The organism is Paenibacillus sp. J22R160, assembly GCF_059692135.1.
The window spans coordinates 57672-115342 of record NZ_JCAUAU010000015.1; the positions used below are offsets into that span (position 1 = coordinate 57672).

The 57671-nt window shown below is 48.0% G+C and carries 44 protein-coding genes and 1 riboswitch (2 of these 45 cut by a window edge); of the genes, 14 read left to right on the forward strand and 30 right to left on the reverse strand.

All coding sequences use genetic code 11. The features are described from left to right. Positions 1 to 888, reverse strand: partial view of a GyrI-like domain-containing protein gene (locus AC58UW_RS24035; RefSeq protein WP_497423183.1) — the 5' portion only. 24 nt of this gene lie to the left of the window's left edge; 888 of the gene's 912 nt are visible here — the first part of the coding sequence; the start codon lies at positions 886 to 888; its stop codon lies off the left edge, out of view. Positions 889 to 974: 86 nt separating this feature from the next. Then, positions 975 to 1685, reverse strand: a complete 711-nt coding sequence (locus AC58UW_RS24040; protein WP_497423120.1) for a metallophosphoesterase family protein — start codon at positions 1683 to 1685, stop codon at positions 975 to 977. Between the two features lie 193 nt (positions 1686 to 1878). Between AC58UW_RS24040 and AC58UW_RS24045 the strand changes: the two genes are divergently transcribed. Next, positions 1879 to 2073 (forward strand): hypothetical protein, encoded by a 195-nt coding sequence (locus AC58UW_RS24045; protein WP_497423121.1) that lies wholly within the window; start codon positions 1879 to 1881, stop codon positions 2071 to 2073. A 26-nt stretch (positions 2074 to 2099) separates the two neighbouring features. On the opposite strand, the gene AC58UW_RS24050 is transcribed toward AC58UW_RS24045, so the two are convergent. The 7 genes from AC58UW_RS24050 to AC58UW_RS24080 all read right to left on the reverse strand — a co-directional run bounded on the left by AC58UW_RS24050 (position 2100) and on the right by AC58UW_RS24080 (position 15094). Beyond that, positions 2100 to 7244, reverse strand: coding sequence for a right-handed parallel beta-helix repeat-containing protein (locus AC58UW_RS24050; RefSeq protein ID WP_497423122.1), 5145 nt, complete (start codon positions 7242 to 7244; stop codon positions 2100 to 2102). 111 nt (positions 7245 to 7355) lie between these two features. Further along, complete coding sequence (locus tag AC58UW_RS24055) at positions 7356 to 8459, reverse strand: glycoside hydrolase family 88/105 protein (protein ID WP_497423123.1); 1104 nt, start codon at positions 8457 to 8459, stop codon at positions 7356 to 7358. Between the two features lie 62 nt (positions 8460 to 8521). Continuing rightward, positions 8522 to 9397 (reverse strand): carbohydrate ABC transporter permease, encoded by an 876-nt coding sequence (locus tag AC58UW_RS24060; RefSeq protein WP_497423124.1) that lies wholly within the window; start codon positions 9395 to 9397, stop codon positions 8522 to 8524. A gap of 31 nt (positions 9398 to 9428) precedes the next feature. Next, the gene (locus AC58UW_RS24065; protein WP_497423125.1) at positions 9429 to 10379 is read right to left on the reverse strand and encodes an ABC transporter permease; all 951 of its coding nucleotides are present in this window, start codon (positions 10377 to 10379) and stop codon (positions 9429 to 9431) included. A 108-nt stretch (positions 10380 to 10487) separates the two neighbouring features. Continuing rightward, on the reverse strand, positions 10488 to 12023 hold the full coding sequence (locus AC58UW_RS24070; protein WP_497423126.1) for an extracellular solute-binding protein: 1536 nt from the start codon (positions 12021 to 12023) through the stop codon (positions 10488 to 10490). 1343 nt (positions 12024 to 13366) lie between these two features. Further along, a complete protein-coding gene (locus AC58UW_RS24075) occupies positions 13367 to 13564 on the reverse strand; it encodes a hypothetical protein (protein WP_497423127.1) in 198 nt (65 codons plus the stop codon). Positions 13565 to 13576: 12 nt separating this feature from the next. After that, positions 13577 to 15094 (reverse strand): extracellular solute-binding protein, encoded by a 1518-nt coding sequence (locus AC58UW_RS24080; protein ID WP_497423128.1) that lies wholly within the window; start codon positions 15092 to 15094, stop codon positions 13577 to 13579. A 149-nt stretch (positions 15095 to 15243) separates the two neighbouring features. Between AC58UW_RS24080 and AC58UW_RS24085 the strand changes: the two genes are divergently transcribed. Further along, a complete protein-coding gene (locus tag AC58UW_RS24085; RefSeq protein WP_497423129.1) occupies positions 15244 to 17559 on the forward strand; it encodes a helix-turn-helix domain-containing protein in 2316 nt (771 codons plus the stop codon). A 119-nt stretch (positions 17560 to 17678) separates the two neighbouring features. On the opposite strand, the gene AC58UW_RS24090 is transcribed toward AC58UW_RS24085, so the two are convergent. The 3 genes from AC58UW_RS24090 to AC58UW_RS24100 form a co-directional block, all read right to left on the reverse strand. After that, a complete protein-coding gene (locus AC58UW_RS24090; RefSeq protein ID WP_497423130.1) occupies positions 17679 to 17963 on the reverse strand; it encodes a hypothetical protein in 285 nt (94 codons plus the stop codon). A 613-nt stretch (positions 17964 to 18576) separates the two neighbouring features. Beyond that, on the reverse strand, positions 18577 to 19413 hold the full coding sequence (locus AC58UW_RS24095) for a sugar phosphate isomerase/epimerase family protein (protein WP_497423131.1): 837 nt from the start codon (positions 19411 to 19413) through the stop codon (positions 18577 to 18579). A gap of 17 nt (positions 19414 to 19430) precedes the next feature. Then, complete coding sequence (locus AC58UW_RS24100) at positions 19431 to 20504, reverse strand: Gfo/Idh/MocA family protein (protein WP_497423132.1); 1074 nt, start codon at positions 20502 to 20504, stop codon at positions 19431 to 19433. 121 nt (positions 20505 to 20625) lie between these two features. Between AC58UW_RS24100 and AC58UW_RS24105 the strand changes: the two genes are divergently transcribed. The 5 genes from AC58UW_RS24105 to AC58UW_RS24125 all read left to right on the forward strand — a co-directional run bounded on the left by AC58UW_RS24105 (position 20626) and on the right by AC58UW_RS24125 (position 26571). Next, positions 20626 to 21513, forward strand: a complete 888-nt coding sequence (locus AC58UW_RS24105) for a helix-turn-helix domain-containing protein (protein ID WP_497423133.1) — start codon at positions 20626 to 20628, stop codon at positions 21511 to 21513. Positions 21514 to 21610: 97 nt separating this feature from the next. After that, positions 21611 to 22414, forward strand: coding sequence for a DUF2935 domain-containing protein (locus AC58UW_RS24110; protein ID WP_497423134.1), 804 nt, complete (start codon positions 21611 to 21613; stop codon positions 22412 to 22414). 815 nt (positions 22415 to 23229) lie between these two features. Beyond that, positions 23230 to 23736, forward strand: coding sequence for an SRPBCC domain-containing protein (locus AC58UW_RS24115; RefSeq protein ID WP_497423135.1), 507 nt, complete (start codon positions 23230 to 23232; stop codon positions 23734 to 23736). 131 nt (positions 23737 to 23867) lie between these two features. Further along, positions 23868 to 25322, forward strand: a complete 1455-nt coding sequence (locus AC58UW_RS24120; protein ID WP_497423136.1) for a stalk domain-containing protein — start codon at positions 23868 to 23870, stop codon at positions 25320 to 25322. Positions 25323 to 25431: 109 nt separating this feature from the next. Next, positions 25432 to 26571, forward strand: coding sequence for a GerAB/ArcD/ProY family transporter (locus AC58UW_RS24125; RefSeq protein ID WP_497423137.1), 1140 nt, complete (start codon positions 25432 to 25434; stop codon positions 26569 to 26571). A gap of 21 nt (positions 26572 to 26592) precedes the next feature. Here AC58UW_RS24125 and AC58UW_RS24130 read toward each other — a convergent pair whose 3' ends face one another. Genes AC58UW_RS24130 through AC58UW_RS24140 form a run of 3 tightly spaced genes read right to left on the reverse strand, consistent with a single transcriptional unit; the run spans position 26593 to position 29594 of the window. Continuing rightward, the gene (locus AC58UW_RS24130) at positions 26593 to 26826 is read right to left on the reverse strand and encodes a hypothetical protein (protein ID WP_497423138.1); all 234 of its coding nucleotides are present in this window, start codon (positions 26824 to 26826) and stop codon (positions 26593 to 26595) included. Between the two features lie 7 nt (positions 26827 to 26833). Next, entirely contained in the window at positions 26834 to 28042 is a 1209-nt protein-coding gene (locus tag AC58UW_RS24135; protein ID WP_497423139.1) for a Ger(x)C family spore germination protein, read from the reverse strand. Between the two features lie 31 nt (positions 28043 to 28073). Continuing rightward, a complete protein-coding gene (locus AC58UW_RS24140) occupies positions 28074 to 29594 on the reverse strand; it encodes a spore germination protein (protein WP_497423140.1) in 1521 nt (506 codons plus the stop codon). A 162-nt stretch (positions 29595 to 29756) separates the two neighbouring features. Between AC58UW_RS24140 and AC58UW_RS24145 the strand changes: the two genes are divergently transcribed. Next, positions 29757 to 31313 (forward strand): ABC-F family ATP-binding cassette domain-containing protein, encoded by a 1557-nt coding sequence (locus tag AC58UW_RS24145; RefSeq protein WP_497423141.1) that lies wholly within the window; start codon positions 29757 to 29759, stop codon positions 31311 to 31313. 39 nt (positions 31314 to 31352) lie between these two features. Here the strand turns inward: AC58UW_RS24145 and AC58UW_RS24150 are convergent, their stop codons facing one another. After that, a complete protein-coding gene (locus tag AC58UW_RS24150) occupies positions 31353 to 31559 on the reverse strand; it encodes a hypothetical protein (RefSeq protein ID WP_497423142.1) in 207 nt (68 codons plus the stop codon). 230 nt (positions 31560 to 31789) lie between these two features. Here AC58UW_RS24150 and AC58UW_RS24155 point away from each other — a divergent pair, with 230 nt between their 5' ends. Further along, positions 31790 to 32122, forward strand: a complete 333-nt coding sequence (locus AC58UW_RS24155) for a DUF5658 family protein (RefSeq protein WP_497423143.1) — start codon at positions 31790 to 31792, stop codon at positions 32120 to 32122. Positions 32123 to 32178: 56 nt separating this feature from the next. Here AC58UW_RS24155 and AC58UW_RS24160 read toward each other — a convergent pair whose 3' ends face one another. Then, positions 32179 to 35406: a response regulator gene (locus AC58UW_RS24160; RefSeq protein WP_497423144.1), complete on the reverse strand. Its 3228-nt coding sequence runs from the start codon at positions 35404 to 35406 to the stop codon at positions 32179 to 32181. Positions 35407 to 35428: 22 nt separating this feature from the next. Next, a complete protein-coding gene (locus AC58UW_RS24165) occupies positions 35429 to 36727 on the reverse strand; it encodes an EAL domain-containing protein (RefSeq protein ID WP_497423145.1) in 1299 nt (432 codons plus the stop codon). 286 nt (positions 36728 to 37013) lie between these two features. On the opposite strand from AC58UW_RS24165, the gene AC58UW_RS24170 reads away from it, so the two are divergent. The 3 genes from AC58UW_RS24170 to AC58UW_RS24180 all read left to right on the forward strand — a co-directional run bounded on the left by AC58UW_RS24170 (position 37014) and on the right by AC58UW_RS24180 (position 39986). Further along, a complete protein-coding gene (locus AC58UW_RS24170) occupies positions 37014 to 37703 on the forward strand; it encodes a response regulator transcription factor (RefSeq protein WP_497423184.1) in 690 nt (229 codons plus the stop codon). Positions 37704 to 38005: 302 nt separating this feature from the next. Continuing rightward, positions 38006 to 38836, forward strand: a complete 831-nt coding sequence (locus AC58UW_RS24175) for a Ppx/GppA phosphatase family protein (RefSeq protein ID WP_497423146.1) — start codon at positions 38006 to 38008, stop codon at positions 38834 to 38836. Positions 38837 to 38993: 157 nt separating this feature from the next. Beyond that, positions 38994 to 39986, forward strand: a complete 993-nt coding sequence (locus AC58UW_RS24180; RefSeq protein ID WP_497423147.1) for a zinc-binding dehydrogenase — start codon at positions 38994 to 38996, stop codon at positions 39984 to 39986. Between the two features lie 374 nt (positions 39987 to 40360). Here the strand turns inward: AC58UW_RS24180 and AC58UW_RS24185 are convergent, their stop codons facing one another. From AC58UW_RS24185 to AC58UW_RS24230, 10 genes are all read right to left on the reverse strand, one after another. Beyond that, a complete protein-coding gene (locus AC58UW_RS24185; RefSeq protein ID WP_497423148.1) occupies positions 40361 to 42034 on the reverse strand; it encodes a ribonuclease J in 1674 nt (557 codons plus the stop codon). A gap of 72 nt (positions 42035 to 42106) precedes the next feature. Beyond that, the gene (locus tag AC58UW_RS24190; RefSeq protein WP_161408177.1) at positions 42107 to 42802 is read right to left on the reverse strand and encodes a response regulator; all 696 of its coding nucleotides are present in this window, start codon (positions 42800 to 42802) and stop codon (positions 42107 to 42109) included. Continuing rightward, positions 42768 to 44327 carry an ATP-binding protein gene (locus AC58UW_RS24195; protein WP_497423149.1) on the reverse strand — a complete coding sequence of 520 codons (1560 nt, stop codon included), beginning with the start codon at positions 44325 to 44327 and terminating at the stop codon, positions 42768 to 42770. Before AC58UW_RS24195 ends, AC58UW_RS24190 begins: the two co-directional genes overlap by 35 nt. Before the next feature lie 7 nt (positions 44328 to 44334). Further along, a complete protein-coding gene (locus AC58UW_RS24200; RefSeq protein ID WP_497423150.1) occupies positions 44335 to 46635 on the reverse strand; it encodes a histidine kinase in 2301 nt (766 codons plus the stop codon). Positions 46636 to 46708: 73 nt separating this feature from the next. After that, the gene (gene kdpC / locus AC58UW_RS24205; RefSeq protein WP_497423151.1) at positions 46709 to 47272 is read right to left on the reverse strand and encodes a potassium-transporting ATPase subunit KdpC; all 564 of its coding nucleotides are present in this window, start codon (positions 47270 to 47272) and stop codon (positions 46709 to 46711) included. A 28-nt stretch (positions 47273 to 47300) separates the two neighbouring features. Continuing rightward, positions 47301 to 49343 carry a potassium-transporting ATPase subunit KdpB gene (gene kdpB, locus AC58UW_RS24210; protein ID WP_497423152.1) on the reverse strand — a complete coding sequence of 681 codons (2043 nt, stop codon included), beginning with the start codon at positions 49341 to 49343 and terminating at the stop codon, positions 47301 to 47303. 30 nt (positions 49344 to 49373) lie between these two features. After that, complete coding sequence (gene kdpA / locus AC58UW_RS24215) at positions 49374 to 51044, reverse strand: potassium-transporting ATPase subunit KdpA (protein ID WP_497423185.1); 1671 nt, start codon at positions 51042 to 51044, stop codon at positions 49374 to 49376. A gap of 47 nt (positions 51045 to 51091) precedes the next feature. Beyond that, complete coding sequence (locus AC58UW_RS24220; RefSeq protein WP_497423186.1) at positions 51092 to 51169, reverse strand: potassium-transporting ATPase subunit F; 78 nt, start codon at positions 51167 to 51169, stop codon at positions 51092 to 51094. A 145-nt stretch (positions 51170 to 51314) separates the two neighbouring features. Beyond that, a complete protein-coding gene (locus AC58UW_RS24225; RefSeq protein WP_497423153.1) occupies positions 51315 to 51773 on the reverse strand; it encodes a hypothetical protein in 459 nt (152 codons plus the stop codon). Between the two features lie 75 nt (positions 51774 to 51848). Then, positions 51849 to 52265, reverse strand: a complete 417-nt coding sequence (locus AC58UW_RS24230; protein ID WP_497423154.1) for a hypothetical protein — start codon at positions 52263 to 52265, stop codon at positions 51849 to 51851. Between the two features lie 119 nt (positions 52266 to 52384). Next, positions 52385 to 52555, reverse strand: a riboswitch (cyclic di-AMP (ydaO/yuaA leader). 284 nt (positions 52556 to 52839) lie between these two features. Between AC58UW_RS24230 and AC58UW_RS24235 the strand changes: the two genes are divergently transcribed. Continuing rightward, positions 52840 to 53361, forward strand: coding sequence for a hypothetical protein (locus tag AC58UW_RS24235; RefSeq protein WP_497423155.1), 522 nt, complete (start codon positions 52840 to 52842; stop codon positions 53359 to 53361). A 77-nt stretch (positions 53362 to 53438) separates the two neighbouring features. On the opposite strand, the gene AC58UW_RS24240 is transcribed toward AC58UW_RS24235, so the two are convergent. Further along, positions 53439 to 55265, reverse strand: coding sequence for an APC family permease (locus tag AC58UW_RS24240; RefSeq protein ID WP_497423187.1), 1827 nt, complete (start codon positions 55263 to 55265; stop codon positions 53439 to 53441). Positions 55266 to 55428: 163 nt separating this feature from the next. Between AC58UW_RS24240 and AC58UW_RS24245 the strand changes: the two genes are divergently transcribed. Next, positions 55429 to 56319, forward strand: coding sequence for a helix-turn-helix transcriptional regulator (locus tag AC58UW_RS24245; RefSeq protein WP_497423156.1), 891 nt, complete (start codon positions 55429 to 55431; stop codon positions 56317 to 56319). Here the strand turns inward: AC58UW_RS24245 and AC58UW_RS24250 are convergent, their stop codons facing one another. Beyond that, positions 56320 to 57671, reverse strand: the 3' portion of a protein-coding gene (locus AC58UW_RS24250; RefSeq protein WP_497423157.1) for a response regulator transcription factor. Its footprint extends 151 nt past the window's final position; only the last 1352 of its 1503 coding nucleotides appear in the window; its start codon lies off the right edge, out of view; it ends in the stop codon at positions 56320 to 56322.

A 57671-nucleotide genomic window follows, 5' to 3' on the forward strand; every position in this document is an offset into this window, starting at 1 on the left:
GATGTCAATCTGAATCTGATCATGCTTGTCGGAATGGCAGCGCTCATCATACCACTCAAACTCCACGCCACCTGCATGCTCCAAGCCCGAATGAGGGAACCATTCCTCAAAAATAGACTTCCACGTGCTCTGAATTGATGCCACGAATTGATCTGGTGTGACTTTTGGCGTCGTAAATACCGCATATCTGGCCTCAGGGAATTCGCGGCACACCAAGTCAGCAGGTACACCCTCGAAGCTTGCAGCCTCCATCCCGATCAGATACGTTAATTCCCCAGTCTCCATATTAAAATCCGTACAAAGGCCAAGCTCAACCGGCGAATCCATGTGAACGCGATTGCCTATGCGGCTTCCCTTATTCTCTTGCAAGTATGTGTTCCAAAAAACAGGAATGTCTCGGTGATTTTGCCCATCCTTGCAGGTCGTCTTCAGTTCGTACCCAATTAGCTTAAAAGCCGCTTTCGTTCTCAATTGATATTCCATGCGTATGCCTCCTAAATAGGGATTGGGATTGAATTTCCTTTGCAGCACATTCGCTTTGGCATATAACGGTGTCACAATACCTTGTTTGCGATAGGCGAGAGGTGTTCGCTCAAACACCTTTTTAAATGCTCGAGTGAAATTCTCATGGGACTTAAACCCATGGTCGAGGGCAACATCGATCAGCCTTTGATCCGTATGCGCGATTCGGTAGGCGGCTCTCGCCAATCTTCTTTTCCGAACATACTCCATCACCGCTTCTCCCACCATACTCTGAAAAACCCTATGAAAATGGAATTCAGAGAAACAGGCTACACGAGCAAGCCCCTCCACGGACAAAGGCTCCGCAAGGTGGTCTTCAATATAATCCAATGTCGCCTGAATTTGCGCATCGTAATCGGTGCCCATCGTTTCTTGCCCCCTCCAGCTGCTATCCACAGTGTACGTGAATGAACGACTCGCTTCTTGATCTTTCTTGCTAAAAAGGGCTCCGTCTATTTCCAGCTGCCTCTTGAGGCGACGGAATAGGTCGTGTACTGGTTTTTCCCCTTGATTTCCAAACAATTGATTTGAAAGCCGTACGGGCAGCCGCCATCAATCCCGATTTTGTCGCGGTCAAACCATACATCCGCTTTGCCATGAATATCTTTGGCTGGCGTGTGGCCAAAAACGACTGTTTTTTTCACAACCGTTGGTTGCTGAACAAAGGGAGCGCGAATCCACAAAAAGTCGCGTTCCGGCTGCGTTTTCCAGTCAGGATATGTGGGATTCAGCCCGGCATGAACATAAATATGCCCCTCATCCTCGTAGTAGAGCGGAAGGTTGTTTAGAAAGGTTATGTGATCAAAGCATTTGCCCAAAATCCGCTCTTTGGATTGCTTGATATCCAGATTGTCCTGACCGCAGAAGCTTTGGAAGGTTTGGATCCCGCCATGTTCGAAAAACTTCATCTCCGTCAAGGGATCTACTACGCCCAACACCTCTACGAACCGCTGATCATGATTGCCTTTGAGCGCAATGGCTCCCGCTTCACGCACTAACTGCATGACGTACTCTACCGTCCCCCGGCTGTCTGGACCGCGGTCCACATAGTCTCCCAGCAGGACAAGTTGGTCTTCCACAGCATTGAAATTGACCTTACCTAGTAATTGCTTGAATTCCTCCAAACAACCATGTATATCGCTTACGACTAACGTTCTTTTCATCTACTGTACCCCCTGATGTCTTGCTTGATTCCCCTATGAGTCTTTCTATTATTCTATTTTATCATAGTGATTACCTGTCTGAGACGGTGAAGATGCAAAAAGTGCTTGTCAATTGATCATCTTCGTAGCCGCCCAGCCGAGCTGTACGTTTCATTGGATGAATTCCAATGTAACTACTCTTGGGAGGCGTATTTTGCGCGCTTTGTTGGATGAAATCCAACAGCATCCAGTCAAATCGGATGATTTGACGCCGAATTCACCCATCCCATTGGATTTCGTCCAATGGAATGGACAATTTCGCCATCCAAATAGCCTTTCTATTGGATTTCATCCAATGAAAGAGACACTTGCCATGCTGCCAGTAAGTAATGCATGCCCTGATCTATAAAAAAAGACGCCCTCACGGGCGCCTTTTCAATTCATAAATTGCAGCTTCTGCAGCAATCTTTTCAGCATAACAGCTGCTTCCCCTCGGGTCGCAGATGCATCAGGCACAAACGTCGTATCCGTTACGCCGTTCACTATGCCTGCGCTAACCGCGCCAGCGACAGCTTCTTTAGCCCATCCATGGATGGCAGGGCTGTCGCTAAACCTAGCTAGCCCAGCTAGCTCCGTAGCCGCAGGCTGGCCGGCAAACTTCATGGCGCGTGTGATCATGACGGCCATCTGCTCCCTCGTGATTCGCTCACCGGGTCTGAATGAGCCGTCCTCAAAGCCTTCAATCAAGCCGGCCTTCGCCGCACCGCCGACCGCCCCTGCGAACCAGCTGTTCGCAGCCGGTATATCCGAGAAAGTGCTGGCGCCCGCTTCATTCAATCCGAGTGCGCGAACGAGCAGCGCTGCAAATTCGGCGCGTGTAATTGATGCATTCGGCGCAAAGGTATGAGCAGATACGCCTTTTACCACGAGCTTAGAAGCCAACAACTCCACATCGGCTTTGGCCCAATGACCAGTCAAATCCTCAAAGATTTGATCTGAGGAGGAGGAGACGACCGCGTACAAACTATTCCCGGTACGTTTCATCACAACTTCGGTTTGACCGTTAACGACGTTAAAGATCGCCGGAACAAAGGTGAATTCCCCAGTCACCGGATTCAACCATACGGCTGACACTTGATTTGCGTCAACAGCTGACGTTAAGGTCAGCACTCGGGTGACATAAGTACTCCCGAAATCAGAGACAGCCATCTTCTTACCATCGCCCTCAGCAACAATGATGAACTCTACAGTTGCGGCTAGCGGCGTGACGCCTGCTTCCTTCATTTTTGCTGTTATCAGATCAGCAGCGGCGCCAGTTACCTGCTCAATGGAAATGTTGATTTTTACATTGGCAGCATCTGTTCCTAAGTTCGCAGCTAAACCTGCTGCATCCAGCGCTTTGAGCGGTAAATTGTAGATGACTCCACTCGCTTTAACCGATAAAACAGCATTCGGTGAAGCTGCCGCTCCTGCGCTTATCGCGTTTGCCGGCAATTCCACAGCAGCCACATGCTCCGCGCCTTTTACTTCAACAATGATCGTATTCTCATTTGATTTGTTAAGAAGGTCGATCGCCTTATTTAATTGATCAGCTTCAATTGAAATTGTCGTCACTTTTTTCCCATTAACCGTAGCTTCCGTAGACGCGCCTACTATTTCGACACCGCCCGTAACCTCTCTCACCATGACACTAGGAACATAACCGCCCCAAGACCCTGTTTGGCTTTCCACACGGACCCTCTTAAGGAAGTTACCCCAGAGGATATTGCCTTCGGCGTCCCTTTCATACGGAAGTACAGGAACCAGACTCGCAAAGCTCGCATCAGTCAGCTGTGTACCGGATTTGTTCATACTTTTGGAACCATCAAATAGATAGTTGGTGTCAGAGTTCAAGGCTGCCGGATAATTATCTTTGGCCGCGTAAGCCTTTTGATAGGATATAAAGCCATCGATATGAAAATCAGTCTGAATGCCCGTATACGTCGTAAAGTTCAGATTTCCCTTGGCATTGTTATAACCAATATTCGTGCTCTCCGCGATAACGCCGGGATTACTGTTGCTTGCAAAACCGTATGCGCCATTGCCAAAAGCCATGCTGTTTCGGATGACATGCGGCACATGGATGCCTTCCCCGCCGAGTTTAAAGCCGTTTTTATCTCCCGCGCCTATCGTGCCATTCGTTAACGTGCCATTGTTGTAAGCAATGCTATTCTCGATCACTACGGCACCAATAGCCCCTGTCCCTGACTTCGTGTACAAATCCCATCCATCATCAATGTTGTTATGGGAAATATCGCCTCGGAAGACGTTGCCCGCACCCGCCGTCAATTTCGCGGCAAAACCATCGGCATTGTTATTCGAAGGGTCTACATTATCATAGGATTCACAATTCAGTATGAGATTGTAGGAGGGCCAAAGCGTTTTATCCGCATCAGACTCATCCGTACGGCTAATTTGCAAACCAGTATCGCCATTCTCATAAAATCGGCTTAACTCCACAATATTATGGTTTCCGCCTACTGTAAAACCCTTCGTGTTGCCCGCAGACCTTGTGAAATCAATACCTTTCACGTGCCAGTAATTGGCGCTAAGCACGACACCCTCTGTCTTTTTGTCAAAATCGATCATCGGCTTCGCCCCCGGCGCCGCAACTAGATACTTCCTAGCATTGGCCATGCCGTCATTGCCTTTTTTGATCTCCAGCTTGGCACTGCGAACATATCTGCCGCCTTGCATGATGATTTTCTGGCCTGCTTTCACGTAATCAACGGCCGTATCGAGATCTAGCGGGTTGTTAATTGTGCCGTCACCGCCCGCAGTCCCTGTCGGTGATACATATATGTCGCTGTTATCCGCATAGGTTTTCATATCGACAGTGAGATTTTCAACGATTTTGCCATAGCTCGTCAAATACTGTGTATCGTCGGGCACGAACGCCGCGCTGAAGTTGGTATACGTGTTAGCCGTAACCGTTGTCTTAAGCACAAGTGGCTGTCCCGCTTGGACTTGAGCATTTTGCACAAGGAAGCTTTCTCCTTGCTTGATTGTCACCACACCGCTGACGTTGGATTTCAACCCAAACGAATACGCGGTCGTTGAAGTTCTCTTCAGCCCCGTCAAGTTCATATCCGGCTCGACGGCTATTGGGGCAGGCTCCTGCTTAGGCGCATCCGTTTGCGCAGCCGTCACCTTCAGGTCTATGCCGCTCACTTCGATCGTTGCAAGACGGGCTGCGTAGAAGCCAACATACATTTTGTCGCCATCCTGCACCGTCATGATATCCGGGGCGAAAATCTCCTCAGCTTTATCGGTATTTAATCGACCCGTGAATCCGCTATTCGTTTTCGTTAGCGTTAACTTATAATTGACCGCTGGATATGTACTCGCGAGCGTGGGTTTAATCGCACTTAGCATCTTGTTCTGGATGCCATGGCTGCCTGTGCCATTCGGTGCCGTAACACCGGTTCTGACGAACAACTGCGTTCCGTTCTGTTTCGTTGTGCCGCCGCTATAACCTCCTATGGCAGCTATGTTGGAAGCAAATACGGCGGAGTCCCCAGCCGTTCCGATCGCATCTCGGGCCATGATACCGAACGATTCTTGACCGTCATGCGGATCTTTGGCATATGCAATAACTTGGATATCTGCGGATAATTCAAAGTTGTCTTTGACCGCATCCAGCTCCGTATAGTAAAAGCTACTCCCATCGTGGTCGCCTGTCACTTTACCGCCGCCTTCTAAAGCGACAAGCGTTGCGGCTTTCCCGGGCTCAACGACTGTAACTGTATTGTTCGTGTTTGAGGTGGATTGGCCGAAGCGGATTGTTTTCCACTCGTGCTCTCTAGGTTCAACCACGGAAACTTGCAGGATCGTTGGCGGGATTGCTGCATTTTTAGGCGTAATCGTAATAGGATAGAGGCCCGCTTGGGTGTTGTTAAAAGCCGAGGTATCCAGCGTATAATCGCCGGCATTCAGCGGTTCCTTGTCTCCGCTGTCATAAACCGCCTTCACCTGCATGCCTGCTGACTCAAAAGACTCGCCAATTGCATAAGTCGTCTTCGGATAGTCGGTGACTTGGCTTCCTGTAATCGTTTTCTGCTTTATTAGGATAGGGAACTTCACTGTCTTATCGGGGTCAGGCACATTTTTATAAGTAACCGTAATCTCTTTCGTCCCTGCCGTTGTCATATCTGGAGCAGAAAGTATGTAGTCGCTTTTCAAAAGTCTAACTGATGAACTATCGCTATATCTCGCCTCTACAACCAAACCGGCGGGATCGAAATTTTTGCCAACATAAAACTCTGTCTTCTGAGGCAGCTGCTTGATAACTAAATCCATCAATTGAGCGTTAATCACCTGAACATCGAACGTTGTATAGGTATTTGATGTCACTGTGGACCTAACCGTAACGGTATGAGTTCCAGGTGTTTGGAATGTATAGGTTGCATTCGATACGGTTGCTGCCACTGGCGGAAGGGAGAACGTATATTGCGAATTAGCCATTTCGGACCAAACGTCGCCTCCGTTGAATTGCCCCAGCACTGTCAGGCCTTGCGGGTCGAAGAATTCTTCAGGGTAATAAACGGTTTTGGCAGGCGTGTAACGGACGTCCATTGCGGTAACGACTAAATCCTTCATAGTTAAGGGAATAGTCGCGGTCTGTCCGTTAAAATGGATTGTAATGGGGTTCGATCCTACCACACTGTTATCAAACCCTGTTACCAGATAATCACCTGATGAAAGATCCTCTTCATGGTTATCAGGGTAAACAGCTGTGACTTTTAGACCTGAGAGATCGAGGTTGTCTTTGATAAAATAGTCCTTTTTCATAGAAGTCGTATTCAGTTTCAATTGACTTGGCACTCGCTCATCCACTTTAACGTCAAAATCGCTGAAGTTAATTTCTGCATCCCTTGCTACATATAGTCCAGCGTAGATCTGATCATTGCCAGCAAAAAGGTTATTTAACGTCAGTATTTGCGTTACGCCATTAACGGTTAACTCGAAAGCGTCGCCTGACTTTTTGATTTTAAAATGATACACCTCTCTAGCTGCAGGAACCCTAACACCGTTAAACAGTGATTTCTTGTTCGTATTACCAGCATCAAACGTAGTCCCTATAACCCCTTGTTTGTAAATCGCTTGAACAACATTGGGCGTATTGTCTTTATCACCCATACCTCCAACTGCTACATAGTTCGAAGATTGTTTGGTCGTACCTTGTGCAAAGCTGCCGCGAAGCATCAGTCCGAACGACTTCTGATTCGGCGTGGATGGCGGATTTTTACTATTAAAATTCACCACTGTAGCTGTTGCGCTGATCTCGAGATTGGCATCTTTCCCTAATTTTTTAAAATAAAAAGACATCCCTTCTTCTGAGCTAGCTATTTTGCCGTCTTTCGCAAACATAGTAACCGAACCGTCTGTATTCATGGTTGGTGTTGGTGTATTTGTACTGCTGGTACCTCCCCCGAAGGCAACAAATTCCCATGGCACAGGGACCGCCGCAAGCGCAGCCGGAAACATCGAAAACATCAAAACCACAGACATCAAAACCGAAATTAAACGCTGTTTGTTCAAGTCGCATTTCCCCTTTTCTCTAATATCCATAATGTATGCGCTTGCATCATGCAGAGAAAAAAACAGACGAAAACAGGTGCTCTGTTCTTACGTCTGTTTCGCTTAGATGCCTTATACGGTCTGCTTAACGAGAGATTCTACTTCAACACAAGCCATTATAAAAGCCCCTACGCCATGCAGATCGTTCTCACTAGTTGGACGTGTTACGTAGTTTTCGTAATCGCCGGCTGACGTTCCGATGCAGATCAAAGGCAGGATTACCCGCTCCTGCTCATCGAATTTCAGCGTACGGATCAAGCCTTCATACCCCTTCACTGCTGCTGCCGCACACTCCCCGCCGACAACACCGTGCTTAACCGCCTTGGCAATCGTGTAGACGAACAGACTTGTGCAGGAGGATTCCAACCAATTATCCGGCTGATCGCCTTTGTCAACAACTTGATACCAGAGTCCGCTCTCCGCATCCTGGTAACGAATCAAGGCATGAACGAACTCACGCAGGGAGTCGACCAAATCTTCACGCCTCGGCTCATCCGCAGGAAGCTCATCCAGAAACTGCGCAACAGCCAGTCCGTACCAGCCAAGCGAACGCCCCCAGAACTCCGGCGAGCAGCCGGTTTCGATGTTTGCCCAAGGCATTTTGCGGCTCTCGTCCCAAGCATGGTAGAGCAATCCTGTTGCGTCGTCCTTCATGTATTTGCGCATGAGTCCTTCTTGATGCAGCACGGTATTGCGCAGCGCGAGATCACCGTAAGCATTCGCATATTTCAGCGAGAAGACACCCGCCATGTACAAACCGTCGAGCCACATGTTGTAGGCGTATTTGTCTTTATGCCAGTACCCGCCTTCTGATGTCAGGTTGATCGTGCGCAGCAGATTTCTCAGCTTATCGGCAGCGATCCGGTATTTCGTGCGTCCCGTCTTCTCCTCCAAACGGAACAACAAAAGTCCAGCCTGCACCGCATCCAGCTCATCGCGAGCAAAGTACAGATTGCCGTTATCGTCAATCAGGCCGTCCACATAAGCCTGAATGTAGGCATCGTAGCGATCGTCCTTTTCGGCTTCCCACAGCATTTCCATCCCGCATAAAAACACGCCTTGGTGATAATGCCAACGCCCGGCAGGCGGCAGTTCCATCGGTGTATACTGACTCATAATGGAATCACAGGCAGCCCGTGCCCATTCCATCGGTGATTTTGCATAACGATCAGTCATTGTAAGTTTCCCTCTCTATTCTTATATAGATTTATGGATTGGCAGCCAGCTGATCCTTTCTTTCACCCTTTAATGGAACCGATCATTGCGCCTTTAGCAAAGTGCTTCTGCAAGAACGGATAAACAACCAGGATTGGTAATGTCGCTACGACGATAACCGCCATCTTGATCGACTGAGCCGGAGGCGGCGTCACGCTGTCGAGATCCACACTGTGATCCATTCCGCTTGCGAGAACGACAATTTGTCTCAGTAGTACTTGAATCGGCCACATCGCGCTCTCGTTCAAATAGAGGATCGCGCTCAGGTAGGTGTTCCAGTACGTCACGGCATAGAAGAGGGAAATCGTTGCAATCGCCGGCATCGACAAAGGCAATACAATGCGGAACAAAATGCCGAAGTCGCTGCAGCCATCGATCTTCGCCGACTCTTCCAGCCCTTCCGGGATGTTCTGGAAGAAGTTTTTCAAAATAATCAAGTTAAACGCTGAAACTGCCGACGGCAAAATTAAGGCCATATACGAGTCGATCATCCCTAATTCTTTTACAACCAGGAACGTTGGCACTAAACCGCCGTGGAACAACATCGTGAAAACAACCATGAACATAATCACTTTGCGGCCATCCACATCTCTGCGGGACAAACCGTACGCCATCAGGGCTGTGATGAACATCGAGATTAGCGTTCCAAGCAGCGTCGTCCAAATAGAAACACCCATCGCTTTAAAAATCGTATTCGTCGAAAAAATAAACCGATACGCCTCAATACTCCAATCCGTCGGAATAATGACGAACTTCTTAGCCGCCATCTCCGCGCTGGTTGTAAAGGATCCTGCCACGACATGCACAAAAGGGATCACTGTAATCAAGCCAATAATCGTTAAGAGCAAATAGTTAATGATGCTAAACATTCGCCCTGCTAATGTTCGATCTTCTACCATGGTGCAGCCCTCCTGCCTTTCTTTGCCTTTCTTAGTACACGCCTTCTTCACCCATTTTCTTCGCAATGCGGTTCACAATCATCACCAGAACAAGTCCGATGAACGATTTGAACAATCCGATGGCTGCGCTGTAGCTGAATTGGCCTTGTTTTAAACCAGCTGTATATACATAAGTATCAATGATCTCCGCAACATTTCGGTTCATAGAGTTAAGCAGCAAGTACACATGTTCAAAACCGAGTTCGAGAACCGCACCAATTTTCAAAATTAGCAAAACAATAATGACACTGCGCAAAGCTGGAAGCGTAATGTGCCACATTTGGCGCAAACGTCCTGCACCGTCCATACGTGCTGCCTCATACAACCCCGGATCAATGGAGGCAATCGCCGCCAGATAAATAATCGTCCCCCAGCCGGCTTCCCGCCAGATGACTTGAAGAATGTACATCGGTCTAAACCATTCCGGAGCCAACAGAAAGTTGATTTTCTCAAGGCCAACATATTCAATAATGTCGTTAATAATCCCGCCGTCCATCGTCAACATAACGAAGGAGATCGAAACAATGATGACCCAAGACATAAAGTGAGGCAAATAGACGATCGTTTGAAACGTTTTCTTGAAAAATTCCCCTCTCACCTCATTCAGCATCAAGGCCATAATGATTGGGATCGGGAAGTAAAACAGAATGTTCATCACAAATAAAATTAACGTATTGCTCAAAATATTTAAGAAATCAGGTTCTGTAAACAAACGCTGAAAATGCTCAAAGCCCACCCATTCGCTCCCGCTAACCCCTTTGAACGGCTTATAGTTTTGGAACGAAATGATCAAACCGTACATCGGGACATATTTAAACACGATAAAATACAAAATACCCGGCAGCAGCATGATATAAATCCATTTGTTCCTCCATAGCCGCCTGCCTAGTTCACTGCTCTGTTTCCTCTCCACCACGCTTTGCACAGCATGTATGTTCTGCATCGTTCTCTTCCTTTCCCGATGTTTCATAAAAACGAGAAGACTGCTCCTGATGACCAGCAGCCTCCCCGCTTAGAAATCAGTATGATTTCTTTGATTCCTGTCCACGGCTTATTTTTTGTATAATGCGTTGTATTCTTCGATGATTTTGTTGCCTCCGCGGTTTTTCCAGTCCTCGACGGCTTTGTCGAATCCGGCTTTATCAATGCTGCCGTAGATGTATTTGTTCGTCGCATCTTTGATAACATCTTGGAGTTGAACGCCTTTTTCCAAGTTGGTTTTGGAATCAAGCGCTGCTACTGGGTCTTGCACAGCGAACTTCAGATTCGCGATTTTCAGCTCATCCGCTTTGCCTTGAGCAGGGATGGATGGAATTCCGAGCAGTCTACCTGACGTATCTTCATCGCCGATTGCTGCATCAGTGAACGGCTTCACTTCGCGTGTCCATTTCTCTTCATCCAGCTTCTTCGCTTTGCCGTCGACTACGCTGTAGTTAGCATCTTTGATACCCCAGTTTGCCAAGTTCGCAACTTCAGGCGTCATCATTTTGTCGAAGAAGGCCAATACTTTTCTTAGCTCGGCTTCGTTTTTGATTGCGGATTTAGGGAAAAGCACGACGTTCGCATAGCCTGGAAGCGCCCAAGCTGCGAATTTACCGTCAGGTCCTGCAACCATGCTGTGAACGTCTACAACGGCTGTTGGCACGTTTTTGACCAGATCCTTGTTCAGGGTCGAAACGTCCGTCATAGCTCCGATGTACATACCTGCTGTACCGTTGGTGAACAGTTTTTGTTGATCGGTTTTACTTGTTGCTGCGAAGTCTTTATTAATCAGGCCTTCATCGCGCAGCTTCTTGAAGTAATCCATCGACTTCACATATTCAGGGAACATGAACTCCGGCTGCAGTTTGCCGTCTTTCACGCCCCAGTTGTTCGGAACGCCCAACCAAGTCGCTGCTGTTTTGAATGCGCCGTAGATGAGATCATTACGGTCTGTGAGGCCGATGGTGTCTTTTTTGCCGTTGCCGTCTGGATCTTTCTCAGTAAATGCCTTCGCCATCGCGTACAGCTCATCCATATTTGCCGGCGGCTTCAAGCCCAGCTTATCGGCCCAGTCTTTCCGGTAAATGAGGCCTTGGCGGGCGATATCTACGCCACGGTACAGCGTGTACAGCTTACCGTCTACTTTTGTATTGTCATTCGTTGTGGACTTCAGCTTGCCGAGGTTCGGGAAGTCTTTGAGCAGCGGACCGATTTCCCAGAATTGGCCGTCACGGATTGCGGATTTCATTTGAATGAAAGTCGCTTGGTTTTTCAAGTACGTCACTTGCGGCAGTGCGCCGGTCGCGAAGGTTGTGTTCAGCTTCTCCTCGTACGTATCCGCCGGGAAGAATTGATAGGTCAGCTTTGTATTCGTTAATTTTTCGAGTTCTTTAATAATTGTATCTGGTGGCGTTTGTGCTGTGTTCAATGGCGCCATAATGGTGATCGCTGCTGGAGTTGTGTCAGCCGTTGCTTTTGGTGCTGTTGTACCGGCTGCTGCCGTTGTAGCTGCAGGAGTGGCCTTGCCTCCGTCTGAGCAAGCTGCAAGTGCAAAGCTGGATACGAGCATTATGCTGAGCGGAATCGAGACTAATTTTCTCTTCATATTTGTTAGACCTCCGTGAATTGTTTGTTTGCTACATATTCCACGATACAAGTTCTTAATTAGGTACCGAAATAATCATTTACTCACTTAGACCTAGTTCATCTAGGGATGTGAGATGATGATTATTTCGGAGGGAGATGATTATTGTGGGAAGTGGATGGGATGGGATGAGGAATCCCCATTGCCCTCCTCTCCACATCCCTACCCCCAGGGCAGATGGATGTGAGTGCGAGGCGGGGTTGGGGGTAGCTGGATGGAGAGAATCTAGTTGCTACAAACGGATCGAGGCGGATGTGGATGTGGGGTGCTCGGGTGATGCGGTATGGGTTTGAGAGTAGCTGGATTGTGGGGATCTGATTGTGCGGGATATGGAGGATCAAGTTGGATGTGGATGTGGAGTGCTCGGGTGATGCGGTATGGGTTTGAGAGTAGCTGGATTGTGAGGATCTGGTTATGCGGGATATGGAGGATCAAGTTGGATGTGGATGTGGAGTGCTCGGGTGATGCGGCATAGGTTTGAGAGTAGCTGGATTGTGAGGATCTGGTTGTGCGGGATATGGAGGATCAAGTTGGATGTGGATGTGGAGTGCTCGGGTGATGTGGTATGTGTGTGTGAGTAGCTGGATTATGAGGATCTGGTTATGCGGGATGGCTGATCAAGCTGGATGTGGATGTGGGGCGCTCGGGTAATGTGGGGGCTGGGGCTAATGAGAGAGAAACAGAAGAGAAGACGGACGTTTGTGATAAACAAATCCTGCAAAAAGTGCAGTAAATTCGGCGGTAATCAATAATTTTACCTCCAATCATGCAAAAAGTGCAGCTAAATTGGCGATTTTCACTTGTTTCAGGTAAAAATTAATGAATTACATGTACTTTTTACATGTTCGTCTTTAGAATCGGGCATGACGATATAATTTGCTGCACTTTTTGCAGTTTGTGGGGTTCGATGAGACACTCTTGAGCGTGAGGAGGCTCTCACGCTGGTGTTAAGCTTGTTTTGCGACGTTAACTTCAATCGGAGGCTCGTTCCCCACTCGTTAGCGTCGAAAAACAACGTTACGGCAGGGCTTCGAGCGTGAGCGAAGCTCTCACGCCGGTGTTAAGCTTGTTTTGCGACGGTAACTTCTACCGGAGGCTCGTTCCCAACACGTTAGCGTCGAAAAACAGCGTTACGGCAGAGCTTTGAGCGTGAGCGAGGATCTCACGCTCAAAGCTTGTTTTGCGACGGTAACTTCTACCGGAGGCTCGTTCCCCACTCGTTAGCGTCGAATAACAGCGTCACGGCAAGGCTTTGAGCGTGAGCGAGGATCTCACGCTCAAAGCTTGTTTTGCGACGGTAACTTCTACCGGAGGTTCGTTCCACACACGTTAGCGTCGAAAAACAGCGTTACGGCAGGGCTTTGAGCGTGAGTGAGGATCTCACGCTCAAAGCTTGTTTTGCGACGGTAACTTCTACCGGAGGCTCGTTCCCCACTCGTTAGCGTCGGATAACGACGTAACGGCAGGGCTTTGAGCGTGAGCGAGGCCCTCACGCCAGCCACAACGTCAACCCCTCACCTCTTCGAATATGCCTCATTATATTCCTGAATAATCTGACCGCCGCCTCCTCGCTTCCAGCGCTCAATCTCCTGCACAAAAGCAGCTTTGTCCAGTTTCCCCAGCATATAATTGTAAGTCGCGTCGGAGACGACTTTATACAGCTCCACGCCACGCTCGTCATAGGTTTTCGACTCCAAGCCCAATGTCGGATCCTTGACGACATACTTCTCGTTGTCCATGCTGAGCTTATCCGCCAACTGTGACAGGGACTCGCTCTCAGCGACCTGCTTCACCTGCGGATTGTTCAAGTCCGCTATCATGAGCGCATACAGCGCATTCACTTCGTTCACGCGAATCTTGGACGTCTCCTCCAGCAGCTGGACTTTGTCCCCAATGGTGGTATAATGACGCCCCTCCAACCCATACTTCATCAGGTTGGCGACATCTTTATCCATCGACCGGTCAAAAAATTGCAGCACCTGCTTTAATTCCGCCTCCGTGCGAATCGCTTTTTTGGAAAAAAGGTACAGCGCGCTGTAGTTCGGAATCGACCAGATCCGGAACCCCTTGGTACCTTCGATATGATTCACGAGCGTGAATTTAGCCGAAGGATTCACAAGCTGTACCTCGTCCGAAAGCCGCTGCACATCCTGCATGCTGCCAATATAGACGCCTGCGATGCCCCGAATCAGCTTATCGCGCTGTACTTCTTTACTGGTAACCGCAAAATCCGGGTTAATGAGCTTTTCATCATACAGCTTTTTCATAAAATCCATCGTTTCGACGTATGCTTGCGTTTCGAACTCCGGCACAAGCTTCCCATCCGCAACGCCCCAGTTATTCGGTGTACCGAAGTAGGAGCTGAGCGTTTTAAAAGCACCAAATACCAAGTCATTCCGGTCCGTCAGCCCGATGGTATCATTCTTGCCATCGCGGTCGGGATCGCCATACGTGAAAGCTTTTAACACTTGATAAAGCTCATCCACCGTCGTTGGCTTAGCCAGCTTCACATTGTTCAGCCAGTCCTCGCGTATAATGATACCTTGCCGGGATGACGGCCGCTCGGTGTACAAGCCATAAATTTTACCATCGACAGCCGCCTGTCCCAAAATTTCCTTGTTCAGCTGCTTCAGATTCGGATAAGCCGCCAAATAAGGTCCGATATCCCAAAAGGCGCCGGAACGGATCGAATTTTTCATCAACATGTAATCCGTATATTTCACATAGGTCGCTTTTTTTAGCGAGTTCGTGGTGAGGGCTGTGTTCATTTTATCGGTGTATATGCCATCCGGAACCCAATTCAATTCCAGCTTCGTATTCGTAAGCTTTTCAATCTCCTGAACAAGCTCGGGGTTAGGCGGATGCGGAAAATGAAGCGGTGCCATAATCGAAATGACAGGGCGGTCACTGCTCGCCTCATCGGCTCCCGTAGTGCTTCCTTTCGTGCAACCACTGATCAAAACAACCATCAGCAACCCGATGATATAGAGACGACCGCGCTTAAAACTTTTCACGTGTACATGTACACTCATGATCCTTCCCCCTTGCTGCAGCAGCGTTTTGCGGTCATAATCAGAGAAAATGATTATCCGCCAGACAGATGATTATTGCTCTTAACGACAGACTTGACTACAATACATAGATACAGAAATGATCATCCTAAGATAAGGTGTTGGCTGCGATGCCCAATTTAAGTTTTCTCAGCAAAATGACCATGTTCGGGTTCCTGCTCAGCACACTCCCGGTTATTTTTATCGGCGCTTTTGCCTTCATAACCTCGTCGAACGAGATCCAAAAAAATGTAAACGAAGGAAAAATGCAGTTAATCACCCAAATCAACTCCAATGTAGAGCAGAAATTAACGACTGTCAACCATACACTTAATCAGGTTATCAACTCCACTGTGCTTAAAAAGGCGATGGATATGCCGTTAACTGTAAACGATTTCATGATGTATGACGATCTGCGCAGCGAGATTCGGTACATGCAGTCTTTTGACACGAAGCTGGAAGATGTCATCTTGATCAATGCCCGCGAGAACTGGATGATTAAGAATTCAGGGTTGTACCGTTTTGACGGCTACCCTTTTTACGATAAATTGCTGAACCTGATGAACACACAGGAGAACAGCACGTGGATTACGAACCCGTCGAAGTGGTTTTTTACGGAGGAAAATGCCCGGAGCGTAACCTGCGATTACAGTATCTCACTGGTCAAAAAGCTGCCAACCACCGGTCTGGAGAAATACGGCTTGGCGATGGCTAACATTCCAGCCTGTTCCCTGCAGGATTTGATACAAAGCGATACCAAGCATCTTGAAGATATCCTGATTATGGACGAGCACAACCAAATTCTCATGCATCCGGATGCGAGCCTAATCGGTAAACCTATCTCAGAGGCCGGCCTGAAGGATCTAAGCCAGCTAAAGGCGCCTACGGGTCAATTCACTGCTGATATCGACGACATGCGCTATTCCGTGAGCTATCTGCACTCGAACTTGAATAATTGGACTTATTTGTCCTTAACCTCCATCGACAGCTTGACCACGGAGTCGCGCAAAATCGGAGTCTACACGATCTACGTCTGCATTCTGATGCTGCTCCTATCCATGCTGCTCGCTTGGCTCGGTTCGCGCAAAATGTACTCGCCCATCCAGCTCCTGCTCAATCAAATCGGGGGCCTCGTTACCGTCAATCAGAAACGGAAGGCCAACGAGTTCCAGATGATCAGCGAGCATGTCCATACGTTGTTCCAGTCCAAGTCCCAGCTGGAAAGAGAGGTTCATCAGCATATCGGCCAGGTGCGGACCTTCTTCTTGATCAAAGCTTTTCAGGGTCATATCAAAACGAGCGAGCTGCCCGATAAATTAGCCCAATTTGGCTACACGAAACATGTTGACGAGTGGAAAACAATGTCCGTCATTACGCTGCAGATCGACTCCATCGACAATACGCGTTATGAAAAAAGAGACATGGAACTGCTCCTTTTTGCCGCACACAATATGATTGAGGAGCTCATTCCTTCCGATCAGCGGCTCGCCCCGGTCATTATCGATCAGACCGTGGTGACCTTGATTGGAAGTCCCGACAGCGAAGCTGCCGCTTTCCGCAATAAGGTCTACGCCTTGACGGAGCAGATGCAGCAGCATATCTTCAGCTATCTGAATCTGCATGTCAGCATCGGGATGAGCCTTCCCATTCATGCTTTTTCGCAAATGTCGATTGCCTACAAAGAAGGACTTGAAGCTCTGAAGCATCGTATCAAGCTCGGCGAAGGCATCATCATTCAGTACGAGAATATTAACTCGGGCAAACATTTCTTGAATCTAAACTATCCTAAGCCGCTCGAAAATGAATTGATGGACGCAATCAAGGTTGCTGAAAAGGATAAGTCCAAAGAGCTGCTGCGACAGCTCCTGCAAGCCGTATTCGCCGCTCCGCTCTCGCCGCAAGAGTATCAGATTCCGCTTGCTCGGCTGCTCAACAATCTGCTGATGGTGATGCAGGAATCCGGTATCTCTTTGAATCAGATTCATCCGCACAAAGGCTCGCTCTTCGAGGAACTGTTGAATCTGCATATGACGGCGGAAATCGAAGACTGGTTCTGGACGGAAGTCATCCACCCGCTGATCCGCATCTACCGCGACCGGCAGGATGCGCAGTACCACAATATTTCCGAGAAAATTATCGATCTTGTGCAAAAATATTACGATACCGACCTCACGCTGGAGGACTGCGCTTCCAGACTGCATTACAATGCGAACTATTTAAGCAGCATTTTCCGTAAGGAAACGAATTGCTCCTTCAGCGATTATTTATCGGCCTACCGGTTTAACATGGCCAAGAAATGGCTGCTCGAAACCGATATGCCGATCAAGGATATCTCGTCCAAGCTGCGCTATAACAACTCGCAGAACTTCATCCGCTCCTTCCGCAAGCAGGAGGGTATTACCCCAGGGCAATACCGCGATAAGCAAAAGGAGAGTGCTGCTCCTTAGCGCCAAGCAACAACGAAACGAACGCCAAAAGCCTCCGGAACCACCAAGCCGTCGTTGGTGGTTTCGGAGGCTTTTGCCTCGTCTTTTATACAGGGGGAACTAGCTGGTTGTCCAGCTTTCTACTCGCTTGGTTCTACGGCTGCCTTTAGAGCGGCACGGTTGTTCCATAAGAACGAAACAACGCTGTTGCGTTCTTCAAAAAACGCTTCTTTTTCATCTAAGTAATCTTTACCGCGCCCGTGTACGCTGAAACGATCATCGTTGTAGTTCATCAGCGTCCACTGTCCCCCACGCTTGTTATCAGCGAACACAAGGTATAGTTTCTGGCCAGAAGGATCCCACTTCGCATACGACGAAAAGTTGTCCAAAATCAAGCCAATGTCATCCTTCTTTTTAATTTGCATGATCTTATCTCCTTTTCATTTTTATTTAGGCATATTTAGTAGAACAGGAACATAGTAAACGAGAATGCCTGAAAATGTTGTCGGACTGTGCGGATGGCTCATAGGAACCTTTGTCGAATGTCAAACTTTCTGGCATTTCGTGAGACTGCAAGCCTGAAAATGCGAAGTGAGCCGAGAACTTAAAGTCTCCGGCTCACTCTGAATTTAAATAACTGGAGTTTCTCCTGTTAAATTCAATTTTTTTTCAGTTTATCTTCATTTAACTGGAAATTCTCCTGTTATTCCGCCACGTTCGGGCAAATGAAGGCATTTCCTCCGGAAATAGATGGACAATTTCCCGTTATTTCAATCAAACCCTAATCTCCCGTACAATTAGCGGTAGTTTTTCCAGTTAAGTTACCTGACCTGCCCAGATGGGGCTGGGGGCTGGGGGCTGGGGGCCGGGGGTCCGGGGTCCGGGAGTCCGAGAGTCCGAAGGTCCGGGGGTCCGGGGGTCCGGGAGTCCGGGAGTCCGAGAGTCCGAAGGTCCGAAGGTCCGGGAGTCCGAGAGTCCGAAGGTCCGGGTGCTCGGGTCTGCCGTCTCGCTTACCGCTATCTGCCGCCACACAACAGCTTACAATCCCGCCGCCGCATACACTTTGTCAAAGCCCGCTTTGGAGCGCTGCACCAGGCTCTCCGGTGAATCCGCCGGCGGCGTTGCCGTCAAAATTTCCTGCGAAACAGCGCCTTTATAGCCGATCTTCGCCAAACCTTGCAGGAAGCCCGCCAAGTCGATCACGCCTTCGCCTGGATACACACGTCCGTTATCCAGCACTTCCTCCACCGGAACATCCGGCGCGTCGTTGATGTGGACGTGGACGATCTGCTCAGGGCGCAGCTTCTCGATGTCAGCTACCGTTAAACCGTTCGTGTACCAGTGGTACGCATCGAACAGCAAACCTACGTTGCTCTCGCCGATCGCAGCAATCCAATCCAGCGTCTCTTCGAGCGTCCAGATGAACGGATGCTTCCAGCGTGTGCGCAGATGGTGCGGCCCCACGAACTCTAGGCCAAGACGGATGCCGTAAGCGCCAAGGATTTGCGCGCAAGTGCGCAATCTGCGGGTAGCCAGCGCCATGAAATGCGCAGCATTCAGATCCGTCGATGGCAGAACGTACGTGCAGCAGCTCGTGCAGCCAAGCGCTGCAGCCGCTGCAGCTGCTTGTGTCAGCTTCGGCAGGTCAGCGCGGAAGCGCTCCTCGGACCCGCGCCATTCCACCGGCAGACCGATGGAGCCTATCACGAGGCCATGTTTGCTTAGCAGCTCGCGCGCTCCGTCTGCGCTGTGGCTCTCCACAAGGGCAAGCGCGTCGATATCGACGGCTTCAAAGCCGTATTTTGCCGCTAACTCTATGAACTGCTCATTGCTTTCCAACTTGCCAAGTCCTGCTCCCGTTAACCCTCTAAGCATCGTATTTCCCTCCCGAATTAGATATCCCAGTTTAGTTTAACTTCATTCCCTGTCCGGGAAGATTCATAGATGGCATCGAGAATTAAATTATTCGTAAAGCCGGATAGCGCAGACGTAATCGGCTGTTTACCTTCCCGAATGCACGTTAGGAAATGTCTGCTGAGACGCAGGCGCTCCCCTTCATCATTCTCAGGCTTTTTCAAATCTGTCTCGATAGCCCGATTGAACTTCTCTGTCAGCAGTTTACCGGACGCTCCCTTATAGCTTGCGCCGCCATCAGAGCCCATCAGATGAATGAACGGCGTATTGTCCGTATCCATATGAACCGCCCAGCTTACTTCCAGCGTCAACGTGCTGCCGTCTTCCATCCGGATGAGCGCCGTAGCCAAATCTTCCACGTCATACGTACCGTTCCAATTTGGCGTCCCCCACGTACCAATCCCCTTCTTGCGAGGACCGAATTCGGCATAAGTAGCACCAAAGACAGCAACTGGCTTCGGATTACCCATCAGGTAGAGCGCAAGATCCAGCATGTGAACCCCAATATCAATCAACGGGCCTCCGCCCGATTCGTCCATTTTCGTAAACCATGTGCCCCAGCCTGGAATGCCTTTGCGGCGGAACCAGCCTGTTTTGGCAGTGTAGATTTTGCCTAGCTCACCGGCATCAACCTGCTCTTTGATCAGCTGCGGTACAGCTTCCCAACGCATTTGGTGACCAATCATGACCACTTTGTCCGAAGCCTCGCTGGCTTTCAGGATCTGTTTTGCTGCTGCAGCATGAATACCCATTGGCTTTTCAATCAGCACGTGCTTGCCAGCTTCAATAGCTTGTACAGCAAGTGAAGCGTGATGTTGGTTAGGTACACCAATTATGACTGCATCAACATTGTCACTATGAATAAGCTCTTCAGGGCTAGCTGCTACGTAAGCAATGCCGTATTCTTGGGCTTTTGCTTGCGCCAGAGGCAAGTAGGCGTCTGTAATCGCCGTAATTTCACAGGAATCCGCCAATTTCGAAAATTCGCGTATATGCACGCCGCCGATGTTACCAGCACCAATAATACCTATTCTAATTTTACTGCTTCCCACGCCCTGTTCCTCCTCATAAGTACATCCTGTACGACCTGCTTTTATGATAAAATAAAGGCAGTAGAAAAACGCACCTATATTTCGGAAAACGTCCCATTTCTTCGAAGGAGAGTAGCTGAGTATGACGTATTTTCCCGACTATTTGAAAACGTACCCAAACATGCACTCATCCTTCCCTTTTCATATCAGTAAAAATACGCTGGGGCACGGCTTTCGCGCACATCGCCACGATTTCCTCGAGCTGTCCTATGTCATTGAGGGCACGGGGTCAGAAAGCATTAATGATGTCAATCATGAAATGAGGAAAGGCACCTTCACGTTCGTATTACCTTATCAGGTGCATGAGATTTTCACAGACCCAGGACAAAAGCTGGTCTTGTATAACTGCATGTTCAGCATGGATCTGTTGATGGAATCGGGGAGCGATCCCGGTCTGTCAGGGCTTCTAGGTGAGATGACGGCCCTGCCGGCTTACGTCCAGCTGCACGGACAGGATCAGATAACGATGCTCGCTCTTCTTGAGGAAATGTATCAGGAATACAACGGCACCGAACGATATAGACAGATACTTATAAAAGGCAAACTAAAAGAAATTCTCATCCGCTTCGACCGCCATCGTTGGAAGCAAGCTCCCCTTGCAGAGGTAGAAGCGATCCCGCTTCACGGTGCGAAGACGCATCACTCAGTTTGGCCTATCATTCATTATATCCACCTCAACTATCAGGAAGAGTTGGCCTTATCGGACCTTGCTTCGAAGTTCGCGATGAGCGCTTCCCGAATCTCTGAGGTGATTAAGCAGACGACTGGCCAGACTTTCGTCCACTTCCTGCACGACCTGCGTTTGCGCCATGCTTGCAGCCTGCTCGTATCTACGGAGATGAGTGTAACGGAAATCGCGCTTGAGGTCGGATACGGTTCGTACAAAACGTTCTCCCGCATTTTCCGGGAAAGCAAAGGCATCGTGCCCAAAGATTACCGCAAGGCGGAGCATCATCGCCGGGTAACGTGAGTAAAGGGTCGTCCCAGTTAAGCCTGGAGTGGTCTATCTCCTCCTCCAAGCGATTATACTTAACATAGTATATTTGACTAAGAGGAGAGTGCTGATCTTGTCCAATGAGTTTGTTGCACGTTCTTTGGAAGAAGTGCGGTTTTGGTCCCGAATCATGAAGGAACATTCCCTCTTTCTAAAGCTTGGTTTTCGCTGCGAAGATACTCAACTCATTCAGGAAGCCAATCAATTTTACAGCATTTTCGAGCAAATTGAAGGTAAAGCCCATTCGTATACCGAAGCGACTGATCCAGCGCAGATACAGCGTTTTAACCTAGAAGCACATTCAGCTGCAACACATATCTGGGCTTTTAAAAGAAAAGTTCTTGGGCTGATCATTCAATGCAAACTGCCAGGGGGCAATAACTTCCCTCTACTCGTCGATCATACGAGCCGAGAAGCCAACTATTTCAGGAATCGGCTAGAGGAATTAAACACAGGAAGACTGGATCCATTACCCGACGCGATTATTCATGAAAATGTTTTCTTCCTTCGCATTATGGCGGATCATGCCAAATTCATCGGACATTTACTTGACCCGTCAGAGCGTCAATTAGTGGAGCAAGCCCGCAATTTCAGCCACGACTTCGATCAGCTGTTATTTCAAGCGATTGACCTCAGCGGCATGCGGCCGCAGTCGCAAACAGAGCCGCTTCTGGATCAATTCCTGGATCAGAATCGCGTTTCCGTTGTTTCGCTCCGCGACTTCAAGAAGACGGCCAGAGATTTAATCGAAGCTTGCAAGATCAAAAGCATCATCCATCCGCTGCTCGCTGACCACGTGTTTCGGGAGGCCGAAAGGTTTCTGTTCATCATTGATGCTTTTGAAGTGGCGCTCACGGGGAAACAGGCCGGGGCCTAAAATAAGAGCTAAGGCTGCTACGGAAGGTAGGTCTACCTTTCCTTGGCGGCCTTTTTGAATTAGGGGGAACTGTGGTCCTCTATTTCCGCGCAACCTGCCATTTATCGCGATTAGTGGGAACTACAGTCCTCTATTCCTCCATTTCCAAGCCATATGGTTGCTTTCATCCCAAAATAACACCCTGTAGTTCCCCCAAACTGCCAAACCCAGCTCATCGGGCTTAAATAACGCCCTGTAGATCCCTTCACACCCGTTCGTGCGTTACCCATCCGTTATCCATCCATCTTCATCTATTCATTCATCCACGCATCCACCCGTCATCCATCCATCTTCATCTATTCATTCATCCACGCATCCACCCGTCATCCATCCATCTTCATCTATTCATTCATCCACGCATCCACCCGTTATCCATCCATCTTCATCTATTCATTCATCCACGCATCCACCCGTCACCCATCCACGCATCCAGACAGCCACACGATCATACTCAAAATAAACCGCCACCCATCAGGAAATACTACTCCAATCTCCGCAATCACCTGTCTTCATATATTCCTTGACAGGAATATTCCTAGTAAAGTATATTTAGAGCATGAATTCGACGATGAGTGCTCTCGCAGAGCCCCACCGTTTACACATTGTCGAACTCTTGCGTGGCAGTCCCCTGAGAAAGGGAGCACAAGCCTTAGCGCTGTCGCTGCAAGTCTGCAAGTCTGCCGCGGGTCCCACTTCAAGGTGGAAGGGAGACCCGACCTGCTTTTATTTTACTCGTACAGATTGAACCAATTTTAAACTTATGGAGGTACTCACCCATGTCCGAAACTACAAACGCCCGCTCGTTAGTTATTACACGCACGTTCAACGCTCCACGCGAGCTCGTCTTCCAATGTTGGACGAAGCCCGAGCATCTGATGCACTGGTGGGGACCGACAGGCATGCAACTGGAGGTATCCACGTGTGATGTTCGCCCAGGCGGCATGTTCCACTTCAGCATGAAATCCCCTGACGGCTTTCAAATGTGGGGCAAATTCGTTTATAGCGAAGTTTCCCCTCCGGACAAGCTTGTCTACACGAACTCATTCTCCGATGCGGATGCTAACACAATACGTGCTCCGTTCAGTCCCGTTTTCCCGCTTGAAATTTTGAATATCGTAGCCTTTGAAGAACAGGATGGCCAAACGATTGTCACGACTAGCGGCGGTCCTGTAAACCCAACCGAAGAAGAAGCTGCTTTCTACGCTTCCATGATCGAGAACATGGAACAAGGATTTGAAGGTACCTTCCGTCAACTCGACGAGTACTTGACGAAACTTGCTTAACGTCCTATGCACCGGCTCACCAGAGCCGGTGCTTTTCTTTTGACGTCACAAAACCGCCCTGTTGGGCCGAATACTATAGGAAGCTGAATATTTTTCGGCAGCATTCGACTGAACCCAAAGGAGACTACCTCATGTTTAGCCATAAAATGATGAAACCCGGTGCGGCGCTTCTGCTGACGGCTGCACTTTTTGCCGGCGCTGCACCGGCGTCCGCGCTATACTCCCCTTCCGTGAACGCCGTAACGAAACAGGTAACCGCCCAGGGCAAATCCTTCAACGTAAGTGTCGTTACGATCGACTTGACCGACCCGACACTGGAGCTCGCTCCTGCCTTGGCTGATGGAGGAATTGGCCATGACGGTCCGTTGCAAGCGATCGCAGAGCGCGAGGGGGCCGTTGCCGCGATTAACGGCACATTTTTCAACGCCTATGAGTCTAACCCTTACATCCGCTACCCGAACGGAATGATGGTACAAGCAGGTGAAGCCCTTCACTCCGGGGAAAATCAGACCTTTATTCTGAATCGGGATAAAGTGCCAGATATTCAGTTCGTGGACCTCGACATCGCCGTGCGCGTTAGTGAAGGGAACGGGACTTACACCATTAACCCTTGGGGGGTTAACAAGTATTACGGCGCGGACAGCACCGATCAGGTGATCTGGTATACCCCGGACTTTGGCAGCTGGATCAACTTCCCGAACGGAACGAAGGTCGTCATCAAGGACGGGCTCGTCACCCGCATCACGAACGATTCCGTGCAGGTTCCTGCCGGCGGTTACGTGCTTTTTGTCGGCAACAGCGCCAACAACCGACAGTACGTCCTTCCGAATCTAGACGTCGGCGATAGAGTTGCGAAGGAGCTGCTGGCCAAAGGCGAAGGCGGCAGCTCACTGAACGCCAAGTCGTGGCTTGCGGCGATCGGGGTCGGGCCGAAGCTGGTCAGTGGCGGCGCCGTCGATATCGACGTCAAGCGGGACGGCTTCTCCGACCCGAAGGTGACGCAATCCTCTGCTTCGCGCAGCTTCATCGGCATCGACGGGTCTGACCGTCTCGTGATGGGAACCGTGCCGAGCGCAACGCTTTCCCAGCTCGCCGCCATCACCCTTCAGCTTGGGCTGAAGGAAGCCATGAATATGGACGGCGGGTCCAGCTCCGGTCTGTATGCCAATGGCACCATGCTGACCTATCCTGGCCGCGAGCTCAGTAACGCGCTCGTCGTGCGCAAGCTGGACAAGCCGAAGGTGCAGATCGACATCAACGGACAGCCTGTCTATGACTACAGCGGCTTCATCGTCAAAGAGACGACCGTTGTTCCAATCCGTCCCTTCATCACCGCGATGAATGCCGGTTTTCAGTGGGATGCCGCGACCCGAACGGCCACGATTACGAGCGCAGGCGTTACGATGAAGCTGAAGGACGGGAGCTCCACGGCGACGGTGAACGGCAAATCTGTCTCTGTGCCTGTCCCGCTCCAGATTATGGAGGACAGCCGCATGTATGTCCCTCTCCGCCTCGTCGCGGAGTCGCTGAATAGCAAAGTGGACTGGAACAGCAGCTTGTACCGGGCATCCGTTCGCCTTCCTTAGTAATTGACCTGTACACACCAAAGACCTGAGGGCAAACTGCCTTCAGGTCTTTTCATTCCCACTACGTTTAACCCTCAACAATCAGGCAAAAATAGGAAAGATCACTGAGATGCTGCCGAATCGAGGGAAGTTTCATATGTTGGAAAAAGGTCAAGTATCAAGCAGACAATTCGGTGTAATTTTATGCCTATACACGATAGGAAACGCCATTATTTACTCACCGTCCCAACTCATTGTGCTTGCCAAACAAGACGCCTGGCTATCTATCATCGTTGGATTACTGGCAGGCATGCTTCTCATCGTTCTCTATAACACGCTCGGCGGCATATTTCCTAAGCTGAACTTTGCTCAGTACAGCGAACAGATTTTAGGCCGTTTTTTCGGGAAATTGGCCGCCTTAGCAGCCTTAACTTTTGTATATGTCAGCACCTTGTACCCCTTGTGGGGGATCAGCGATTTTCTCGCGACAAGAATGCTCTCTAGAACCCCAATTGAGGTCATCATCTCCATTACGGTCATGATGGTAGCTTTCAGTGTCATCTTGGGGCTCGAAACAATTGGCCGTGCTAGTGAAATTCTGTTTCCGTGGACCTTATTGTTTTTAATTCTCGTCATTTTGATGCTTGTCCCGCAGATGAAGCTTACTAATTTTCTTCCGATTCTAGAAGAAGGAATAAAGCCGACTATTCAAGGCAGCTTCCAATTTCTCGCTTTTCCGCTCACAGCTGTTTTCAACTTTCTCATGCTTCTTCCTTATGCCAATAATGTCAGCAAAGCGAAGAAAGCTTATTATCTAGGAACTCTTATTGGAGGGGCCGTGATATGGATCGTCACGATAGCTAATATTGCCGTTTTGGGCGTCTCTTTAGCTTTGGGGAGCATCTACCCGACTTATGATATGGCGCAAAAAATCAATATTGGCGATTTTCTACAGCGCGCCGAAGCCATTATTGCGATTATCTGGTTTGTAACGCAATATTTTTATACAGTCATCAACTTTTATATTAGTACGCTCATTCTGGCCCAAGTACTTGGTTTAAAAGAATACCGCCCGCTTGTACTCCCAATAGGCGTCATCTCGGTTCCTATGGCTAATGTCTTGATCCCCAATATCCCCTATTCCTTTGCTTTTACTAATAAAATATGGCCTGCCTACGCGCTCACCGTTACACTTCTGCTTCCGCTGCTCATGCTGCTCATCGCCAAGCTGCGCCGCTTGCCGAAGCAAGCAAAAAAGCCGGAGACATAATCCTGTCTCCGACTTTTCGTATCAACTCATCATCTTCTGCAAAATTTCGCCCATAGGCCTAAACACATACGTTATGTAGGTTAACGGACTTTGCAGGTGCGCCCCCAAAGCTTTCGCTATGCATAGCGCCATACCGAACGCAAGCAGCACAGAAAACGACCATAGCTCCTTCTTCAGATGCTTTCGCCTCATTCTGGGAACTTCAATGAACACGATCGCAGCAACCGCTAGGATAATATAAGGAAGAAGTGCCACCCTTCATCTACTCCTTTGTCTTTTTCTTTAATTCTTCAATGAAAGAACTGCTTACTTTCCCCGTTCGGCGCAGTTTGGCATCTACGTGAAAGATCGCCTCTGATTTTACAAAATTACTCGGCCAATCCGATTTCATCTGTTTCCAAGTACCGGGATCAGATCTGTGCAGGATCTCTCCGAATCCGAAAATGTCCGATTCAAGTTTTTGCGCTTTGGAAACAACGGCCTCCAAGATTTCCTTCAACTTTTTCTCCATAACCTGTTCCAACAGATAGATAGATTCTGATTTAGTCAGATCTATGCTTCCCTCTACCTCACCAATATCCCCCTCTAACTGCAGATCAATGGTAAATACCGGTTTCCCCTGTTTCATTGTGGCCGTTACCTTGGACTTGGTTCTTAAAATGTGGATGGCAGCTTCACCACCGTCAGGCAATAGGACATGTCCCACTGTACTTTTCACATTTCCGGTTATGTAATTGTAGCCTTTGCTTTCTTGTTCATTAAGCCAGCCAACTAATCGGTCTCCTCGAAAAACACCAATCTGAGTAAAAATCAGGCCAGCAGGGACATCCGACAATTTCAGTTTATTTTCATTCTGAGCGACGGCTATTTCGCCATTGGTTCTAAGACCTGTCAAGACAGGTTCTTTGCCAAGCGCGATCAGATTGGCAACAAATTCATCCACATGTACGGCAATTGTAGGCGCCCAAAGATTCTGGGACGTTTTTAAGGAAGAATACAGCTTATTCGCCGGAATTTTCTCCGTGGGTGACAGGGTGCTTAATACTTCTTTAGCCTGCACATCCTTCGCAATCGCAACGAAATAATCAGGACGCATTTCCTCATTACGCATAAAGAAGTCTAACACGTCCCTCAGTCCTCCCCTTGCTAGCTCTTCGCTAATCACTAGCATCCGCAAATGGGAAAGGTACAGTTCTCTAGGGGCAATGCTCGTCAACTTTTGAAGACCTTCATATATATTGGGAGATACAACATGGAAATTCGTCACCGATGTCCCCCCCTCCGAAGAGGGTCCCATCCCGATCTCTCCGACATTCGCCACCTGAGCGCTTAATTCAATTTGGTTATCATGTTTATCTATGCCAAGCGCCATCACAAAAGAGAGTTGATTTAATTCCCTTCGGTTCCAACACCCGGTCGTTATGCTTATGATAAGGATGATTAGGAGGGTAACCCGCATCATTTTACGCATCAGGACTCCCTCCCTTTCTTCTCAATTGAAGTTAATCTACTGGCTTCCTAGGCTTGTTATCTTTATCGCGAGTCATATTTCCTTTGCTAATTAACGATGGCCGACGGTGCATAGCCCAGAGCGGCAAACGAAAGATCGCATCCTTTTGGTCTGTTGCATGAAAGGGACCAAAAGGGGACATATACGGAACTCCGAATGAGCGCAGGCTGCACAAATGAAACAAAATACACATCAAGCCTAGAAAGATGCCATATATCCCAAAGGAAGCCGCAATAAACATTAACAGATAACGCAGCAGGCGAATGGGAATGCTGATGGAGTATGCGGGCATGACAAAGCTTGCGATGGCTGTGATCGAAACAACGATGACCATCGCCGCAGATACGAGACCTGCTTGAACTGCGGCTTCTCCAAGCACCAAAGCGCCTACAATGGAAATAGCGGAGCCAATCATTCTCGGCATGCGAATACCGGCTTCCCGCAAAATCTCAAAAGCTGTTTCCATTAATAACGCTTCAATAAACGCCGGAAATGGAACCCCCTCCCGCTGCGTTGCTAGACTGAGCAGCAGTGTAGTCGGGAGCATCTCTTGATGATAGGTTGTCACGGCAATATAAACCGAAGGTGTCAAGAGAGACATCAGCATCGCAACATATCTCAGCATACGAATGATGCCAAAGTCCGAGCGTTGGTAGTAATCTTCTGCCGACTGCAGAAATTGAGCAAAGATAACGGGGACTAACAGAACAAAAGGAGAGCCGTCCACTAGAATGGCTACACGTCCCTCCAACATGCCAGCAGCAATCGTATCAGGACGTTCTGAGTTATAGATTGTCGGGAAAGGGCTAAACGTTTCATCTTGTATCAGTTCTTCAATCTGACCTGTATCCAAAATGGCATCTATATCAATATGCTGAATGCGATTCCTTACTTCATCCACGACTTTGTCATTCACAATGCCTTTGATATACATGAAGGCGACATCTGTTTTGGATATCCGGCCGACGCGGAGAGTCTCCATCCGAAGCGAAGGATGCTTGATTCTTCTGCGGATGAGCGCCGTATTGGTACGCATCGTTTCTGTAAAGCTTTCGCGAGGCCCTCTGACGACAGCTTCCACGTTGGACTCTGTAATTCCGCGTGACTCCCATCCCCTTGTGCTGACAATCAGTCCTAGGCGGCAGTTGTCCAGCAATAACGCGGTATCTCCAGATAGGATCGCATCGTAAAGATCCTCCATCCGTTCGGTTTTCCTCACACCGCCTAGTGGAATAATATCTCGTTCCAGTGATCCCGGAATATTGCCGGTTATAACACTACCGTCCGAGTCCCGAAAATCCCCTGTGAACAGCATAAGAGATTCTAATAATTCGTGAACGGAACCTGGATCAGCCAATCCATCTGTGAAAACAATGGCGGCTGGCAGCTCGCCCGAAAGTCCGATGCCGAGCTCTCTGATAATAATGTCGCTGCTTTCCCCCAGAATATCGACAAGCTGATCTATATTTTCATGCAGACGGGAGGTTAGCGATTGAGCGGCAGTCGTAGACATAGGATCACCCTGCTTTGGATTTAGCTATTTGTACCGTTCCCTTATTCTGGATGCATTATGTATCTCGTTATCTCACATTTTTGCGTGCTGATTCATTGAGTTTTCCATCCCATAACGCTTATAATAAAACGAGAAAAAGTTTAAAAGAAAAGGTGTCATTTCATGAGCATATTAAACGTAGAAAGATTAAGTCACGGTTTTGGAGACCGCGCCATCTTCAATGACGTCTCGTTCCGCCTGCTCAAAGGGGAGCATATCGGACTCATCGGTGCTAACGGGGAAGGTAAATCTACCTTCATGAATATCATTACAGGCAAGCTGCAGCCGGATGACGGCAAGGTTGAATGGTCCAAGCGCATGCGCGTTGGCTATTTGGATCAACATGCTGTTCTGAGCAAAGGCATGAGCATCCGCGATGTCCTGAAGGGAGCTTTTCAATATCTGTTCGACATGGAGCAAGAAATGAATGACATGTACGGCCGGATGGGCGAAGTGACGCCGGAAGAGCTTGAACAGATGCTGGAGGATGTCGGCACGATTCAGGATACCTTGACGAATCAAGACTTTTACATGATCGATGCCAAAATCGAGGAAACCGCTCGCGGGCTCGGCCTCACCGATATCGGCTTAGATAAGGATGTTAACGATTTAAGCGGCGGTCAACGGACGAAGGTGCTTCTGGCGAAGCTTTTGCTGGAGAAACCGGACATCTTGCTTCTCGATGAGCCTACCAACTATTTGGATGAGCAGCACATCGAATGGTTGAAGCGTTATTTACAAGAGTATGAGAATGCCTTCATTCTAATCTCTCATGACATTCCGTTCCTGAATAGCGTAATCAACCTGATCTACCACATGGAAAATCAAGCATTAAACCGCTATGTGGGAGATTACAACCACTTCCAACAAGTACACGAAATGAGAAAACAGCAGCTTGAGTCTGCTTACAAACGCCAACAACAAGAAATTTCCGAATTGAAGGATTTCGTTGCCCGTAACAAAGCGAGCGTCGCGACACGGAATATGGCCATGTCCAGACAAAAGAAACTAGACAAGATGGACGTCATTGAGCTGGCGAAGGAAAAACCTAAGCCGCAGTTTAATTTCAAAGAGGGCCGTACGTCAGGCAAGCTTATTTTTGAAACGACCGATCTCGTTATCGGTTACGATCAACCGCTATCCAGACCGCTTAACCTGCGAATGGAACGCGGCCAGAAGATTGCGCTGGTCGGTGCCAACGGTATCGGGAAAACGACCTTGCTGCGGAGTATTTTAGGTGAAATCCAGCCTGTTTCCGGCTCTGTTCAAAAAGGAGAGCATCAGCAAATTGGTTACTTCCAACAGGAAATCAAAGAGTCCAATAACAACACGTGTATCGAAGAAGTGTGGAATGAGTTCCCATCGTTCACGCAATTCGAAGTTCGCGCAGCGTTAGCGAAATGCGGTCTCACCACGAAGCATATTGAGAGTAAAGTTGTCGTACTGAGCGGCGGCGAGAAGGCAAAAGTCCGTCTTTGCAAGCTGATCAACCGCGATACGAACCTGCTGGTGCTCGATGAGCCAACCAACCATTTGGACGTAGATGCGAAGGATGAGCTCAAGCGTGCGCTGCAAGCCTACAAAGGAAGCATCATCCTGATTTCCCACGAACCGGAATTCTATCGTGATGTTGTGACGGAAACTTGGAATTGTGAGTCTTGGACAACGAAAGTGTTCTAAGCATAGAAAGCGGAAGAGGCCATCTTCGAGTAGATTTCTCTACTTGTCGATGGCCTCTTTTTTGATGCTCCGCTTCTGCTGCCGAACCCGCCAAGCTCGGCCAAGCATCCATATTTGCATATCGCTCAGTTGAATGAGAACTTGGCGAAGGAAACCACTCCATCCAAGGATCAGCGCGATATATATCGTATTATACCAACTCGAGAAGAACGAATGCCTCCGCCTAACCAACCAATATCGCAGCATACTCACCCTCTCTCCGTAACCGTTCACTGCGGCTCGCATTCATTGTAAAAGAGATCAGTCGCTCGATAATCAGTCCTCAGACGGAATTCCGTCTCCGCTCTCCGCTCGATTTTGCGTGGCGGCAAAGACAGCGTTGTAGCTCCTGTTGCTTTACCTTGATACAAAGTGTATCATAAATTTAAATCTTACTTATCGACCTATTCATTCATGCGACGAAAGCGAGGACGTCTATGCGTGTCATCCGCCATTTTTTCCAGAGTAAACTACTCCTTTGGCTGTTAATCTTATGCTTAAGTGATGCCCTATTCACAGACATCGGCTTGCATCTGTCCTTTATAGAAGAGCTGAACCCCCTGATACGAAGTGTATATGAATGGCATGTGGCCGGGTATTACTTCCTAAAACTCATTCTTCCTCTGCTGCTCATGGCCTTCTACCCTTATATCCGGAAACGCACCTGGGTCAAACCCTGCCTATCCCTCACGGTAATTATTTATGGAGCCGTCAATGCCTATCACTTCGTCTGGTTATCGTACGGACTTACGTATCTTGCTACCAACTAGCAGCAACGCAAAGAACCTAGCAAAAGCTTTCTGCGAGGTTCTTTTTTTGATTAGTCTTATATGGTTTCTATAATGATATCGATCTCCAGCTGTACCCGCACAATCCCTTCCTTACAGGCGTCCAGGTTGATTTCTTGCTCCATCTCTTTCTCAAGCACCAAGACAGCCGCTAACAAGGACTCTGCATAAAAATTCGCAGCCACTCCTTTCAGCGTATGCACCATGCGGCGAGCAACGGCATCTTCCTGATGGATGATAGTCGGCAGAAGCTTCTCCGTAAAACAAGTATAATCTTGTTTAAACTTCTCAATCATGTATTGAAAAATATGGATTTTCTGATCGATATTTCGCAGCACGCGTTCCGTATCCAAACCCTTAATCTGCATTAACCACCGTAGATCCCGCCACTTCTCCAACATATCAGACAGCTGCTTCTCATTTACGGGTTTAACCAAGATGCCACTCAGTCCAAGCTTCAGCATTTGCATCGAGTCTTTCACGAATCCATTTGCTGTAAGCGCGATTATCGGAATTCGCCGTATTGGCTTCAGCTGTCTCAGCTTTTGCGTGGCCTCGTAGCCATCCATCTCCGGCATATGAATATCCATAAGAATGAGCTTCCATTCTTGCTCGCCCACCCTTTCCAGTGCCTCATAGCCATTCTGCGCGATAACAGCCTCGTAGCCCAGTTGCTGCAGAAGCTGCGTGATCACCAGTTGATTGATTTCATTATCCTCCACCACCAAAATATACCCCTTGGACGGAACACGCGCTCCCTCGGACATAGACTGCTCCTTACTTCGATCATTCCTCTTGAGGTATAGCTTCTGCCCACTCAGTACCTGCATAACTTTGCGCAGCGACAACCTGCTTACTGGTTTAACCAGAACAGCATCAGCCTTCGAGGCTTCAGGGAGCCCGCACATTTCTTCTCTTCCTTCCAGCGTCGTGAGCGCGATCACATGGGTTCGGGAGCGGTCTACCGCATTAAGCACACGCTGCCAGATCGCCTGATGCTGCATGGGATCCATCTGCATATCCAAGAAAACATAGCGGTAAGCAGATTTGCCTGTTCCTCCCTGTCCTTTTTCCAACGCCGTTAATAAGTCAGATACCGCCAGAACCGTCTTCGCCTGAAGCTGGAAGGAGCCAAGTAAATCGGACATATGCTTCGCAGCCATTGGATGATCCTCAGCGACCAGCACATGATTATTTTCTTGCGGCAGAAGACGCTGCCTGTAATGATGGTACATTTCATCCTCAGTCAGCTTATTTCGTCCGAACAATAGACTAAAGTAGAACCGACTGCCTGCCCCTAGGGTCGTCTCAACCCTCAATACGCCTCCCATGGACTGTATCAAATGCTGGCATATTACAAGACCGAGCCCTGTGCCTCCGTATCTCCGGCTGGTGGATGTATCCGCTTGCGAGAAGGGCAGGAATAGCTGTGACAGCTGCTCCTTAGAGATGCCTATCCCCGTGTCTTCTACAGCAAAAGAAATGATGACGCCTTCCTCCGCAAATTCCTCCAGCTGCACTTGAAGCCGGATGTGACCTTGCTCCGTAAATTTAATGGCATTATTCGATAAATTAATAAGTACTTGCTCTAATCGAAATGAGTCCCCGCTGACGATATCAGGCAAATCCTCCGACGTGTCCAGCAGAATCTCGATTCGCTTATTGCCGAGCGATACGCTCGCTAGATCAGCAACCCTTTGGAGCGACTCTTCCAAAGAGAAATCGACTTTCTCCAAAATTAATTTACCCGCTTCTATTTTCGAAAAATCCAAAATATCGTTAATCGTTGCCAGCAGGGCACTCGAGGAGGCATCCATTTTATTCAAATAATCTTTCTGCAGATGAGTTAATTCGGTTCGCTGCAACAGAAGGGACAACCCCAAAATGCCGTTCAGCGGTGTGCGAATTTCGTGACTCATCCTCGCTAGGAATTGACTTTTCGCCCGATTGGATTCATCTGCTTCCTCGCGCTTCTTGAGATCCGTAATATCGTGAACGGTGCCGGTAACTCCGATGATTTCCGTTCTTTTCTCATTGAAAAGGGGGGACAACGTGACATTATAGGCATGCTCAGCACCGTCCGGCAGCAGAAAATTAATGGCGAATTGCTGCGTCTTGCCGTTGATAATCGATTGTGTGAAGGACCGCTCCCATTTCGAAGGACTGTCCATCTGAACCACTTCGGTCAATTGCTTTCCTTTTACCTGTTCAGGCGCTAGCTGGTAGGTTTGATACATTTTATAGTTGGCAGAGGCAATGCTTCCATCCAGCCGAAATCTGAAAATAAAATCCTCTGAATTTTCCACCAAAGTTCGGAACTGCTCGTCTCTAACCCTTACTTTCATCTGCGCAGCACGATGCTCTGACACATTCACCGCTGATCCGATTACTTCGCTAACCGAACCAAATTTAAAGATAGGCTGTAAGGTTACGAGGAGCGTAAACCCTTTGCAGTCATATTCATAAGTAACTCGTTCGCCCGCCCACGCCTGCTCATAATAGGGCTGCAGAAACTCCAGAAACTTGGTTCCTAATATACTGACTTCGTGCGCCTTTTTCCCAATAAACTGACTCGGACTCAGACCTAGCTGATAAAGTAATTGACCCTCAATCAATATATAGACAAAATGGCCCCGGTGCTTATGAAACTTAAACGTAAAACCTGGCTGAAGGCGCAGCATATCAATGAGTTCCTGCTCGACCTGCCGAATCTGCTGCTTGTAATCCCGATTTCGAATTAAATAACCAAGAAAACAGGCCACGCCCACCACACACACCATTTGGTAGGTGAGGTATGTCCATATCAATTGAAGCGGCGTCTGGTACACGGCCCAGAGCATGCCATAATAGAACACATAAAAGAACACTCCGCCAAATAACCATTTTAACCAATAGGAGCGTACTTTCCAGAAAATAAAGCTGGTTCCCGTGATGACAGCAAGCCCAATGAACAGCAGCGGAAGCTGGATATAGCCGTCCATCGTGAAGCGCCATATCCATAAGATAGCGAAGGTAATGAGGGTGGAGGGGTAACCTCCCAAATAAGTGGCAAGCAGGAAAGCTACGCCACGAAAATTCAGACCTATCTGACCATCAATCGTCATACCGAAGCTTACCAGGATGACGACCAGAGTGCCATGGGTAAGTCCCACATAAACTTTGTAGTACCACGTCGGCTTCTGATCCAATTTCGTAATAATGAAAAATTGCTCAACGAATAAAACAAACACAGTAATAACCGCAAAATTGGTAATCAAATCGCGCAACAGAGCAATCACCAGCCTATACTTATATAACGATCTTGTTTGGTTTGTTTCGCGTATCTGGGCTCAGCATGTTCTCAATGCTCTGCGCTAGAACCGGCTTGCTGAAATAGTAGCCCTGCACGAAACGACAGCCGCAGTCCCTTAGTACTTGAAGCTCCTCTTCGGTCTCCAGTCCCTCGGCCACTACGAGCAGATTTAAGTTCTTGGCCATCGTAATCACGGTATTCACAATAGCCGCATTCACTTCCCGATGTTTCAATCCCTTAATAAAGGATTGATCTATCTTCAACTTATCGATTGGAAAATCCTTTAAATAGCCAAGCGAACTATATCCGGTGCCAAAATCATCCATCGCGACGCGCACGCCAAGCTTTTTCAGCTGACTAAGTGCATCTGCGGCCAGATTGACATCCATACTCATGCTTTCCGTAATTTCTAGCTCCAAATACTTCGGTTGCAAGCCTGTTTCCTTTAAAATCTTCTGAATCATCACACTTAGCCCGCTATCGTTGAACTGGCGCCTGGACAAATTAACAGCCATGAATAAATTCGGAAGACCCGCTTCCTGCCATTTCACACTCTGTGTGCAAGCCTCTCTTAGCACCCATTCCCCGATTTCATGAATCAGGCCGCTTTCCTCCGCTACTGGGATAAAATCGCAAGGCGGCACTTGCCCCAAAGACGCATTGTGCCAACGAATTAGGCTCTCTAGCCCGACAATCCGGTTCGTATATACGTCAACAACAGGCTGGTACACGAGATGAAATTCCTCATTCGTAATTGCTTTACGCAAATGAAATTCAATATCCATTCGTCTTTGAAACTGGTCATGCTTCGCCTGCAGCGAGCCTGAGAGCGCAGCTTCCACGATCCCTGCGGATTTGACAGGAGACTCGTACACGCCTTGAATGCCGTTTCGTACGGCCATTTTACAGCGTTCCAGGAAATAGGACATCATCATGTCGTGGGGCATTTGCCCAGCTAGCATTTCTATATGAAAATAATCCGCAGCGCCTATCCGCATAGCCTGAATGGTCTGCATGGCGCCTTCGGATGTATGTGTACTAAGCACTACAATAGGAATTGGACGATGATTCATAATAAGCTGAAGCGCCTTAATCCCTGCCATGTTTGCCATCGCTAAATCGATGACTACCAAATCCGGCCTCCCAGCAAGCATACAATCCAATGCGGCATTGCCGTTCTTCGCCGTACCTGTAAGGATGAACTGTTCATCTTTCTGAAAGATGGGCAGCAGCCTATCTCTCACCTCGTTAGAATCACTTACAATCAGGACTCCATACCTATTCAAAAGACCCACTTTACTTACACCTCCTACAAGCAATTTCCACAAAAGAACCTATTATCTCCTATTGTACTTTCCACTTATTAGGTAACTTACCTAAATGGTATGAATTCGCACCCCTTTTCGCTAACAATTTGCTAACAATTTCCCGATAAAAAGTGTATAAGAACGATTTACTCTTAATATTCGACACCTTATAATAGGTTGAGCAAGAAATTGTTAGGACTTATGATCCCTCTGTTCATTCATGAAAGGCATTAGAAAATAAACTTAGTTTGGGGGGAGTTTATACTTGGACAGGGTGCTTTTAATTGAGGACGATGATATTATCGGTGAAATGGTCTGTATGTATCTGGCAGAAGAGAACTTCTTAGTTCTAAGAGCCCACAATGGTCAGGAAGGCCTTGCCGCACTTCGCGAATTCGAACCGGATCTGATTCTTTTGGACCTCATGCTTCCTGATTTTGAAGGTACTGACTTATGCAACTCCTTGCGGAGCTTAACGCCCGTTCCCATTATTATCATCTCTTCCAATTCCAAAGTCAGCGAGAAAGTTGAAGCGTTTACAGTAGGAGCTGATGATTACTTATGCAAGCCCTTCAGCATGCATGAGATGAAAGCGCGCATACAAGCCCTTTTGCGTCGATTCAAACAAGCCCATCCACCCGAAGATCAGCTTGTCCAGCAAGCTGTTCCCGTACCGCCTGTTGATTTGAACATTAATCTGGAAAAAAGAACGCTCTATGTACGAGGCGAACCCATCGACATGACATTCTCTGAGTTTGAACTCATTCGGCTGCTGTACGAGCACCCCGAACGCGTGTATCGCCGGGAGGATCTGATTAACGCTTTGCGCGGCTTCGACTCCTATGTCAACGATCGTGCTATCGATGTACATATTACAAATTTGCGAAGGAAAATTGAAGTCAACCCCAAAGAACCCAAATATATAAAAACGGTCTGGGGTGTAGGCTATAAATTTGTGTTATAAGCGAAGAGGCTATCTCAAGGTCAAAATTGATCTGTGGGATAGCCTCTTTTGGGGATCTCAGCCAAGTCTCAGGGAGCCCAATTTGTCGGATAACCATGCATTCTGTAGAAATTTAATCTTAATGAAACATTTCCCAAATATTTAACAAAAATTGGTTGACATAGAAAACATTAATCATTTATTATTGGTCTTCTGAGGCCTTTATTTACAAGGGAAAATCATATATACATCAAATGGCAACTAACTAAACAGGGATTCACAGTTCGATAACCATTACTAAAGGGACAAACAGGTGAACTCTTATGAATAGTGATAAATTAATTTTGGATTTGGGCAGTCACAGCGCCAAAGTATTCAAGAAATCAGATATTGGCATCGAGCAAGTCGATGTCCTCACATGGGAGCTTCTGGAGAGCGAGGTCTCCCTACCGTCCATTGAAGATAAGCTTAAGTCTTTGCTGTTCACGCAAGGCTCCTACCTAGAAGGAGCGGCCCCTGGAAACGTGGAAGCATTTGGGACGGAAGCCATGCGAAGTTCGCCGCGTCTCTCTGAACATATGGAGGAGATCTGCCGAAATCTGCGGATTGCTTACCGGACGATAAGTCAGAAAGAAGAAGCGGAACTGCTGCGAAGGGCGATTAGTGAATCGGATATTCCCAGCCATCTTGACGTCATCAATGCCGGAGGCGGCAGTATCCAGATTATCACGAAGGAGTGCGAAGCTTCTTATCTCATTCCTTTCGGCATTTCGGACCTGAATCAGGAATTCCAGTTACTTGGAGCGCCTCATCAAAGGCAGATAACTACATGCATCAAATGGCTCTCCTCCCGTTTACCCGCATCACTGGGGCAGTTCGCATATACCGGCGGCGAGAAGGCGTATCTGCGCCACTTCCAGATCGAGCTTGAACAGGACCTCTACTGCTCAAGAAGCGACTTTACCAAACTTGCCAGACAACTGGCTCTTCTAGAGCTACCTGATTTAGAGAATAACTCCCCCTTCGATCCGAAATGGATGCGCGGTGCCATCGCCTCGAATTGTATCGTCCTTGCCGGATTGATTAAATCAGGCACCAGCAAATTCATGCCCTCCGACCTGAATATCGCCCACGGCTTTATGAATCAATTATAATTGTGCTGCACGCCATAAAAGGTGCCCCAAGGCCCCTTTTTGACCAAATCTTAGTGTAAACTTGATGTTATCAAAACCTACCCGATCACCGCGTAGTATATAATACAGTGAACATGAATTAATTGTAATTACATCTACGATAGGTGGGTCCTTACATATGGCACAAACAATGAAAGCAGCGCTGATTAAGACATACAGCGGGGTTTCGGGCATTGAATTCGGGGAAACGCTAATCCCCCAAATAGACAGTAACGAAGTACTCATCAAGGTACATGCGGCCTCTATTAACCCCGCAGACTTATTATTTCTTTCCGGTAATTATGGCATTAAGCGAGCATTGCCGTCGGTTGGCGGAATGGAAGGGTGCGGAACGGTCATTGCAACGGGCAATAGCCTCGTAGCCCGCATGCTGAAAGGAAAACGCGTAGCCTTCGTTTCCGAGGTTTACGGCTCCTGGTCGGAATATACGAAAGCAAGCGCGATGACCTGCATGGTTCTGCCCGATCACGTATCGGACGAGCAAGGCGCTGTCTTCTTCGTCAATCCGGCAAGCGCTATGGCTATGGTGAAGATAGCCAAACAGCACAAGTCCAAAGCGATCGTGCAAACTGCCGGAGCTAGCGCGCTCGGCAGAATCCTGGTGAAGCTCGGCAAAGAGAACGGCCTAGCCGTCATAAGCGTTGTCCGCAAAGATGAGCATGCGCAGCTCCTTAGAGAGATAGGCGGGCAGCATATCGTGAACAGCAGCTCTCCAGGCTTCGAAGACGAACTCAAACGCAAGTCTCAAGACCTTGGCGCTACCGTATGCTTCGATGCTGTAGGCGGGGACCTGACAGGTACCGTACTCTCGGCGCTGCCGGACGGTTCAACGCTGTTTCAATACGGCCTTCTGGGAGGAAGCACCACAACGATCAACGCAGATGATCTTGTTTTCCGCCGGAAGCGGATTACGGGCTTCTGGGCGTCCGACTGGGTGAAGACCCAATCCATCTTTGAGCTGCTCTCGCTGCAAGGCACTATGAAAAAGTCGGTCGGATCGCAGATTCAGACTGAGATTAGTCAGACGTTCTCGCTCAGTCACACGGTTGATGCCATAGAGCAGTACGCGGCGAACATGACCTTAGGCAAAGTACTGCTGCTGCCTGTGTAGCTGAACAAAGAAAAAAAGCCTGTCCGCAAAGTAGACCAAAACTACTTTGCGGATAGGCTTTTTTGCGGTGGGAGGCCGCGCTGCCGCATCAGGAACTACGGTCCGTTATTTTGATGAAATCTGCTGATTTCATCTGCCAGACGGAACTACAGGGACTTATTTGCCCAGAAAACACAGGTTTTCAGGTAAATTGGCCGGAATAGCGGAACGTAGTTCCCACTGGCTAGCGCAATGCCTCTTTAGCAGTGAAATAGAGGAACCTAGTTCCCCTTCGGCAATGCTGGGTCTGGTTGGGTTTGGTTGAGTCTGGTTGGGTTTGCTTCGTCTTGCTACGCTTGGTCTAGAACGTCTCGGCACCAGTTACGCCCTCCCCGCTAGAACTCTGTAATAATCGTGAGGATCACGGGTCTCCGGCCGGTCTTTTCATAAAAGAAACGCCCCAGCACTTCTTTCACATTCATTTTCAGCACATTCCATTGGTTGGGCGGCTCTTGCCCCGTTTGCAGCCTATTCACCGTATCCGCAGCCAGAATGCTCGCTCGATCTATGAGATCCTCGGATTCACGCACATAGACGAATCCTCGTGAGATAATGTCGGGTCCTGATAGAATTTTGCCATCCGTTTTGCTGAGAAGGAGAAACACGATAAGGATCCCATCCTCCGAAAGCTGCTTCCGATCACGCAAAACAACATTCCCCACATCGCCCAAACCATCGACTAGTGTATTGCCCGCCGTGACCTTACGGCTTTGCGTCGCCGCTTCTTCTTTGATATCTACAACATCCCCATTGTTCAATATGAAAATGTTAGCAGGCTCGACCCCAACAGACTCCGCCAACATGCGGTGTTGATGAAGCATCCGATATTCGCCATGAATCGGGATAAAATACTTCGGTTTCATGAGCGTCAGCATTAATTTCAGCTCTTCTTGACTGCCATGGCCAGAAACATGCATGCCAGTCACTGAGCTTGAGCCGTAGATGACCTCCGCTCCAAGGCTAAATAAATGGTCTACGGTCTTGGAGACATTGCGCTCATTTCCTGGAATCGGCGATGCGGACAGGATGACCGTGTCCCCCGGGTGGATTTCTACATTCCTGTAGTTCGAGCGAGATAGCCGGGATAAAGCGGCCATAGGCTCTCCCTGGCTGCCGGTACAGAGAATGGCAATCCGATCCGCAGCTAGACTGCCGATCTCCCCCGCTTCTACCAGCATCCCATCAGGAACCGTCAAATAGCCTAGCTCGGAAGCGATTTTCACGACGTTAACCATACTGCGGCCCAGCAAGGCTAACTTACGATTCGTCACTTGCGCGGCATCGATTACCTGCTGGAGCCTGTGGACATTGGAAGCGAAGGTGGCGATGAACACTTTTTGCTTCGCTTTATGAAAGGCCTCCTCGATATGTTTCCCGACATGGCTTTCCGATGGCGTATAGCCCGGGCGCTCCGCATTCGTGCTCTCGGATAAAAGAAGCATGACCCCCTTCGAGCCAATGTCCGCCATTTTATGAATATCCGGATACTGATTATTGACCGGTGTAAGGTCAAATTTGAAGTCTCCCGTATGGACGACTGCTCCCTCGGGCGTATGAAAAACAGCCCCAAGACAATCGGGGATGCTGTGATTGGTTTTGAAAAAAGTGGACGTAATGCTGCCAAGCTCAATCGTGGAATCAGAGGTGATCTCGATAAGCTTCGTATTGGCAAGCAAGCCCACCTCTCTGAGCTTCACTTCAATGAGCCCTATCGTTAAACGCGTTGCATAGATCGGTACGTTGATTTGTTTGCGTATGTAGGGAATGCCCCCGATATGATCCTCATGCCCATGCGTAATAACCAGCGCACGGACCCTATCGCTATTTTCAAGCAAATAGGTAATATCAGGAACGATGAGATCCACGCCCAGCATAGTTTCATCCGGGAATTTAGACCCGCAGTCGATCACGATAATATCATTCGCATATTCGACGACATACATGTTTTTGCCGATTTCATTAATACCGCCTAAGGAGAAGACCGATAATTGCTGATTCAGCTTGGTCACCTTACTTACCCCCTGTGTCACTTTCATTTGCGTTAATTTCCCACAAGTGGTGTAAGGCTATGCAAGAATGATCTACTCCTGCCAGGCAAAGCGGTATCCAATTCCCGGCTCCGTCAGAATATAGCGGGGTCTAGTCGAATCTTCTTCGATTTTCTTCCGCAAATGGCCGACATATACCCTCAGATATTGGCTGTCGGATTCATATTGTGAACCGCCCCATACTTGCTTAAGTAATTGACGATGCGTCATGACGCGACCGGCATTGAGGGCCAGCACTTTTAGCAAATCATATTCTGTGGGCGTCAACTTGAGTTTCTCCCCTTGGAGTTCAACCACCCGTTGGGATAAATCAATAACCAGATCCCCTAGTTTCAGCACAGGTTCATCTTGCGTCTTAGCGATATGGCGTAAAGCAACCCGCATACGGGCCATAAATTCCCCCATGCCAAACGGCTTCGTCACATAATCATCGGCTCCCCGGTCCAAGGCAGCCACTTTGTCCTGCTCCTGATCTTGGGCAGTTAGAATAATGATCGGCACCTGCGACCATTCGCGAATATGCTTTAGTACTTCCATCCCGGTCATATCAGGTAATCCGAGGTCTAGTACGATTAGATCTGGCCGTACCATCGTGGCCTGCAATAAGCCCTCTTGCCCCGTAGCAGCTTCCGTCACATCGAAGCCATGCGCATTTAACGTAACTCGCAACAGCTTGCGAATTTGCGCCTCATCATCAATAATTAAAATCTTCGCCCCAGTTGCTGTCATGCTCATCCCCCTGTTTCTCAGCGAATTGTAAAGGCAAGCTGATATGAATTGCCGTTCCTTTGGGTTCATTTCTTTGTGCTATGATTTGCCCGCCATGAGCTTCCACGATGCTTTTACAGATGGCAAGCCCTAATCCGGTACCGGGAATATGTTTGGTTAATTGACCCCTATAAAACTTTTCAAATACACGATCCAAGTCACCCGCCGCAATGCCTGCACCTTGATCCCTAATGGTCAATTCAAGCATTTCCCGGCGCTGCACCGCTTCAATCACGATTTCGCTGCCTTCTGGCGAATACTTGATGGCATTGCTGATCACATTAATCAGCACCTGCTCGATCAGCACATCATCCAGCGGGACAGAGGGAAGCTCAGGAGCAAGTCGAATGCTCACCTTTCTCTGCTGCAAGGCATCCTTCAGCTGGGCAAGCGCAACCCCCACAATATCCTCGATCCCGCACCACTGCTTATTTAGCCGCAGCATGCCGCTCTCGATCCGGACCATGCCGAGCAAGTTGCCTACCAGCCTGTTCATCCGTGTTGAGCCCTCGCGAATAGTCATCAGCAGCTCACGTCGGTCTTCAGGGCTAAATATAGCTTCGCTTTCTAGCAGTCCTGTCACAGAGCCAATGATGGTAGCTAAAGGCGTTCGCAGCTCATGAGAGAGGGAATCCAGCAGCGCAGTCCGCAGCTTCTCAGACTCGGCTGTCAGCTGCGCCACTTTCGCTTCATTAGCCAGCTTGACGCGGGAAATCGCAACCGCCACCAGATCCGAGAGCGCTTCGATGATCCGAATAAGCTCCGGCATCTCCGCTAACGGCCGATCACCTACATACACAGCTAATACACCGTGAACTTGCCGATCTGTCTCGAAGGGGACATAGAGCGTTGACGACTCCCTCAACGAATGTGTGCCGCGCCCCGCACTCGCATGATGATTGTAAACCCAAGCCGCGATAGACAGGTGGGATTCATCTGTCGCCCACTCTGTCCCGTCCTTGGAATAGGCTCCTACTTGCTGTTCCCCCGAGAGGTTCGGCAATAAGATAGCAGCTTTTGCGCTTAATGCTTCGGAGACATGCTGCACAATCTGATTGAGAAGTACTTCTAAATCAGAAATTGCCGTAATCTTACGGCTTAGCGCATACAGGGCAGCCGTACTGGCTTCTTTCTGTTGTGCTTGATAGATCTGATTTCGAAGCTTCGAAGCCAAGCTCGCCGTGAGGGCGGCAACGGATATAAATACAAGAAATGAGATCAAGTAGCGCAAATCCGCAACGGTGAGACTAAAGACAGGAGGGACAAATAAGAAATCTAAGGATAGAACGCCAATTGCGGCTGCAAAAAAAGAAGGCCCCCTCCCCCAGCGCACAGCGCTAAAAAGAACAGGAAGCAGATAGAAAAGAGAAACATTCACCAAGCCTAAAAAGTCACCAAGAGCTTTTAAAAATAAGGTCATCACAGCAATAAAAAGAGCTGTAAGCGCATATGACTTCCATCTAATCCAACCATTTGTTTTATTCATCATGCTATTATTTTACCTTATTTCCCGCTGATTGCCACATTTCATAATCGGCTACAATTAACACATCCATTTGAGTGGCCAGTGGCAGCAACTTTTTAACTGTAGCGTCTTTCCATACAATAATTTGCGTAGCTCCCGCCAAACTTGCTTGAGAGGCAAACATACTTGGGATTGCTTTACGGCTCACTACTTCTTGGTACACAAACTCGCCTCCGAGCCTAACCGTCAATTTCTCTAAAATTTCTAGCTTAGGCTTCCATTGCTCGTTGCTCCCAACTGCAATAAAGCTTACATACCAAGCCGCTTTAAGTCGATGCGCGATTCGAAATCCCCGGCGAATTAAGCGGTCAGCTTGCGAGACCTCCGTGATGCACACGTAAATAACCTCTTTTCTCCGCCATGGACCGCGAAGGGAGTTCTTGCGCTCCATAGATTCCAAACGCTCATCTACATCATCAGCAATTTCACGTAAGGCTAGCTCCCGCAAGGCGATCAGGTTACCGGTTTTAAAAAAGTTATTCAACGCTTGATCCACCTTGACCATCGCATAAATCCTGCCCTCCCTCATGCGAAGCTGTAAGGCTTCAGGAGCCACATCAATTAACTGCACTTCATCGGCGGCCCGAAGAATACTGTCAGGGACTGTTTCACGAACCCGAATTCCGGTAATTTGCTCAACGGCGTCATTTAAGCTCTCTAAGTGCTGAACATTGACCGTTGCAATGACGGATATGCCAGCTTCTAAGATTTCCAACACATCTTCGTACCTTTTTTTATTTTTACTTCCGGGGACATTCGAATGGGCTAACTCATCAACTAAAATGACTTCGGGCCGCGCTGTAATGATCGCTTCCGTGTCCATCTCCTCAAGCTTCACACCTTGATAGGCAATCTCTGCCCGCGGTATAATGTCAAGCTCGCAAATCTGCTCGATCGTTCCTTTTCTTCCATGCGTTTCGAGCAAGCCAATCTTCACATCGATGCCTTTTTTGAGCAAATCATTGCCTTCCCGCAGCATCGTGTAAGTCTTGCCTACGCCTGGGGCGGCTCCAATATAGACCTTGAACTTCCCTCGTTTGATTTTTTCGATTTTCGCTTGTACCTCTTGATTGCTGAGACGTTTATATTTGTACGGCTCCTTCGTTCCCTGTATGTGAGTAGGAAGAATGCGCTCCCCTTCTCGTGAGGCACGATCAGCAACCAGGAACACATCGATATTCTTGACTCTTTTTAAAATGCCATTGATGACAGATCCTTGCCAAAAGGTTTGCCACTTGGTTTGTTTGGAATGCCCCAAGACAATACGAGTTATTTTATGAGTAATCGCATAATTGACTAAGGCTTTTGGAATACAACGGCGCATACGCAGCGGCAGCTCCTCAAATTTGCCGCCGACTTTTTCGACAAGCTTCATGATAGATCTTCGAAAAGCAGCCGCTTCCTTCGAGAGGGTTTTATTGAATTTACGCAGCGTCACAACATGAAGATCACCGTTCAAGCGCTTCGCAATCTGTTGTCCTCTCCGCACATAAATGGAACCGTTCCAATGATATTGGGCGGTTACCAGAATGCTCTCCGTTGCTCCAGAGGGCCCTAGAATGCCCATCTGCTCACGATGGGCTTCCAACGAGTCATTCACGTCCTCGGCAACAAGACGCAGGGCCAGTTCTCTTAATACGCCTAAGTTGCCGCGCTTGAAAAGGGCAGAATCTTTATTTCCCTTGAGATGACCCTCTTCCAGTCGACTTAGAATCATTTCGGGCGTGGCATCAATTAATCGAACCTCATCAGCCAGCTCCAGCGTATCTGAGGGCACACAATGCCCCACTTCAATACCTGTCAGCTTATGTGCGACCTCCATAGTCGCAGCCAGCTCATACACATTCACAGTTGTAATTACACTAATATTGTTTGCAAGCAGAAACTTAATATCATCCAAACGCTTGGGGAACCGGGCATCTGATCGATTAAGATGGGCTAGCCCGTCTACAAGAACAACCTCCGGATTTCTCTTAATTAAAGCATCCAGATTCAAATCTTTCTGCTCAACGCCATCTTTCATCCAATGAATGCTCGGCACTCTTTCCAAATCACCTAATTGTTCCACGGTTTCCGGCCTTTGGAGGGTAGATACCGCACAGATGACCACGTCGATTCCCTGCTGTTTAAGATTATGCCCTTCCCGCAGCATATGGTACGTCTTCCCTGAGCCGCTGACCGCACCGATATATATTTTCAGGTTCCCGCGATGCAACTTAGAGATGGATAATAGGATCTCTTCCGGCGTTTTCCTTTTGAAACCTTCCAATCCAGCATCCTCTCCTTTCTCCTCATAATGACGCAGAAACCACTCTCGACGATCGAGAGTGGTTGCCTGCTACTTACAATTTCACTTGTTTTAACAGTTCTATATTCAGTTCTGTTACATTCACCCTTGGCTCACCGAAAATACCGAGCTGTCTGGTTTTTGTAAACTTATCAACGAGATCGTTAAGCACGTTCTCCGCAACTCCTGTTTCTTTGCTAATTCTAGGAACCTGGGCTTTTGCCCCTTCTGGTGACAAATCCGGATCGAAGCCGGAGCCAGACAAGGTGACCAAATCAGCAGGAATATCGGTTAGGCTAGGATTTTCCTTCTTCAAGGCGTCAATCTTTTCTGCCAATGCCGCTGCATAGTCGCTTGAGGCTACCGCCGTATTGGAGCCGACAGAAGCTTTAGGATCATACTTGGCTGTAGATTCTCTTGGATGAAACAGCTTAGGGGACTCAAAGCTTTGAGCCAGCAATTCTGAGCCGACTACCGCTCCGCCGGATTCAATCAGACTTCCATCTGCTTGTTTGGGAAATAAAACTTGAGCCACACCTGTCGTAACAAGCGGATAAATGAGCCCGCAAACGATCATGAACAATATAGATACACGAATTGCTATAAAAACCGATTTCATGACGCTATCTCCTCGCTTCTCTTTCTCTTTAAACGATATTCAGTCCGTGAAGTATCATATCAATGATTTTGATCCCAATGAAAGGTACGATTACACCGCCAATACCATACAGCAGCACATTTCGGGACAATAAACGATCAGCTGACATCGCGCGATACTTAACGCCCTTCATCGCAATTGGAATCAGCAGCGGGATGATAATGGCATTGAAGATTAATGCGGACAGAATAGCCGATTCCGGCGATGCCAGATTCATAATATTCAAGGCCTGCAGCTGCGGCATAGCTAAGATAAACATCGCAGGAATGATCGCGAAGTACTTAGCGATATCGTTAGCGATGGAGAAGGTCGTTAAAGCTCCACGTGTGATCAACAGCTGTTTCCCAATGGAAATAACGGAAAGCAGTTTCGTTGGATCCGAGTCCAAATCGATCATGTTGGCAGCTTCCTTCGCAGCCATTGTACCTGAGTTCATCGCTAAACCTACATCCGCTTGCGCCAGTGCAGGAGCATCATTCGTTCCGTCGCCTGTCATCGCAACAAGCTTGCCTTCTTGCTGTTCCTTTTTAATCGCAGCAATTTTATCTTCCGGTTTCGCCTCGGCAATAAACTCATCTACACCTGCTTCAAGGGCAATTGTTGCAGCTGTCAGCGGATTATCCCCCGTACACATTACGGTTTTGATACCCATTGCGCGCAGCTCGGCAAAACGCTCTTTCAAGCCAGGTTTTACGGTATCTTTGAGGTAAATAACACCGTAAATTCGCTCATTAATCGCTACAGCAAGCGGAGTGCCTCCGGCCTTAGCGATTCGGTTCGTTATCGCCTCTAAATCATTAGGAACTATACCGCCTAAAGCCGTTACATATTTTTTAATCGCGTCAACTGCACCTTTACGAACCTTGGAGCCTCCTGCGAGATTAAGCCCTGACATACGCGTCTCAGCCGTGAACTCTACAACTTCCGCACCTTCATACGCACCTGTTTGCCATGACTCACCAAGTTTATTAGCAAGCTCAACAATGGAGCGTCCTTCTGGTGTTTCATCTTTGACAGAAGCTTGCAGGGAAGCAAACGTAATGTCTTTAGCCGTCAGGCCATTTACAGGAACGAACTCGGACGCCATCCGATTCCCGAATGTAATGGTTCCTGTTTTATCCAATATCATCGTATCGATGTCGCCTGCGGCTTCGACCGCTTTACCGGACATAGCCAGAACGTTAAACTGTGTTACACGGTCCATACCGGCAATACCGATTGCGGATAAAAGACCCCCGATTGTTGTCGGAATAAGACAGACTAGCAAAGCGATCAACGTGGAGATTTCCAATTTAACACTCAAATACTGCGCCATTGGCACCATCGTCATAATGACGATCAAGAAGATCAGCGTCAATACAGCAAGCAGTGTCGTTAAAGCAATTTCATTCGGCGTTTTTTGACGTTTCGCGCCTTCAACGAGTGCAATCATACGGTCTAAGAAAGATTCGCCTGGATCGGTCAAGACTTTGACAACGATATAGTCAGACGCTACCCGTGTACCGCCAGTTACAGAGGAGAAGTCGCCTCCCGCTTCCTTAATAACAGGAGCGGATTCACCTGTAATGGCTGATTCATCAATGGAGGCTAAGCCTTCAATGATTTCCCCATCGGAAGGGATGATTTCACCCATCTCAATACGAACAATATCGCCCTTACGGAGTGTCGTAGAAGACACTTCCTTATAAGAGCCGTCCTTTTGAACCAGACGAGCCTTCGTATCGGACTTCGTTTTCCGCAGAGAATCGGCCTGCGCCTTACCTCTCCCTTCCGCCAGTGCTTCCGCAAAGTTAGCGAAAAGCAGCGTAAAGAGCAGAATCAGAAAGACCGCAATATTATAACCCCTGCCTACTTCTGTTGAGCCAAATAGATCAGGTGCAAAGGATAGCAGCAAGGTAATGACGGTTCCTACTTCAACCACGAACATAACCGGATTTTTAATCATTACCGCGGGATTCAGTTTCTTAAATGAATCCACGATAGCTTGATTGACAATTTCTTTTGATAATGTTTTTTTACGTTCCACAGCCATGTAAATCCTCCCTCTCTATTACGTCTATCCTTAACGCGCTGCCAAGTGTTCAGCAATCGGCCCCAATGCCAGCGCCGGGAAGAACGTTAGAGCACCGATAACTAAAATGATCATGATCAAAATCCCCATAAATAAAGGTGTGTTCGTCCGAAGTGTACCTGTTGTAACCGGCACTACACGTTTAGTAGCAAGCGAGCCTGCTATCGCGAGCATGGCGATAATGGAAATATATCGTCCAACCAACATGACAAGACCAATGCTCATCGCATAGAAGTTCGTACCCGCGCTCAAACCACCAAAGGCAGATCCGTTATTGGCTGCACCTGAGGTGAAAGCGTACAGGACTTCCGAAAGGCCGTGCATGCCTTGATTCGCTATGGAAGTGACCGATTCAGGGCGAATAAGCGCCCAAGCTGTTGGTGCCAAAATAATGAGCGGGTGCGTCAGAATCGCGATCGCAGCCAGCTTCACTTCTTTACCTTCAATTTTTTTGCCCATAAATTCAGGCGTACGTCCAACCATCAGTCCACAAATGAACACGGACAAGATGAGATAAAGCAATCCGTTTAATAAGCCGACCCCTTTACCTCCGAAAACGTTATTTAACATCATTTCCGCAAATGGAACAATGCTTCCTAGAGGTGTAAGCGATTCATGCATCGTATTCACACTACCTGTTGTAGCTGCTGTCGTAACGGTTGTGAACAGGGCCGTTTCGGATAATCCGAATCGAACTTCCTTACCTTCCATATTGCCATGGACGCCCAGCGCATCTACAGCAGTTATGCCTTTATACTCCGCATAGAATATCGTCGCAAGCATAACCAGGAAGATAATTCCCATGGCAGCAAAGACGGTCCAACCTTGCTTCTTGTTCTTAATCATTAATCCGAATGCATACACGAGTGCTGTAGGTAACAGCATCATACAAATGATATGGATGAAGTTGGTGAAAGGTGTTGGATTCTCAAACGGATGCGCAGCATTCGTCCCGAACCATCCGCCACCGTTGGTGCCAAGATGCTTAATTGATTCCAAAGAAGCAACTAGACCACGAGTAATCGTTTGTTCAGCCCCTTCAACCGTTGTCGCTTGCGCAGCACCCAGCAAGGTTTGCGGCACGCCTTGAAAAACTAAGATTAAAGCGACAATGAAGCTAAGCGGCAAAAAGATACGAGTAATCGATCTCGTCATATCTACGTAAAAGTTACCGAGATTATCTTGACGGCCAACTAATCCACGGATAAAAGCTACAGCTACTGCGAATCCAGTTGCCGCCGATGTAAACATCGGGAAGGTAATGGCTACCATTTGAGAGAAATAGGACAGTGTATTTTCACCACTGTACGCTTGCCAGTTCGTATTTGTAATAAAGGAAATCGCTGTATTGAAAGCAATCGTTGGCGATACATTACCGATCCCATCGGGATTCAGCGGTAGATAACTCTGAAGCCGGAATATGGCGTACATCAGGATCATCATGACGAAATTGACGATTAATACGGCTCCTAAGTACTTTTTCCATCCCATCGCTTCTTCTTCTTTAACACCCATCAGGCGATAGGACATACGCTCAAAGGGACCGAACACGCGATCCAGGCCACTCTTTTCATAACCAAATACTTTCACCAAGTAAATGCCCACCGGCTTCACCAGAAGCATGATAATCACCAGTGTGACAATTACTTGTAACAATCCCATACCCATAGTAGGTTCTCCCCCTGCTTACTTAAGCTCTAATTTATCCATTAAAATTTCTCCGGCTTCACTAGTACAAAGCCAAGATACACCATCATAGCTAGCGCAATTATTCCAATCACAATCATTTGGTTGCCTCCTATTCAAAAGCTTGCATCGAAAGCATAAGCTTACGCTTTTTCACAAAATTTCATAAATCCCCAGAATCCAAGAAAGGTTAATGCCATTAATATAATCATTGTTACATCGTTGTACATAACGCACCTCCTCCAATCAGACAGTACCTAATTTATTTGTTTGTAATAAAGAGGATAGAAGGAACTTCACATCACCGTTTTTCGAATAAATAACGTAGTCAGCGCCTAACCCTTTGTAAATTAATCTGGGATTTATACTTTGGGTAACCACATACATTGGCCCTGAAGTCCAACTGCGGCATATTTGAATGTAGCGGCAGCATAACGTCAAACTCTCCTCGAACAAAATGATGCTTCCGATCGGATAATCGGGAATGATGGATTCAGCCTTTATCGACGTATCCACCTGCATGATTTTTTTTACTCCCTGCCCTTCTAACTTGAGTTTTTCCAACTTATTGTTTGTTAATGCAACAAAAGGAAAACCACTCAATTTTATTTGTTTCATGAAGTCTTCGCCTGCCTTAGTAGGCGCAGCTATGAGCAGCAAATCGCTTTGCATGACTTTCATCGCTTCCTTTCTTACCTGACTCATTGTAACGCTGAACGGTATAAAAATGAGGTAAAGAATCTATAGCTCGCATATAAAAAAAGCATAAAAATGCGATGCTTAGAAAGAGACATAAGCCTCTGAATGGTCAAAAATATAAGTGCGATCTGATAATACATCCAGCTCTTTTTTACCTATAGATCTATGTTGAAGCTTGTCAGCTAAATCCGTTAATGCCGATTCCATAACATGCGTCCTTACTTCTCCCCATGCCTCTTTTTTCTGATGGACATACTGCAAACCATCCTCAAGTGAAAGCCCTTTGAGCTTCTGAAAGACCACAGCCCATTGAACGAAATCCCCCTTCAGGTTACCGCAAGGAATTTCATAATCACCTAAACCGCTCGTTCCCAGACTTGTTGAGATTGAAAGCATTCCGCAATGGCAGTCGCGGCCATGCCCAGGCAGCAGTTTGTCAGATAACTCATCATCAAAGCGATAGCATTCAATTCGGGTAATTTTGCATTCGGGAACCATTCGTAGATTCACTCTCCTCAATTTTTGAACAACAAAAAGAAGCCTGCGAGCAGAGAATCTCTGCTCTCGGGCTTCTTGGCAGCTTGTATACACAAGCTGTAATTAGCACAATAGAACGTTGGCTCTCTCCCAATACGCTTACGAGGTTAGCTGTCGGATTCGGGCTTGGAAGCGCCCTACCTTGGCAAGCTGGAGCTTGCTTTTGGATTCACCCCGCGAAGACGTTGATGCTACAATCGTCCTCTATTGGTTCCCCCGTTCCCCTTGCGGGGACTCAGCGTTTTCAACTTGATGTGAAGTTGATGCTCTGAATCTTACGCCTTGACCTCCGTCTTGTAAAACGAACCGCGATCTCTTATTTGCCATAATGACTTATGGATGCGCTTGCAATTAAAGAAAGCATTCATTTTCGATATTCATGCTTCGATTTTCTTCCGTTTTCGGCATTTTTATCTTTTTTTTATGTGTTTCCCCCCTTTTCTTTACCCCATTTTTACTACTCTCAGCCTTACAATTGAGGAGCAGAACACACACATTATTTCTGTCAGGTCTTACGTGTAAAGGAGAAATTACGATGGCTTCCACTCCCCGTTATTATTTAGGGATAGTCCCACAAGCGTTAAATCCGGTTTCATTAACTTACGAGTGGTTCGGCGTCTTATGGCTAGAAGAAGATAACCGTTTCCCTGTCATTGTCGGTTACTGGTTTTGTAAGGAGAAGCCTGAGATTGTTCAAAAAGCGCAGCAAGCTGGATACTACAAATGGGCCGAGATCTCCGAGCACTACGTAATCATGAACATGTACAGGTCCATACGAAATAAACAAAAAGAGCAGGACTGGGAGAAGCGATCAAGGCTATCGATCCGTATGAATTTCACATCGCCGTGGAAGAACGTTCCAGCCGGATTGTATGTCATCAAATCAAGAGAAACCTTTCCGCTGCATGCTTCTGCCATCTGTAAAAAGAGGTTTTTCCTTTGGTTGGAACATGCCGCTGTATGTGAAACCGAGCAAGAACTTCAAGCCTTCATCCGACGGGTGCAAAGAGAGCACCACATGGAGAAAACAATAAAAACAGGGAGCCCTACGATGTAGGGAAGCCTAACACGTAAAAAAAGTACAGAAACGGCGAATTATCGCCGAATCCTGTACTTTTTATTGATTTATCCTATCTACTTTTTCAAATGATACGGTACCGTCGTCACGATGAGATCCCGTCTGTACAGCAGAAACGCGCGGATCAGCAAGCTGGACTGATTATGGAGAATGTGCTGCCAGTTTCGTTTGGGAATAAACTGTGGAATTAAGACGGTTACCCGGAAATTCGACTCATTCGCCTTATGTTCCACGGTATCGATGAACTTCGTCAACGGTTGAATGATGCTTCGGTAGTGAGAATGCAGCGTGACTAATCGTACATCCGGCTGCCAACACGCCCATTTCTCTTGAAACTGCTTCTCGGCCTCTCGATCAAAGGCCACATACACAGCGATAATCTGGTCCGGCGCCAGCGATTTGGCGTAATTCATGGAATTTTCCACGACATGTGTAATGCCCGCGACAGGCACGATCATCACATTGCCTTTGATCGGAATAGAAGGCTCACACGTCGTGATTCGGAGCTGCTCACCCACGGCCTCGTAATGCTTTTTGATTTTATGGAACGTATAAACAATCAAGGGGAGGAATATAAACACAGGCCATACCTGCTCCAGCTTTGTGATAAAAAAGATCAGCATCACGGTAAAGCTAATCAAAGCGCCAATCAAATTGATCGTTAGCTTGACGATCCAGCCTTTGGGCTTCTTGCGTACCCACTTCACCAGCATCCCTGTTTGTGCCAGCGTAAAGGGAATAAACACGCCAACGGCATACAGCGGAATAAGATGTTCTGTCCTGCCTTTAAACACGATAATCAGAATGATCGACATAATCGCCAGGAAAATAATCCCGTTCGAATACCCCAGTCGATCTCCTCTGATCGTAAACATTCTAGCGATATATTTGTCCCTGGCCAAATTAACAGCGAGTAACGGAAATGCCGAATACCCCGTATTGGCGGCAAGCACAAGGATCATCGCGGTGGTGCCTTGGATGAAGTAGTACATATAATTCCTCCCAAATGTTTGGGAGGCAATTTGTGAGACTACGGTTTCCTCAGCTTTGGGTACGATGCCGTAGGCAAAAGCCAAATACACAATGCCCGAGAACAATATGGCAAGCAGCAAGCCCATAGCCGCTAGGGTTTTGGAGGCATTATTCGGTCCTGGCGCTTTAAAGTTTGGAATCGCATTCGAGATCGCTTCAACACCCGTTAAGGCCGAGCTGCCGGATGCGAAAGCTTTTAATAACAAGAACAGTGTAATTCCAGCAACCGGCGTCCCCATAGTCGCATGCATCTCAGGTGTGACTGTTCCGGTCAGCCCCTTATATAAGCCTACGCAGATTAATATAAACAACGCCAAAATGAATAAATAGACGGGATATGCCAAGATGGAGGCTGACTCGGTGATTCCTCTAAGATTCAGTATCGTTATGGCGACAACGAGCAGAGTAGCAATATTCACGTTGTAAGGATGGAGCTGCGGGAAGGCCGAAGTAATAGCGTCTGTCCCCGCCGAGATGCTGACCGCCACAGTTAGGATGTAATCCACCAGCAAGGAGCCCCCGGCTAGCAAGCCTGCGTTTACACCCAAATTTTCTTTCGATACGACGTACGCCCCACCCCCATGGGGATAGGCGAAGATAATTTGCCGATATGACAGAATAAGAGCCAATAAAAGTATGAGCACGCCTACGCCGATCGGTATCGAGTACCAAAGTGCCGCGGCGCTTATCGTGATAAGCACAATGAGAATTTGTTCAGGCCCGTAAGCGACCGATGATAGAGCGTCAGAAGACAGGATCGCTAATGCCTTTGTTTTATTCAGCTTTTGCTCCCCTAATTCGGCTGATTTCAAAGGCTGACCGATGAGTAACCTTTTCAATGCAGACAACATCATACCACCGCCAAATTTTTTGAGTTCATCCTCCCTTAAATTACCCTCTATGCTAAGATAAGAACCACAAAACCTAATGCCAAGTTTCTACAAAAGTTGAACGAGCCTTGTGATAAAATGGAACCGAACGTCTACTCAGTCTATCCGTTGGATGGTGATGACATTGACAGACATATCCCCGATTCGGCATACCACCTATCGCGAGCTGGCGCCTAGTGTACATTGGGCTCAACTGCACCAAAGAACGCCTCAATTCAAATGGGCGCGGCGTATTTACGATTTTCAGTTTCTCTATGTCATTCAAGGCGAGCTGCAGGCCACTTTACTGGGCAAGTCGATGCTGATTCCTGCGGGGAGTATGCTGCTTTTACCAGCCAATGTGTATCACACCATCGAAGTATTGACAGCGCCGCATGTTCATCTACTTGGGATTCATTTCGATTTCTTTAGCGACCTGCGTGTGAAGCAAGGGGATATTGTCGTGGATGAAAGCAATCCTCTCGTGGATTGTTTTTGCGCGATGCCTTATATTGACGGGACACCTCTGTTTCCATACACATACTCCCTCTCGCTTCCTCCCGCTGTCGTTTCGTTGATGGAGGCGACCATCCATGAAATGACCGAGCAGAAACAAGGCTTCGAGATGGTCTCCAAGGGGCTGATGCTCCAAATGCTCACACTGCTAATCCGGCACCAAGCCGAGACCAATCGTACCCTTCACCCGAAATATCAAGAAAGCTTACAGCATTTAGCTCATGAACTCAAAACGAGTTACCGAAAAAAGTGGACCAATGGCGATATGGCCGCTTTCATCAACGTTCATGAAGACTATATGAGTAAGCTTTTTAAAGATATGCTGGGGATGAGCCCTAATAAATATTTGCAATCCGTCCGGCATCAGCAGGCTAAACGGCTATTACGCGAAACCGATAATAAAATCGAGCGAATCTCGCTCGAAGTCGGCTATGATGATTTTCACTATTTCAGTCGTATATTTAAAAAATGGGAAGGGATGTCCGCTCAGCAGTATCGCAAGTTCTCGCAATTCATTTGATTAGGCATGACTCTTCCGATAATCCGACGGATAGCTGGAACAGTTCTCCACAAATAATTTGGTAAAATGCCTCGTGCTGTAGTAGCCGACCTTCTCCGCGATTTGCTTCACTTGCAAATTCGTATTGAGCAGCAGCTCCTTGGCCTTCAGCATGCGAAGATTCGTTAAATATTTAACGAATGGCGTTCCTGTTTTTTTACTGAACAGCATGCTTAAATAATTGGCAGTCACATTGAGCTGCTGGGCAATTGAACCTATCCCGATATCGTCCATATAATGCTGCTCGAGATAATGAACGACCTGCTCGATAAGATCAGCCGTAACCGGCTCCCTGGGTTTGATCTCCCGCAGCTTGCTCTCCCCCATCTCCCGAAGCTCCCTGATCACTTCAGACTCTGACCGCGCAGCATCATAAGCACCTCCAACGCCCAACGCTTGCACCATATACAGGTGAATGGCTCGCTGCGTTTGCGCATTTGAGCTTCGTTTGCCCGCTAGCAGCAAGCCCTCCAGCTCTCCAACCGCTGTTTGATAATTCAAATAGGCCCTGAAATACATATGCTGCTTAATCGCGCAGAAAAGTTGACTGATTTTGGAGCTTTCAGGAACCTGGGCCTCCGCTTCCAACTCCATGTATCTAATGCGCTGGCCGATGCCGTGAACCACCCGCAGATGGCTCCATTCCCCAAGCTGCGCAAGCTGGGCATTCAGTTGATCGAAGCCGCGGCACTCGCCAGTTTGCAGAATCGTTATCGCCAAGCCATTATGACGATACGGCTCGGCGATATCTGCCAACCCGTCAAAAAAATGCTGCACCTGCTCCCTGCAATCAAAGCCCTTCGCCGGATCCCAGGAACCGATCGCCGCACACTCACCGTCAGGCAGCGACACCATGGCGAAATTCATGCCATAAACAAGCAAACTTGCCATACGCTCACGCAAGTCATCATAAAAAGCGCAGGTCATGTCCGATAAGGATTTCCCGGTTTTGGTCGTGTCACATATACAAACGGCTCCGATAAACCAGCCTTGCACATAGACGCTGTCCAGCTCCTCAAATTTCAAGGTCGTGAGCCCGTTGCAAAGGGCAAACAAATTATTTTCAAATTGTTGGTTATGCATTTGGATGAATTCTTTATTGTGCTTGGCCGTATTCGTTAGCGCCCTCTCCAGATCGAGAGGATTAACGGGCTTAAGTAAATAATCGGACGCCCCAAGCTGTAAAGCCTCCTGCACATAAGCAAAGTCTGAAAATCCGCTTAAGATGATCCACTTGGTGCAAGGCGAGATCGCTTTGCCCAAGCGCATCGCCTCCAGCCCATTCATTCGGGGCATCCGGATATCAATGATGG

Excerpts from the sequence above, each read along its gene's own strand:
- AC58UW_RS24175 (WP_497423146.1), top strand. The coding sequence starts at position 38,006 with ATGAATAGTGATAAATTAATTTTGGATTTGGGCAGTCACAGCGCCAAA.
- AC58UW_RS24240 (WP_497423187.1), bottom strand. The coding sequence starts at position 55,265 with ATGTTGTCTGCATTGAAAAGGTTACTCATCGGTCAGCCTTTGAAATCA.
- AC58UW_RS24095 (WP_497423131.1), bottom strand. The coding sequence starts at position 19,413 with ATGCTTAGAGGGTTAACGGGAGCAGGACTTGGCAAGTTGGAAAGCAAT.
- AC58UW_RS24080 (WP_497423128.1), bottom strand. The coding sequence starts at position 15,094 with ATGAGTGTACATGTACACGTGAAAAGTTTTAAGCGCGGTCGTCTCTAT.
- AC58UW_RS24125 (WP_497423137.1), top strand. The coding sequence starts at position 25,432 with ATGCTGCCGAATCGAGGGAAGTTTCATATGTTGGAAAAAGGTCAAGTA.
- AC58UW_RS24190 (WP_161408177.1), bottom strand. The coding sequence starts at position 42,802 with ATGACAGCAACTGGGGCGAAGATTTTAATTATTGATGATGAGGCGCAA.
- AC58UW_RS24060 (WP_497423124.1), bottom strand. The coding sequence starts at position 9,397 with ATGGTAGAAGATCGAACATTAGCAGGGCGAATGTTTAGCATCATTAAC.
- kdpC (WP_497423151.1), bottom strand. The coding sequence starts at position 47,272 with ATGAAATCGGTTTTTATAGCAATTCGTGTATCTATATTGTTCATGATC.
- AC58UW_RS24150 (WP_497423142.1), bottom strand. The coding sequence starts at position 31,559 with ATGCTGCGATATTGGTTGGTTAGGCGGAGGCATTCGTTCTTCTCGAGT.
- AC58UW_RS24065 (WP_497423125.1), bottom strand. The coding sequence starts at position 10,379 with ATGCAGAACATACATGCTGTGCAAAGCGTGGTGGAGAGGAAACAGAGC.
- AC58UW_RS24225 (WP_497423153.1), bottom strand. The coding sequence starts at position 51,773 with ATGAGTCAGGTAAGAAAGGAAGCGATGAAAGTCATGCAAAGCGATTTG.
- AC58UW_RS24220 (WP_497423186.1), bottom strand. The coding sequence starts at position 51,169 with ATGATTGTGATTGGAATAATTGCGCTAGCTATGATGGTGTATCTTGGC.
- AC58UW_RS24105 (WP_497423133.1), top strand. The coding sequence starts at position 20,626 with ATGACGTATTTTCCCGACTATTTGAAAACGTACCCAAACATGCACTCA.
- AC58UW_RS24040 (WP_497423120.1), bottom strand. The coding sequence starts at position 1,685 with ATGAAAAGAACGTTAGTCGTAAGCGATATACATGGTTGTTTGGAGGAA.
- AC58UW_RS24180 (WP_497423147.1), top strand. The coding sequence starts at position 38,994 with ATGGCACAAACAATGAAAGCAGCGCTGATTAAGACATACAGCGGGGTT.
- AC58UW_RS24090 (WP_497423130.1), bottom strand. The coding sequence starts at position 17,963 with ATGCAAATTAAAAAGAAGGATGACATTGGCTTGATTTTGGACAACTTT.
- kdpA (WP_497423185.1), bottom strand. The coding sequence starts at position 51,044 with ATGGGATTGTTACAAGTAATTGTCACACTGGTGATTATCATGCTTCTG.
- AC58UW_RS24145 (WP_497423141.1), top strand. The coding sequence starts at position 29,757 with ATGAGCATATTAAACGTAGAAAGATTAAGTCACGGTTTTGGAGACCGC.
- AC58UW_RS24120 (WP_497423136.1), top strand. The coding sequence starts at position 23,868 with ATGTTTAGCCATAAAATGATGAAACCCGGTGCGGCGCTTCTGCTGACG.
- AC58UW_RS24135 (WP_497423139.1), bottom strand. The coding sequence starts at position 28,042 with ATGCGTAAAATGATGCGGGTTACCCTCCTAATCATCCTTATCATAAGC.
- AC58UW_RS24140 (WP_497423140.1), bottom strand. The coding sequence starts at position 29,594 with ATGTCTACGACTGCCGCTCAATCGCTAACCTCCCGTCTGCATGAAAAT.
- AC58UW_RS24230 (WP_497423154.1), bottom strand. The coding sequence starts at position 52,265 with ATGGTTCCCGAATGCAAAATTACCCGAATTGAATGCTATCGCTTTGAT.
- AC58UW_RS24085 (WP_497423129.1), top strand. The coding sequence starts at position 15,244 with ATGCCCAATTTAAGTTTTCTCAGCAAAATGACCATGTTCGGGTTCCTG.
- AC58UW_RS24195 (WP_497423149.1), bottom strand. The coding sequence starts at position 44,327 with ATGAATAAAACAAATGGTTGGATTAGATGGAAGTCATATGCGCTTACA.
- AC58UW_RS24115 (WP_497423135.1), top strand. The coding sequence starts at position 23,230 with ATGTCCGAAACTACAAACGCCCGCTCGTTAGTTATTACACGCACGTTC.
- AC58UW_RS24155 (WP_497423143.1), top strand. The coding sequence starts at position 31,790 with ATGCGTGTCATCCGCCATTTTTTCCAGAGTAAACTACTCCTTTGGCTG.
- AC58UW_RS24235 (WP_497423155.1), top strand. The coding sequence starts at position 52,840 with ATGGCTTCCACTCCCCGTTATTATTTAGGGATAGTCCCACAAGCGTTA.
- AC58UW_RS24055 (WP_497423123.1), bottom strand. The coding sequence starts at position 8,459 with ATGACTGATCGTTATGCAAAATCACCGATGGAATGGGCACGGGCTGCC.
- kdpB (WP_497423152.1), bottom strand. The coding sequence starts at position 49,343 with ATGGCTGTGGAACGTAAAAAAACATTATCAAAAGAAATTGTCAATCAA.
- AC58UW_RS24070 (WP_497423126.1), bottom strand. The coding sequence starts at position 12,023 with ATGAAGAGAAAATTAGTCTCGATTCCGCTCAGCATAATGCTCGTATCC.